The following is a 56,875-nucleotide window of genomic DNA, read 5'->3' as shown; positions in this document are numbered from 1 at the left end:
GCACATCGGTGGCGCGCACCAGATGCAGCGTCTGGGTCGGCGCGGCGTAGCGGTACAGGCCTTCGGGCAAGGCCACGTAGACATCCACTTCCTGGGCATTCATGGCGCTGGGCGCGGTGCGACCCGCCAACTCGGAACGGTTGATGCCGGCAGCCGCCCACAGCAGATCGGACAGCATTTGCAGCGGCAGCGGTGCGGGGTCGAACTCGCGTTGCGACTGCCGTTGCGCCAGCGCCTGCATCAGCGGCAATCCGCCCGTGGTGTTGGCCGCCGGCAGGTAGGTGGTGCTGGCCGCGTCGCCGTCGGCAGGCTGGGGTTTGAGTTGCCCGATCAGGCCGAGCGCCATCTTGGTCAATGTGTTCATTCTTTTCTCATCGCCTCATCATTGGCTTGCGCCCGTCGCGGGCGCGTCACCGCTATTTCCCCGGGAAAGTCGCCCGCACCAGCCGGCCATCAGAGAGCTGGCACTGTCCTTCGCCACCACCGGACATGCCGCGGACGGGCTCAACCAGGTGAAAGCGACAACGCATGCGCTGGTTGCCCGGCGACTCCAGGGTCGCCACCACCTTGCCGGAGTAAAAGGTGATGAACTGGGTGGCCGGGTACGGCTGAAATTCCGGACCGCTCCAGTACGGCCAGTCGTACCAGCCGCGGTTCCAGTGTGTCCACAAGGGTGTCAACACTTCACCCCGCGTCTGCTGGGTGATTTGAAAGAACCGGCCCTGGTAGCTCGCGTTGGGCAGCGCCGCGGTCATTGCGCCCGACATGCCGCCGTCCGTGCTGGTCCAACTGAACGCAACGGGTTCCTCCTGCGCGCCGGGGCCCGCCAACTGACCGCCGCCAGACCCGGTGGTGGTACAGGCGACCAAAGCCAGCAGGAGCACCGGCAGTGCCGCAAATATTCGCGTGATTTTCATGGGTCACTCCAAAAGCAAGTTTGGCCGATTTCCTGCCTGCCGACAGGGTCCGGACACGCAGGCGGCCCAGCCACCCCGCGTGACCCCAGTCTAGGCAAGATGCCTCCTGACGCCTTGTTTTTTCTCAAACCAAGCAACCATACCGCGCACCAGTGACTTGAAAAGAGGCCAGCCAGTGAAGGATGTTTGGCAAGCCTTATCATGACGCTCCGATAATCGACCCCCTCAGCAAAGCCCAGCCGTGATAACCAGCATGAACGCCAGACACTTTTTTTTGACCCTGACCGGTGGCCTGTTGGCACTCGGTTTGGGCGGCTGCACTGCCAAGACCGACGCGCCAGCGCCGGCGGCCTCCAGCAGTGCGCCAGCCAAGCCTTCGGCGGCCGCTTTGCCCGCGGTCACCATCACCACCGTGCGCGCCCAACAGCGGGATCTGCCAGTGCTGTACAGCGCCACCGGCACCGTCATGGCCTTGGCCAGCGTGGACATCAAATCCCAGGTCACCAGCGTTGTGAGCAAGATTCATATCCAGGACGGGCAATTTGTCAAAGCAGGAGAGCTGCTGTTCACACTGGATTCGCGCACCGATGAAGCAAACCTGGCCAAAGCCCGCGCTCAGCTGGCCAAAGACAGCGCGCTTCGCGCGGATGCCCAGCGCCAGCTGGCACGTGCCCAACAGCTGTATTCACAAAACTTTATTTCACAAGGCGCTGTCGATACCGCACAAGCGCAGCTGGACTCCATGGCGGCGTCAGTGGTGGCTGATCAGGCCGCCATCGAGGCGGCCCGAGTGGCGGTCTCCTACGCCCGCATCAGCGCGCCCAACGCGGGGCGGGCCGGCGCAGTCAATGTCTCCCAGGGCAGCGTGGTGCAAGCCAACCTGACCAGCCTGGTCACCATCACCCAGCTTGACCCGATTGCGGTGGGCTTCAATCTGCCCCAGCGCACGCTCGCAGATACCCTGTCGGCTCTGAAGAATGGGGGTGCGGCGGTGAAAGCGACGATTGCGGATGGGGGTGCCAGCTTCATAGGGCATCTGAATTTTGTGGATAACGCCATCGATTCCAGTTCCGGCTCGGTCAAAGTGAAGGCTGTTTTTGCCAACCCGCAGGGCAAGTTGTGGCCGGGCGCTTTTGTTGACATCTCACAGACCGTCAACACCCTCAAGGACGCAATCGTGATACCGCAAGCGACCATCATTCCGAACGCTCGTGGCACGATGGTTTATGTGGTGGAGGCTGGCAAGGCCGTCCTGCGCCCGGTACGGGTTGTCCTGGCCCAAGGCGATGACGCCGCCGTCACCGGGGTCAAGGCGGGCGAGTCGATTGTGCTCGATGGCAAACAGAATCTGCGCCCCAACTCACCGGTGCTTGAGCAGGCGCGCGCGCCCGCGGGAGGCGCATCGGGGCCGGCGGGCGGTGCGGCGGCGAGCCAACAGCGCCCGACTGCATCATGAATTTTTCCGAACTTTTTATCCGCCGCCCGGTGATGACGGTGCTGCTCAATCTGGCCATCGTGTTGGCCGGGGTGATCGGTTTCCGGAGCATCCCGGTGGCGGCATTGCCCAGCTACGACACGCCGGTGATCAATGTATTTGCGGCTTTGCCTGGGGCCAATCCCGAAACCATGGCCAGCTCGGTGGCGTTGCCGCTGGAAAAGCAGTTTCAGACCGTGCCGGGGCTCAAAACCATCAGTTCGACCAGCACGCTGGGGCGCACCTCGCTGACGCTGGAGTTTGACGAGGGCCGCAATGTGGATGCGGCAGCGGTTGATGTGCAGGCCGCGCTCTTACGTGCGCAGCGTTCGCTGCCGCAGGACATGACGGCAACGCCGTCCTACCGCAAGGTCAATCCGGCCGATGCGCCGGTGCTGTTGATTTCCATGACCTCGCCCTCGCTGGCCCCGTCCGACCTGCAGGATTTTGCCGAGCATTTGATCTCACCCACCTTGTCCACCATCGATGGTGTCGCGCAGGTCAACGTCTTTGGCTCCAAACGCTACGCCGTGCGCGTGAGCGTGCACCCCGAGGCGCTGGCAGTGCGCAACATCGGGCTCGATGAATTGAGTACCGCCTTGCGCGCCGCCAATGTGAATACCCCCGTTGGCACACTCGACGGCCCGCGCCAGACATTGATGCTGCAGGCCAATCGGCAACTCCAGAATGCGGCTGATTTTGCCGATCTGATTGTCAGTAACCGGGGCGGCAATCCGGTGCGACTCAAAGAGGTGGCGCAAGTGGAAGACTCTCTGGAAACGCTCAAGAGCTGGGCCACCTTCAACGGAGAAAACTCGATCACGCTGGCGGTACAGCGCCAACCCGGCGCCAACACGGTGCGCGTGGTGGACGCCATTCGGCAGGCCTTGCCAAATTTGCAGAGCCAGATGCCGCAATCGGTCAAATTGGTGCCCTTTTTGGATCGCTCGGTTTCTGTGCGCGAGGCCTTGCATGACGTGTCCCTCACGCTGCTGGGCACGATTGCGCTGGTGGTGCTGGTGATTTTTCTCTTTTTGCGCCGCTTTGTGGCGACCATGATCCCGATGCTGTCGCTGCCGGTGTCGTTGGTGGGCGCGGTGGCGCTGCTGTGGGGCTTTTCTTATAGCCTCGACAACATCTCGTTGCTGGGCCTGACGCTGGCGGTGGGTCTGGTGGTGGACGATGCGATTGTGGTGCTGGAAAACATCATGCGTCACGTCGAGAACGGCGAGGCGCCCTTTCCAGCCGCGCTGAAGGGCGCGCGTGAAGTCGGGTTCACGATTATTTCAATCTCCACCTCCCTGATCGCGGTGTTTATTCCTATCTTCTTCATGCCCGGCGTGATCGGCCTTTTGTTTCATGAATTTGCCGTGGTGGTCGGATTGGCGATCATCGTCTCGGCCTTTGTGTCGCTCACCCTGGTACCGATGCTGGCCAGCCGTTTTTTGACCGGCGAGGCGCACAAGAAGCCACCCGGTGCCGTGGTGCGCTCGTTTGCGCGTGGCTTTGATCGTCTGCTGGCCGGCTACACCCGCCTGCTTGACATCGCGCTGGGCCACCGAACCCTCGTGCTGCTGCTGGCACTGGCGACACTGGTGGGCACAGTGTGGCTCGCCAACATCATTCCCAAGGGCTTCTTTCCGGAAGAAGACATCGGGCAAATTCAGGTTTCCACCGAGGCGTCTGAAGACACCTCGTTCCCCGAGATGGTGCGTTTGCAGGAGCAAGCCGCAGCCATCATCCGCTTGGACCCCAACGTGGCCGCTGTGAGCTCCTTCAATGGCGGCTCTGGTGCGCAGAACACGGGGCGCATGTTTATCGCATTGAAACCAAGCAACCAACGCCAGACCATGAAAAAAGTGGTTGAAGGCTTGCGCCGCAAGCTGCGCGAGCTGGCCGGCATCAGCGTCTTCATGCGTCCGGTTCAGAACCTGCAACTCGGGGGGCGCCCCAGCAAGGCGCAGTACCAATACGTTTTGCAGAGCGTCCGGGCCGATGAACTCAATAGCTGGGCCAGCAAGCTGCAAGACAGTCTGAGCGCTGACCCCTTATTTCGCGATGTGACGAGCGACGCGCAGTTGCGTGGCTTGCAGGCGCAGCTCAAGATTGACCGCGACAGCGCCAACAAGCTCGGCGTTTCAATCGATGGCATCCGCACCGCGCTGTACAGCGCATTTGGGGAGCGCCAGGTCTCCACCATTTACCTGCCCACCGACAGCTACCAGGTGATCATGGAGGTGCAAGCCGACGCCAAGGAAGACGAGCGTGCGCTGGGCGGCATTTACGTGCGCTCGAACACCGGCGCCTTGGTGCCGATCTCCAACTTCACCACGGTCGAGCGCACCTTGGGGCCGACCGCCATCAACCATGTGGGTCAGTTGCAGGCCGTCACGGTGTCTTTCAATCTGGCGCCCGGTGCGGCGCTGGGGGCTGCCACGGCAAAAATTGATGCTGCCCGCGCGGCGATCCAGATGCCCTCGTCCATCATCACCAGCTACGGTGGCGACGCCGCGGTTTTCAAGAGCTCACAAGGCAGCCAGTTGGTGTTGATCATTGCCGCCTTGCTGGTCATCTACGTGTTGCTGGGGGTGCTCTATGAGAGTTATATCCATCCGATCACGATCATTGCCGGTTTGCCCTCGGCGGCCGTCGGGGCCTTGGTCACCTTGATGCTGTTTGGACAAGACCTGACCTTGATTGCCACCATAGGGATCGTGATGCTGGTGGGGATTGTGAAGAAAAACGCCATCATGATGATCGACTTTGCCCTTGACGCGCAGCGCCATCAGGGTATGGCGGCGGCGCAGGCGATTCGGGAGGCCTGCATCCTGCGTTTTCGCCCCATCATGATGACCACCATGGCGGCCCTGATGGGCGCGCTGCCGATTGCCCTGGGCCTTGGCGCCGGGGCCGAGTTGCGTCAGCCGCTGGGCCTGGCGGTCGTGGGCGGGCTGGTGTTCTCACAAGCCATCACGCTCTTTATCACGCCGGTGATCTACCTCGCGCTGGATCGTTTTAGCGGCACGGGACCCGTGCTCACAGCAGAATCCTGAGGCCAGAGGGCGCGCCGGCAAAGGCAAGCAGGCGTTGCCGCCTCTCAATGGAACTTCAACCAGGAAATGCATTCCAATCGTTTGTGATTTACCTTGATCAGACAACGACAAAACGAACATCATGAAGAAACTACTTTTATTGTCTGCAGCCATGGTCAGCAGTGGGCTGAGTCTGGCGCAGGAGGTGGGCCATGTCATTTCCGCCACACCCGTCATGCAACAGGTCGGCATCCCGCGTCAGGTGTGCAGCACCGAGCAGGTGGCGGTCCAGCCCGCCAAATCAGGCGCCGGCGCCGTCATGGGCGCCATTGCCGGGGGCGCTATGGGGAACGCCGTGGGTGGGGGCGGCGGCAAGGCAGCTGCCACCATGCTCGGCATTGTCGGTGGCGCCGTCCTGGGCGACCGGATTGAAGGGGCGCCGGCAGCAGAAATTCAGAACGTGCAGCGTTGTGCAATGCAGACCTTTTTTGAGAACCGGCCAGTGGCCTACAACGTGGTGTATGAATTTGGCGGTAAACAGTATTCTGTCCAAATGCCGAACGACCCGGGGCCGACCATTGAACTGCAAATTACACCCGTCGGCGCAGGCACCCCATGGCAGGAACCTGCCAATGCGACCAGCTATGTCCAGCCATCCTATGGTCCGCCTGCCAATGTGGTGCTCATGCCACCCGCCTATCCCGGGTATTACGCCCGGCCCTATTACCCACCGGTGGGGATCGAGTTTGATTTTGGCTACCGCGGCGGTTATGGCGGTCGGCGGCACTGGCGCTGAGGTCAGCAGGAAATTTATGCCAAATTGGTCTGTAGCCACCGTCAAATAAGCGTTATTAGCTATAATAAATATAGCATCCAAGTTGCCATGCGCGAAGGCGCGCTGGACTGCTTGAAAAACCTATCCGACGGTCAACATTCCCGACAGCCAGAGCCAGACAATCGCCAGCGTCATCAGCGTCACCGGAATGCCAACCCGGGCATGAGCCCTCCAGTCGATGATGACGCCACTGCGTTGCGCCAGGTCGACCACGATCAGGTTGGCAATCGAGCCGACCAGCAGCAGATTGCCCGCCAGGGTGCTCACCAGCGCCAGGGTGACGCCAGCCTCCACGCCCTTGAGGTGGGGCAGCAACAGCATGACGGCCGGCACATTCGACAGCAGATTCGACAAACCCACCCCGGCCACGACCAGGGGGCCGGGGTCAGCCAGGTGCACGCCTTGCGCACCCAGCCAGGTGACCGCTTGCGCCGCCAGACCGGTGGATTCGAACGCATGGTTGACCACGAACAGGCCCATGAACAGCACCAGCACATCCCAGTCAACCAGCCCCATGACGCGTGAGGAATGAAAGCGCCGACTCAGCAGCAGCACACCGGCGCCGACCAGAGCCGCGACCTCACGCGGCCAGTCGGTGAACAGAAAAACCAGCAGCAGCGCCGCGGCAACAACCAGGCCCTTGATGGATTGCCACGCATCAAACGGTTCCCCTGCGCGCAGTTCTGCGGCCAAGTCCGGGGGCAGCTTCAGCCGGGGCAAACTTGCCACCCGCGCCTGCGGCCCCCACACCAACCAGACCCACAGCACCGCCAGGCTCATGAGGACCGGCGGCAAGGCCTGGCGCACGTAGGCGCCGAACGGCAGCTGCAGCACCGAGCCGATCAACATGTTTTGGGGGTTGCCGATCAGCGTCGCGGCGGAGCCGATATTGGCGGCGCAGGCCAGGCCCAGCAAAAACGGCACCGGGTCCAGACGCCGCTGCAGGCACAGGCGCGCCACCACCGGGGTCATGGCCAAACACACGATGTCATTGGAAAACACGGCCGACAGCGCCGCCGCCACGGCAATCAGCGCGGCCAGCAGGCCACCGCGTCCGAGCGGCAGGGCGGCCACCCGGTGCGTCACCGTCGTGTAAAAGCCGCCCAAGCGCATCTGCGCCGACAGCACCATAAAAGAAAACAGCAGCACAATGGTCGGCCAGTCCACCGCTTGCGCGGCCTGCCCGGTAGTCATCACCTCCAGGCCGATGACGCCAATCGCCCCCAGCAAGGCCACACCCGAGCGGTCGAGCTTCAGGCGCGGCAGGCCACCCAGAATCATGCCGAGGTAGACCGTGACAAAGATCGCGACCACACCCCAATCAGGCGCGCCGTGGCCGAGCATCATGATCCAGCCCAGTCAGGCGAATGAAGCGGGTTGAGAGTCAACGTCATAGTGAGCAGCACGATACGCAGTACATTCATTAGGTTAAACCCGGATTGTCCATGAGGCCAAGCTGCGTTGATGTTCCAATGCTTGGACCATGAACGAAAAAATCCGCCAGTTACTCGACCAGATGAGCACGCTTGAAGACGATTTGCGGCGTGAGGTGCAGGCGCAGGAGGCCAGCGCCCTGTACCAGATCAAGGGCAAGCGGGTCGAGTTCGAGGCCGCCATCCGCCAGGCCCATCGCCAGCTCAAAACCAGCTTTTTCCGTTGGCTGGTGACAAACCGGCCGCAAAACCTGATCACCGGGCCCATCATCTACAGCATGATCGTGCCGATAGTCATGCTGGACCTGTGTGTGAGCTTTTACCAAGCCACCTGTTTTCCGATCTACGGCATCACCAAGGTCCGCCGTAGCGACTACATCGTGTTCGACCGCCAGCAGCTGGGCTACCTCAACTTCATTGAGAAGTTTCATTGCACCTACTGCGCCTATGGCAACGGCCTGATCGCCTATGTCAGCGAGATCATCGGGCGCACGGAAGAGTATTTCTGTCCGATCAAACACGCGCGCAAGATGCTGGGCGCCCATTCACGCTATGCCCGCTTTCTGGCCTACGGCGAGGCGCAAGACTACGAGGCCAAGCTGGAACAATTCCGCGTCAGACTGGGCGACAAACAGCCGCCCGAGCGCACATGACGGGCTGCTGCCGTCAAACAAGCCTGCTTTAGGGCCCTTTTTCCGCGATGGCTGACCCGCTGGCAGGCCCATAATCGCCAAAAACCACCAGATTCCAGGAGATCCGATGACATTGCAGTACCAACTCAAAGGGGGCAACTACCACTTGTACGACCTCAGCAGCCCGGCAAGCAAGGTCACCGGCGAGCACCGGCTGCGACTCAGTACAGACACCGTGGCCATCGCATTTGACGCCAGCACTGGCGCGCTGCACGAGCATGGCAACCCGGCGCGAATTCATTCCTGGGCAACCACGGCGCGGCGGCGGCTGCGCGCCGCCGGCTCACTTGACAGCGCCAACGACATCGTGGTGGTCTCCGGCCCGCTGCCGGTCGATGAGATCAACAAATGCCTGCGTGTCGAAGGCTACTGTCGGCGCATGTTCACGCGGTTGGCGACGCTGCCGCACGGCAAGCTGCTTGGACGTCAGGCGGCATACTAGATTTTGCTTTCCATCTGGCCTGGTCAGCCCGCGCCAGCGCTGACGCCCCGGTGCGCCGCCAGCAAGCAGTCCCGAAACGCGCGACTCACGCGCGACGGCTGCGGTGAGGCGCGCACGATGCTGAAAAAGCTGCAGCTGTAGCGAAACAAGGCGGGCTTGACCGCGCGCATCTGCCCGTTGCGCACAAAGCCGTCAGCGTAATGATCCGGCAGAAACCCCAGGTAATTGCCGGACAGAATGAGCGTGGCGATGGACTCCTGGTCGTAGCCGGTGGCCTTGCGCACCAGGTGCACCCGCTGGCTGATTTCCATGTTGGGCGAGTGGTAGCCCAGACCGGCAAAGGCATGCTTGCGCAGCGCGTCCCAGTCAGCGGGCTCCTGCACGGCTTGACCGTCCGGGAACAGGGCATGTTGCGCGCCGCAGTACAAAAACATGGTCTCGGTAAACAGCTCGTCATACGTCAGCGTATCTGAGCTGCGGTGCCCCGGAATAACACCGACCTGGAACTGTCCATCGAGCACGCCACGCTCAATTGTGTTGAGCGGCGCCACATGCAGGTGCAGACTTACATCGGGCGCCTGCTCGGCAAAGCGCGCGATGGCTGAACTGATATGCGCTGCGGGGTTGCTGGCCGTCTTGTCAAATACCGCAATATGCAGCTCGCCGCCCATGCGCTGGTGGATTTCGTCCACGCGGCTGCGAAAAGCGTCCACCCCGGCCAGCAGACGCAGCGTCTCGGCATAGATTTGTTCGCCCTCCGCAGTCAGCGCAAAGCCGGCCCGGCCGCGCCGACACAGGGTGAGCCCGAGGCGGGTTTCCAGGTCCTTGATATGGCGGCTCACCGTCGAGACGCCGATGTTGAGATCCAGCTCGGCCGCAGCCATGCCGCCGCACTCGGCCACACTTTTGAACACGCGCAACAGGCGAATGTCCATATCACTCAACTGGCCCAGCGCGGCCCGGCTCTTTACTTGCATAGATTACCCACTTGGTAGTGATACTTAGACAATTACAAGAGTAACAGAGCGGTTCAGAATCGCCAACTACCGCTTCTTCCAAAACTTGGCGGGACAGATTCTGGCGCCCCTGCCGCAAGCACTGTCCCGCTCACCAGGAAACACCATGAAGATGAACGACGTTCAAACCCTGGCCACCCCCCGCCTTGATGCGGCCTGGCTCGATGCCCACTGGATGCCTTTTAGCGGCAACCGTGAATTCAAGGCCAACCCGCGCATGATGGCCAGCGCCAAAGGCTGCTATTACACCGACAGCCATGGCAAGCAGATTTTTGACGGACTCTCGGGTCTGTGGTGCTGCGGCCTGGGACACGGGCGCAACGAGATCACCGAAGCGGTGACCCAACAGATGGCGACGATGGACTACTCACCCGCCTTCCAGTTTGGTCATCCGCTGTCGTTTGCACTCGCCAACAAGCTCAAGGAGTTGACCCCGGCCGGGCTGGACTATGTGTTTTTTACCGGATCGGGCTCCGAGTCGGCCGACACCTCGCTCAAAATGGCGCGTGCCTACTGGCGTGCCAAAGGTCAGGCCACCAAGACGCGCCTGATCGGGCGCGAAAAAGGCTACCACGGTGTCAACTTCGGCGGCGTTTCGGTCGGTGGCATCGGTGGCGTGCGCAAGATGTTTGGTCAGGGCATCGAAGCCGATCATCTGCCCCACACCCAGTTGGCCGGCAATGCGTTCTCACGCGGCATGCCGGACAAGGGCGCCGAATTGGCCGATGACCTGCTGAACCTGATCGCGCTGCACGACGCCAGCAACATTGCCGCCGTGATCGTCGAACCGTTCTCGGGCTCGGCTGGCGTCATCATTCCGCCCAAAGGTTATTTGCAGCGCCTGCGCGAGATCTGCACCGCCAACAACATTCTGCTGATTTTTGATGAAGTGATCACCGGCTTTGGCCGCGCTGGCGCTTACACCGGCGCCGAAGCCTTTGGTGTGACGCCTGACATCATGAATCTGGCCAAGCAGATCAGCAACGGCGCGCAACCGATCGGCGCGGTGCTGGCCAAAAAGGAAATCTACGACACCTTCATGGCGGCGGGCGGGCCCGACTACATGCTGGAGTTTGCCCACGGCTACACCTACTCGGCGCACCCGGTGACGTGCGCAGCCGCGCTGGCAACACTGGATATTCTGGTGAAAGAAAACATGATCGACCGGGTCAAGGCATTGGCGCCCCATTTCGAGAACGCGGTGCACAGCCTCAAAGGTGTCAGGCACATCACCGACATCCGCAACTACGGGCTGGCCGCAGGCTTCACCATCGATGCTTTGCCGGGCGAGCCCGCCAAGCGACCGTTCGAGATTGCCATGGCGATGCTGAAGAAGGGATTTTATGTGCGCTACGGCGGCGACACCATTCAACTGGCCCCGCCTTTCATCTCGACCCCAGCCCAGATTGACAGCCTGGTCAATGCGCTGGGCGAAACCATCAACCAAACTGCTTGAAACCGCCTCTTATGAATGAACTTCCTCTAATCCAACACCTGATCGACGGCCAGCTGGTCGCGGGTGGCACTCGCTCGGTTGACGTTTTCAACCCCGCCACCGGTCAGGCTGAAAAACGCGTGCTGCTGGCCGACAAACACACGGTCGAGCAAGCCATTGCCAGTGCCCACGCCGCTTACCCGGCCTGGCGCGCGACGCCGCCGCTCAAGCGTGCCCGCGTCATGAGCAAGCTCAAAACACTGCTGGAAGACAACGCCGAGCGACTCTGCGCCCTGCTCACCGCCGAGCACGGCAAGGTGCTGAGCGACTCCATGGGCGAGTTGCAACGCGGCATTGAAAACGTCGAATACGCCTCTTATGCGCCGGAGCTGCTCAAAGGCGAACACAGCAAGAATGTGGGTCCGTCGATGGACTCGTGGAGCGAATTCCAGCCGCTGGGCGTCACCGCCGGCATCACCCCGTTCAACTTTCCCGTCATGGTGCCGCTGTGGATGTGGCCGATGGCGATTGCCTGCGGCAACACCTTTGTGCTCAAACCGTCCGAGCGCGACCCCTCAAGTGCCTTGTTGGTGGCCGAACTGGCGCTGCAGGCCGGCCTGCCACCGGGCGTGCTCAATGTGGTCAACGGCGACAAGGAAGCTGTGGATGCGCTCTTGACCGACAAGCGCGTGCAGGCCATCAGCTTTGTCGGCTCGACCCCGATTGCCGAGTACATCTATGCCACCGGTTGTGCCCACGGCAAACGCGTGCAAGCCCTGGGCGGCGCCAAGAACCACGCGGTGGTGATGCCCGACGCTGACATCGCCAATGCCGTGAACGCCTTGATGGGCGCGGCTTACGGCTCGTGCGGCGAGCGCTGCATGGCGATTCCGCTGGTCGTCGCCGTGGGCGATGCCACCGCCGACGCGGTGCTGGCGGGCCTGAAAGCCGAGATCGCCAAAATGAAAGTGGGTCCCGGCACCGATAGCGCCAATGACATGGGCCCGCTGGTCACCAAAGCGCACCTTGACAAGGTCAAGGGTTTTGTGGACCAGGGTGTCCAGGAGGGCGCCACGCTGGTGGTGGATGGCCGCAATGTCCAGGTAGCAGGCCATGAGAGCGGCTACTTCATGGGCGCTTGCCTGTTTGACCACGTCAAGCCTGGCATGAAGATTTACCAAGAGGAGATCTTTGGCCCGGTACTGGGTGTCGTGCGCGTCAAGACCTTGCAGGAAGGCATGGACCTGATCAACGCCCACGAATACGGCAACGGCACCTGCATCTTTACCCGCGACGGCGAAGCGGCCCGCTACTTCAGTGACCACATTCTGGTCGGCATGGTCGGCGTCAACGTGCCGCTGCCGGTGCCGGTGGCGTATCACTCGTTTGGCGGCTGGAAGCGCTCCTTGTTTGGTGACCTGTCAGCTTACGGGCCGGATGCCGTGCGCTTCTACACCAAGCGCAAGACCATCACCCAGCGTTGGCCCTCAGCGGGGGTGCGTGAGGGGGCGGTCTTCAGTTTTCCGACCAATCGCTAGTGCGGCGGCGCTCAGACGCGCGCCGTCAAAAATAGGTTAAGCTGTGCGCCTGAAACGATTTATCGTGGGGCCGGTAGCTCAGATGGGAGAGCGCTGCGTTCGCAATGCAGAGGTCAGGAGTTCGATCCTCCTTCGGTCCACCATCCCTTAAATTTCAATCAAGGACTCGGCAGAAATGCCAAGTCCTTTTTTATTGCCTGCAGGGTCGCAGACGGTCAGTTCAGCGCGGCGCGCACGTCGTCCTTGTAGGTGTAGAGCGTGACGCTCGGCTGCGTCAGCTCGCCTTTGGACGTGAACGCGATGTTGGCTGTCACGCCCTTGTAGTGGGTCTTGCCAATAAAAGGCACATAGACCTTGGGGTCCACCGAGTTGGCACGCTTCATGGCGTCCGCCAGGACGAAGGTGGCATCGTAGGCGTAAGGGCTGTAGATCTGGAACTGGCCGGGGAAGCGGGCGTCGTACTTCTTCTTCCAGGCAGCGCCGCCCTGCATCTTTTGCACCGATGCTCCGCCGGTGGCGCAGGTCACGTTCTTCAATGTGCCCGCCTTGCTTGACAGCTCCGGCAGTTTTTCGGTGCACAGGGCGTCACCGCCGAAATATCTGACATTACTCATGCCAAGCTGTTCCATCTGGCGCAGCATCGGGCCGGCCTGGGCGTCGAGGCCGCCGTAGAAGATAGCGTCGGGTTTTTTGCTTTTGATGGCCGTCAGGATGGCCATGAAGTCGGTCGCCTTGTCGTTGGTGAACTCCTCGGCCACGATCCGCATGCCCTTTTGCTGGGCCGTGGCCTTGAACACATCGGCCAGACCTTGGCCATAAGCCGTGCGGTCGTCGATGACGGCGACCGTCTTGAGCTTGAGCGCGTCATGGGCAAAATACGCCAGCGCCGCGCCCAGCGCGTTGTCGTTCGCGATCAGACGAAACGTCGTCGGGTAGCCGTGCTTGGTCACGTCCGGGTTGGTGGCGGCTGCGGTGATGTGCGGCAGGCCGCACTTGTTGTAGACCATGGAAGCCGGGATGGTGGTGCCCGACTGCAGGTGGCCCACCACGCCCGCCACATGGGAGTCGCACAGCTTCTGCGCCACCGTGGTGGCCTGGCGCGGGTCACCCGCGTCGTCCTCGGCGGCCAGTTCGAACTTGATCTTCTTGCCGCCAATCACAAGCGCCTGCGCATTCAGCTCGTCGATGGCGAGGCGTACGCCGTTTTCGGTGTCCTTGCCAATATGGGCAATGCCGCCAGACGTTGGGCCGGCGTGGGCGATGCGGACGATCTGGACATCCTGGGCAAAGGCCACGGCAGTCGTCAGGCCCAACGCGGCAGCGGCGGTCAGGCGAAGTGACATGGGATAAGAGATGGCAAGTTTCATGGTTATTGATCCGGCTTTCAAATAAGGACAAAAGTGATCAGGGTTTACCCTGATTGCCTAATGTTACTACTTGATGCCGTCAGACTTGGCGCAAGGTAAAGCTGTCAAACAGGGCCGCCACCTGGGCCAGCAGCTCAGCGCCGGGGTAACCCAGGGTGGACCCGGCATTGAGTCGGGCATCGCCACAGCCGGTCGCGCGAAATACCTGCAGCACATAGTGGCGCACGCCCATGGCCTGCAAGGTTTTCGCCAGCGCCAGGATGTCGGCTTCGGTGTGCAGCGCGGGATGCACCGTGGTGCGAAATTCGTGCGCGATGCCGCTGGCCAGCACGAGCTGTGCGCTAGCGCGGGCCTGGCGAGCGCTGTCAGCGATGCCGGTGATGGCGTCGTAGCCCGGCCATGATGACTTGACATCCAGGCCGACCCAATCCACCAACTCCAGCACCTCGGCCAAACGCCGCGGGTACATGCCGGCGCTATGCAGGCCAACGCCAAAACCGAGTGAGCGCACCGCACGCATGGCATCAAGCAGACCGGGGTCCATGGTCGGCTCGCCACCGCTGAAGACGACGGCATCAATCAGCCCGACACGCCGCTTCAATAAGGCAAGCACGGCGCTCCATGACACCAGGCTGCTGCCGGTGCGTGGCTGCAGATGCGGGTTGTGGCAGTAGCCGCAGCGCCACGGGCAACCTTGGACAAATACCACGGCGGCGAGTTTGCCGGGATAGTCGGTAGCGCTGAACGGTGTGATGCCGCCTACTTTGAGGGTGAGCGCTGGCGCGCCGGCCGCCAACGCATCGACCCGATCAGGCGTCGGGCTGACTCGGGCTGCAGCAGCGCTCGTCAAAGTAAGTGCGCTCATGGAACTCGCCTTTTTTGCCGGTGTTGAAGGACGACATGGGGCGGTGGTAGCCCATCACGCGGGTCCACACCTCGCAGCGCTGGCGTTCGTCGTCGCGCAGTACGACAGCTTGGGGGGTCAGCAATTGTTGTTCGCTTAGATCGGTCATGTCAGTCTCCTTGGGTATTGGTTTCGAGTTGTTTGCGCGAAATGAGGTCGGCGTCGCATTTGGGGCAAAAGTCATGCCGTCCGCCCAGGTAGCCATGTTTCGGGCAGATCGAAAAGGTGGGCGTCACGGTGATGTAGGGCAGGTGAAAACGCGACAGCGAACGCTTGACCAGTTGGCGGCAGGCCTCGGCGCTGCTCAGGGGCTCGGTCATGTACAGGTGCAAGACGGTGCCGCCGGTGTACTTGCGCTGCAGATCGTCCTGCAGTTCCAGCGCCTCAAACGGATCGTCGGTAAAGCCCACCGGCAGTTGGCTGGAGTTGGTGTAGTAGGGCATGTCCTTGGTGCCCGCCTGCAGGATGTCCGGGAACTGTTTGGCGTCTTCCTTGGCAAAGCGGTAGGTCGTGCCTTCGGCCGGTGTCGCCTCCAGGTTGTACATGTGGCCGGTCTGGTCCTGGAATTCGAGCATGCGGGCGCGCACATGGTCGAGCAGGCGCACCGCAAAAGCGTGACCCCACTCGCCGCTGATGTCGTACTTGTCCTGCGTGAAGTTGCGGATCATCTCGTTGATACCGTTCACCCCCAGCGTGGAGAAGTGGTTGCGCAGCGTGCCCAGGTAGCGCTTGGTGTAGGGGAACAGGCCGTTGTCCATGTGGCGCTGGATCACCTTGCGCTTGATCTCCAGGCTGTCGCGGCCGAGTTCCAGCAGGGCGTCAAGCGCCGCCAGCATGGCCGCTTCGTCGCCGCGGTGCAGATACCCCAAGCGCGCGCAGTTGATCGTGACCACGCCGAGCGAGCCGGTCTGCTCGGCCGAGCCGAACAGGCCGTTGCCGCGCTTGAGCAGCTCGCGCAGGTCCAGCTGCAGGCGACAGCACATGGAGCGGATCATGTTGGGCTTGAGTTCCGAATTGATGAAATTCTGGAAGTAGGGCAAACCGTATTTGGCGGTCATTTCGAACAGCAGCTCCGCATTGGTGCTGTACCAGTCAAAGTCTTCGGTGATGTTGTAGGTCGGAATCGGGAAGGTAAACACCCTCCCCTTGGCATCCCCGGCCATCATGATTTCAATGTAGGCACGGTTGATCATGTCCATCTCAGGCTGCAGTTCACCGTAGCTGAACGCCATCTCCTTTCCCGCAATCACGGGAATTTGCTCGCGCAAGTCTTGCGGACAGACCCAGTCAAAGGTCAGGTTGGTAAAAGGCGTTTGCGTGCCCCAGCGCGAGGGCACATTGAGGTTGTAGATCAGCTCTTGCAGGCTCTGGCGGACCTCGTCGTAGCTCAGTTTGTCCTGCCGGACGTAAGGTGCCATGTAGGTGTCGAAGGAACTGAAGGCTTGCGCCCCGGCCCACTCATTTTGCAGCGTGCCCAGGAAGTTGACGATCTGTCCGACCGCGCTCGACAGGTGCTTCGGGGGCCCCGATTCGACCTTGCCCGGCACGCCATTCAGGCCTTCATGCAGCAGCGTGCGCAGCGACCAGCCCGCACAATAACCGGCGAGCATGTCCAGGTCGTGAATGTGGATCGCCGCACTGCGGTGCGCGGCGCCGACTTCGGGCGGGTAGACGTGATTGAGCCAGTAATTGGCAATGACCTTGCCCGAGACGTTGAGGATCAGTCCACCGAGCGAGTAGCCCTGGTTGGCATTGGCGTTGACGCGCCAGTCCAACTGCTGCAGGTACTCGTTCATGCTCGACTCGACATCAACCAGGGTTTTGCGATCGCTGCGCAATTTGTGGTGCTGCTCGCGATAAACGATGTAGGCGCGCAGCGTCTTGGGGTAACCGGCGTCAAACAGGGCAGATTCGACCGCGTCCTGAATCTGCTCAATGTGCGGGGTGACTTGACCGTGTACCTTGATTTTTGGAAGCACCAGGTAGTGGGTCAGTCGCTGCGCCTCGGTATCGTCAAACTCACCGCTGACCTGGGCGGCGCGTGCCAGGGCGTGGGCTATTTTGGCGCCGTCAAACGGCTTGATGCCACCGTCGCGTTTGATGATGTGGCTGAAAACGGGTGGCTTTGTTGCGCTCATCTTGTTCCCTTTGAACACTATAGGTAGTGTGGAACAGGATATTAACCACTAAATGTAGCGTTTGGATAGATTTGACCCTGTCAAGAGAATCTTTCTGTCTGCGGTTGATCCAAATCAGCAAATGGGCAAACCCGGACCCAGCCAGGCCGGGACTCAAGGGAGCGCGGCGCCGAACACCGCGTGCCACAGCGCCAGCACCGCATCGCGCTCGGCCTGCAGTTGCGGCAGACGAACCTGGTAGGGCTCATCATTCAAGCGTGCGCGGTGCTGCACCTGGCGCAGGGTACGGTAGGCGCTGGCCGCCGCATGGCCGACACCGACGGGCAACAGGCCCATCACTTCCGCGCGCTCAAGCAGGGCAATGTTGCCCAAGTTGTCAAGCAACTCGGGTAGCTGCGCCGACTGCGACAACACCAGATACTGCATGACGAATTCCGCATCGATCATGCCGCCGGGGCTGTACTTGACGTCAAAATACCCCTCTTTGCCAGCATGGGCGTCGCGCAGCCGCTCCCGCATCGCCTTGATTTCTGTTTTCAGGCCCTCTGCCTGGCGCGGCGCGGAGATGACCGATTTGCGAATGACATCAAAACGCTGGCGCAGCGTGTCGTCGCCCAGCACAAACCGGGCCCGCGTCATGGCCTGGTGCTCCCAGGTCCAGGCAGTGTTAGAGCCACGCTGCTGCTGGTAGTTGGCGTAGGCGTCAAAGCTGGTGATCAAGAGCCCGGCGTTGCCGTTGGGGCGCAACGCGGTGTCTATCTCGTACAGGTCGCCCTCGCCGGTTTTAACCGTCAGCCAGTTGATCAATTTGCGCACCAGGCTGGCATAGACTTCCGGAGCGCGCTCATCATCGTCGTCAAAGACGAACACAAGGTCCAGATCGCTGCCATAGCCAAGTTCCTTGCCGCCGAGCTTGCCGTAGGCGATGATGGCAAATTGTGGTGTTTCCCGGTGCCTGTTTTTCAGGCGACTCCAGCACCAGCGGGTGGTCACGCGCAGGACCGCCTCAGCGAGTGAACTCAAGTCATCAGCGACCGCCTCGACCGTCAACTTGCCTTCCACATCACGCGCCAGGGTACGAAACACCTCGGCGTGATGCGCGCGGCGCAGCAAATTGAGCAGGGTTTCGTCATCGTCTTCGCCGGTGCCCGCCAGCGCGGCACGTCGGTGATCGAGTTCATGCTCGAAATCGCTGGCAGAGAAGCGCTCATCCAGGAAGTCGGCGCTGGCCAACTCATCGATCACACCCGGGTGCAGCAGCAAATAGCGCGCCGGCCAGCGCGCCGCATCGAGCAGGCGCAGCAAGCGCTCGTGCACGTTGGGTCGCTCCAGCAACAGGGCCAGGTAGCTTTCACGCCGTAACAGCGGCTCCATCCAGTCCACCAGGCGTACGGCAGCGGCTTCGGTTGCTCGGCCTTCGCGCACCCACTGGGCGGTGCGCGCAATGAGACGCAGCAGCCGGGTGCGCGATTCTTCTTTCAAAGCCAGCACCCGCGGGTGCTCGCGCCAGTTGGCCACCCGCTGGCGGAACTGATCAGCCAGTTGTTCAAGCACTTCGTCAAAGCCGGGTGCGGCGGCCGACTTGGCGCCATTGCCCCCGTTGCAGCCCTTGCAGCTCTGATCCGCCCCGCCGCCGAGCAGTTTGTCAAATTCTTCGGCCACCACTTCGCGGTGCGCGTCGAGCTGGTGCAAGAGCTGGCACGCGGTGGCAAAACCCAGGGTGCTGGCGATCCAGGTCAGATCCTGGTCCTGCGTGGGCAACACATGGGTTTGCTGGTCGTCCAGGTACTGAATCCGGTGCTCGACCTGGCGCAAAAAGACATAGGCATCGGCCAGTGCCTGCGCCGTGTTTTTCGGCATCAGTCCCGCTTTGACCAGCCGCGGCAGCGCTCTCAGCGTGGCACGCGTTCTGAGCTCGGGAAATTGCCCACCGCGCACCACCTGCAGTAATTGAACAATGAACTCGATTTCACGAATGCCGCCACGCGACAGCTTGACGTCGTTGGCCCGCTCCGGGTGCCCGGCGCTGCGTTTGCTGGCATGTTCGCGAATCTGCCGGTGCAGCACGCGCAACGCATCAAACACGCTGTAGTCAAGATAGCGCCGGAACACAAACGGCATCACCACGTTACGCAACGCCAGGGTCGAGCCGTCCGCCACACAGCCCAGCGGGGCCACGACCCGGCTCTTGAGCCAGGCAAATCGTTCCCACTCCCGGCCCTGCACATGCAGGTATTGTTCCAGCGCGTCCAACGACACGGCAGGTGGCCCTGAATTGCCGTTGGGTCGCAGCGCCAGATCAACCCGAAACACAAAGCCGTGCTCCGTGGTGTCGCCCACCAGCGCGTAAATAGCCCGCACCGCCTTGGCAAAATATTCCTGATTTGAAATGCGGCCACGCCCCTGGCTATCGCCGGCGGTGTCGCCGTCTTCGTCGTAAACGTAGATCAGGTCGATGTCGCTCGACACGTTGAGCTCACGCGCACCGAGCTTGCCCATGCCGACGATCCAGAGTTGCGCGCGCGCACCCGCTGCGGTCGTGGGCGCGCCGTGGGTCTGGTCCAGTGTCAGCTCCACCTCGGCGCAGGCAGTGTTCAGCGCGAACTCGGCCAGGTCGGTCATGGCCTGCGTCACCTGCTGCAACGGCGCTTGCTGGTCGCAGTCCAGGCACAGCAAGCGCTCCAGCACCAGCTGGCGGGTGGTGCGCAAAGCGCTGGCGCTGTCCAGGCCCAGCGCGCGCAAGGCGTCACAGGCCTGCGCCATCGACGCCGGGCTTGGCAGACCTGGGGGTAACAAATGCAGCTGGCTCTCAAATCGGCGACGAATACGCTGGCCAAAACGCGAGTGCGCTGACAAAGCGGGGCCGGTCATAATTCCTGTCATATTTACAAGCTCACAATGATTGACTTGACACCCGTCCCATCCTCACTGCTGAAAACCTGGACCATCGTGGCCCGCTGGTCGCTGGGACTGGTGTTGGCTGCGTGGTTTGTTTTCGGGCTGACCTGGGGGGCATTGCACTGGCTGATTGTGCCGCGAATCGGCGAATTTCGCCCGCAGCTGGAAGCCTACGCCGCGCGGGCACTGGGGGTGCCGGTGCGCATTGGCGCCATTACGGCCCAATCGAGCGGCATGATTCCGTCGTTCGAACTGACCGATGTCGAGTTGTTTGACGAGCAGGGCCGGGAAGCCTTGCGCTTGCCGCGGGTTCTGGCCGCGCTGTCGCCCCGCTCGGTCTGGCGCCTGGGCTTTGAGCAACTGTATGTGGAACGGCCACAGCTCAGTATCCGGCGAGCCTTGGACGGAAAAATTCGCGTGGCAGGGCTCGATTTCTCCCAAACCAGTGACACCGGGAGTAGTGCAGTCGACTGGTTCTTTTCGCAACTCGAATTTGTCATTCGCGACGGCAGCATTTTGTGGACCGATGAATTGCGGGCCGCGCCGACGCTGGCGCTGCAACAGGTAGACCTGGTGGTGCGCAATGCGGGCCGCCGCCACAACCTTCGGTTCGATGCCACGCCGCCGCCGCTGTGGGGCGAGCGCTTCAGCGTGCGGGGACTGATGACGCAGCCCTTGTTGTCACGCCATAGAGGCCATTGGCGAGACTGGCAAGGCCAGCTCTACGCCGCCTTTGCGCGGGTGGACCTGTCCGAGCTGCAGCGCTACGCCGATGTCGGCGTCGATCTGCGCCAGGGCAAGGGCGCGCTGCGCGCCTGGGTCGATGTCAGCCGGGGCCAGGTGACAGGCGGCACAGCCGACGTGGCCTTGTCGGAGGTCAATGTCACCCTGGGCGCGCAATTGCAGGCGCTGGAACTGCTGTCAGTCAGCGGGCGTCTGAGTGGGCGCCTGCCAGCGAACGGTTTTCAGCTTTCAACCCAAGCGCTGGCATTTGACACCCGTGACGGCTTGCGCTGGCCAGGTGGTAATGTCTCGGTTGATTACACCGCTGCCGAGGGCCGGGTTGCCGCACGCGGCGAACTCAAGGCCGACAAGCTGGACCTGCAAGCCCTGTCGCAGATTGCCGACCGCTTGCCGATTGACCCGGTGACCCGCGCGGCGCTGCTGACCTACGCCCCCAAGGGTCTGGTGGAACGGATCCAGGCCAGTTGGCAGGGCCCGATGGGCGCCTTCAGCCAGTATGCAGCCAAGGGCCTGGTCAATCAGCTGGAGCTGGCCGCGAACACGCTCAACATGGCGCCTGGCCAAGGACTGCCGCCGCAGGACTCACCGGGCGTTCGCGGTGCCAGCATTGATTTTGACTTCAACCAATCCTCTGGCAAAGCCAGCATCAGCCTGAGCAACGGCGCCGTGGTGGTACCCGGGATCTTTGATGAGCCGGTGATTCCCGTCACACAGTTGTCCACCGAGGCCAAGTGGCAGGTCAAGGGCGACCATATTGCCGTGCAACTGCCCAACCTCAAGTTCAGCAATGCCGACGCCCAGGGCGAGGCGCAAATTAAGTGGGAGACCAGTGACCCAGCCAAGTCCAGTGGCCACTCCCGGTTTCCGGGCGTACTCGATCTGCAGGCTACCCTGAGTCGTGCCGATGGAACGCGCGTGCACCGCTATTTGCCCAGCCTGATCGGACGGCCGGTACGTGACTATGTGCGTGATGCGGTGACGGCCGGGACGGCCAGCGGCGTCAAGGCCCGGGTCAAGGGTGATTTGAATAACATGCCCTTTCGAGACCCCAAACAAGGGGAATTCCGGGTTTCAGCCGACGTGAAGAACGCCACCCTGGTCTACGTGCCGCGCAGTATCCAGGCTGCGCAGGCCCTGCCTTGGCCGGCTTTGACACAGCTCAGTGGCGAACTGGTGTTTGACCGGGCGCAGTTGCAGGTCAGAGGCGCGCACGCCAGGATGGGGGCGGCGTCCAACTTGCAGGTCAGCAAGGTCGACGCTTTGATCGCCGAGTTGAGCAACGCCACGGTGACAGTGACGGCCGAAGTTCAAGGCGCATTGGCCGAGGCGCTGGGTATCGTCAAGGGCTCCCCGTTAGGGTCCATGATCGGCAACGCATTGGACCGGGCCGTGGCGAGTGGCAGCGCTGATTACAAGTTGAAACTGAGCCTGCCCATCGCAGCCCTGGAAAAATCAACAGTGCTGGGCAGCGTCACGCTGCGTAATAACGACTTTCAGATCACCCCCGAGACGCCTAAGTTGACCGGGGCCCGGGGTGTCGTGAATTTCTCTGACAGCGGGTTTTCGATTGTTGGAGGCCAGGCACGTCTCCTGGGCGGTGAGGCGCGTCTGGAGGGGGGCTCGGTGGCACCGGCAGGCGCCACGGCCAGTCGCGCCGCGACCTCCGTGCTGATACGCGCCAGCGGCACGGTCTCGGCCGAAGGTTTGCGCCAGGCCCAAGAGCTCGGCTTTGCAGCGCGCATGGCCCAGCATGCCAGTGGCAGTACGGCTTACACCGCCGTGCTGGGTTTTCGCGGCGGCGCGCCTGAGCTCACGGTCAGCAGCAATTTGCAGGGGCTGAGCCTGAGCCTGCCGGCACCCTTGAACAAGAGTGCACAGGCACTGCTGCCGTTTCGGCTGGAAACCGCGCTGCTGGCGCAGGCTTTGCCGCCCGGGCGGGGCGCGGCACCACCCATGCGCGACCAGCTGACGCTGAATCTGGGGCCGCTCGCTTCCATCAGCTATATCCGCGATCTCTCGGGGCCGGAGCCACGCGTGACGCGCGGCAGCATCGGTGTTGGCTTGTCGCCGCAAGAGTCAGCGACCTTGCCCGACGAGGGGGTGGTGGCCAACATCAACCTGAGCACCGTTGATCTGGACGCTTGGGGCGCACTGCTGGAACGTGCAGCGGGCAGCTCGCTGACCGACGCGGCACTGGCCACGGCAACGCCGCAAGCAACGCCGGGTGCCGCCGGGGCAGCGAGCGCAGCCCTGAGCTATCTGCCCACCAGCATGGCCGTGCGGGCACAGACCTTGACGTTTGGCGGGCGCACGCTGCACAACGTCGTGGTCGGCGGTTCGCGCGAGGGGATGCTTTGGCGGGCCAATCTGGCCGCGACCGAACTCAACGGCTACCTGGAATATCGCCAACCCTCGGACCTCGGGGAAGGTCGCTTGTATGCCCGACTCGCCCGGCTGACCATTGCCCCCAGTACCGCCCGCGACATGGAGGCGCTGCTCGAAGAGCAACCAGCAGGCATTCCGGCGCTTGATATTGTGGTGGAAGACTTTGAGTTGCGCGGCAAACGCCTCGGACGCGTCGAGGTGGAGGCAATCAACCGGGGCAGCAGCGCGGTGGCGCCAGGGAATCTGGCACGCGAATGGCGGCTGAACAAATTCAACATCATTGCACCGGAAGCGGTGCTCACAGCCACCGGCAACTGGGCGGCACTGGGCGCGCTGACCCCGCCGAAAGCGAACGCGCGTCGGCGCACGGTCATGAATTTCAAGCTGGCCGTTGCTGACGGTGGTGAATTGTTGACGCGATTCGGCATGCCGGGCGTGGTCCGAAAAGGCCGCGGCCAGATGGAAGGGCAAGTGGCCTGGATGGGCTCGCCGATCAGTCTTGACTACCCGTCCATGACGGGTGCGTTCACCGTCAACATGGAGTCGGGTCAGTTCTTGAAAGCCGACCCGGGCATGGCCAAGTTGCTGGGCGTCTTGAGCCTGCAGGCTTTGCCGCGCCGCCTGACGCTTGATTTCAGGGACGTCTTCAGCGAAGGTTTTTCTTTTGACTTTGTGCGGGGTGATGTCACCATCGAACAGGGGATTGCCAAAACCAACAATTTGCAGATGAAGGGTGTCAATGCGGCGGTCCTGATGGAGGGGCGCGCCGACATTGAAAAGGAAACCCAGGATCTCAAAGTGATCGTGGTGCCGGAGATCAATGCCGGCACGGCATCGCTGATTGCCACGGTCATCAACCCGGCGATCGGAATTGGCACTTTTTTGGCCCAAATGTTCTTGCGCAAGCCGCTGACTGAGGCCGCCACCCAGGAGTTTCACATTGACGGCAGTTGGGCCGACCCCCAAATCAACCGAGTGCAGCGCAAGACCGGGGGCGCAAATGTCGCGCCGCGCTGACGATCATGGGCTTATGGTGTCCTTTGTGTCCAGGCGGCGTCAGGTCTTTTCAACCGACGATGTTGACTTTGGCGCGGCGGCGTCATCGGGGGTGGTCGGCGCCGCTGGCAATTCACCCCGGCGGCGCCCGGAAAACATGGTCCACCAGACAATCAGCAGCAGCAGCAGCAAGGCTCCCAGCGCCTCCAGTAAGAGCAAACTCATGAATCGACTCCGAAGTACGGTCTTAAATACCTGGATTGTAGGGATGCTCGTCGCATGCAGCAGCGTGCCGATACCGCCTCAGCAACCCGCTGCGCCCACGGAAATGGCCGCGCCGCCCGTCGGCGCCCGGCCTGACGATGCCGGGCCCCTGCCCGAGCCCATCGTGCGCGCCAAAAGCCGCTGGACAGCGGTGCGTTGGGCAGAATTGCCTGGGTTCGAGGACGACACCTTGTTTGAAGCCTGGAACGCCTGGATCAAAAGCTGCGAGCGACCGGGCCCGGTGTTTGCGCCCTTGTGCAGCGAGGTGCGGCGCTTGAGCATCGGCGACGAGCCACAGCGCCGGGCCTGGCTGCAGGCCCGGCTGCAGCCGTACCGAATCGACACTTTGGCGGGTGACGCAGAGGGCCTGCTGACCGCTTATTTCGAACCGGTGCTGGACGCCACACGCAGCGCCAGCGCTGACTTCAGCGTGCCTTTGTACCAGCCGCCGCCGGGTCTGGCGCAAAACCTGCCTTGGTACACACGCGAGCAGATTGACACCTCGGCGCGGGCGCAGGCGGCGCTCAAGGGGCGTGAAATTGTGTTTCTAAGCGACCCGATCGATGCCCTGGTGTTGCAGATACAAGGCTCCGGGCGGGTGCGCATCCGCCAACCCGACGGCAGTCAAACCCTGGCGCGTCTGGCGTACGCGGGCTCCAACGGGCAACCGTATAAAAGCGTGGGCCGCTGGTTGCTCGATCAAGGGGCGGTGCGTGACGCCTCGTGGCCCGCCATCAAGGCCTGGCTGGCACAAAACCCGGGTCGCGTGAATGAATTGTTGTGGAGCAATCCACGCACCGTGTTTTTCCGCGAAGAGGCCATGTCGGAACTCGATGCGGCCTGGGGGCCCAAAGGGGCTCAGGGCGTGCCGCTGACACCCGGTCGCTCGATTGCGGTGGACCCGGGCAGCATTCCCTATGGCACGCCCGTGTGGCTGGCCTCCCATGGCCCTGGCCTCAACCTGCAAAAGCTGGTGCTGGCGCAAGACACTGGCAGCGCCATCGTGGGCGGCGTGCGCGCTGACTACTTTGCCGGCTGGGGCCCTGTTGCCGCCGAACTGGCCGGTCGTCTCAAGCAGCCCTTGCGCCTGTGGGTGCTGTGGCCCAAGTAGGTCCCCCGCAAGTTACCATCGACGTCAGCGGATTTTTTCGCCCCATTGCCCAAAACGAATGAATTTATGAACCAAGCCATGCGCGATATTGACGAGCGAACCAATCTGACCGGCAACAGCATGTTTGAGTTGCTTTTGTTTCGTTTGGGTCAGGCCCCGGGCTCGCAGCGGCGCGAGTTGTTTGGCATCAATGTGTTCAAGGTGCGCGAGATCATGGTGATGCCCGAGATCACTGTCATGGTCAATGCGCCGCCTGCGGTCATGGGGGTGGCCAATATTCGGGGTCAGATGATTCCGGTCATCAACCTGCCAGCCGTGACCGGCTGCAATCCGACCCAGGGCCTGGGCATTTTGCTGGTCACCGAATTTGCCCGCACCACCCAGGCGTTTGCGGTGGAGGAAGTCAATGAGATTGTCCGGCTGGAGTGGAAGCACGTGCTGTCGGCCGAAGGCAACGGGGGTGGCCTGGTGACCAGCATCGCCCGGCTCGACGGCAACGCCGAGAACACCCGGCTGGCGCAGGTGCTCGATGTGGAGCAGATCCTGCGCGACGTGTTTCCGCCACCGCCTCAGGCACTGAACGACGACGCCATGCTGCCAAAATTGCAGTTGCCGCCCGGCACGGTGATTTTGGCCGCCGATGATTCGGCGGTCGCCCGCATGATGATCGAGCAGGGCCTCACAGCCATGGAGGTCCCTTACATCATGGCCAAAACGGGCCAGGAAGCGTGGGACCGATTGCAGGCCCTGTCGGTGCAAGCCGCGACCGAAGGCAAGACCGCACAGGACAAAGTGGCCCTGGTCCTGACCGACCTGGAGATGCCCGAGATGGACGGCTTTACGCTCACGCGCAACATCAAGCAGGATGTGCGCTTCAGGTCAATCCCGGTCGTGATTCACTCGTCTCTGACCGGCAGCGCCAACGAAGGCCATGTCAAGAGCGTGGGCGCCGACGCTTACGTGGCCAAGTTTGTCGCCGAAGAGCTGGCCGCTACCATTCGCCAAGTGTTGACGCGTTGACGGCCAACACCGCCGGTCATCAAGGTGCTCGCTTGGATCGGCTGGCCATGGCCTGTGCCAGGCGTGCCTTGGCTTCGGGGTAGACCAGGGCTTCTTCCAGTGCGATATGTTCCTGGCACAGCGCCACGAACACCTCGGCACCGTGCTTGAACTCGTCGGCGTCAAACCAGTTGTTGCCCAGGGCAATGGCGCGCAGCTGCGGCCCCAGCTCGATCCAGTTTTCTTCGATCCAGCCATGGTCCTGGTGCAGGGCATGCACGGCCGCCACCAGGTCGGCATTACCGCTGAGCAACAGTGGCGGAAACACGTTCTTCTCCTCCTCGGCATGGTGCTGGCGCGCGGTGCTGGAGAAGAAGGCTTCGATGGCCCCGGCCTGGTGCTGGGCTTTGGCATCCACGCCTGAGGTTTCCATCTGCCGCACCAGTGCTGCCAACTCAGCCAGATGCATCTGCATTTGCTGGTGACAGGCATCCAGCGTTACAAAGCTGAAGGGTTCGGGAAAGGCGCTCATGGTTGACATCCTATTTAATCAATTGGGGGCAGAGCTTGTGGATGCACAACTGCGGGCTGGCGCGCAAGATTTCTGCCTGACCCCCATTATCAACAAGGGCCTGTGGCCACGCTTGAGCCAAGTCAAGCGCTTGCAGGATTGACGCAGCGCCATCAGCACGCCACCGACCGGCTGCCGTTTCAAGGGCACAATCACCCAATAGAAACCAAGCATTCATCCAACTCTCGAGGACACCCCATGGCATCCGGAAAAATACTCGTCGCCCAAGGTGGCGGCCCCACGGCAGTGATCAATCAGTCGCTGGTCGGCGTGGCGCTGGAGGCGCGCCGCTTTAGCCAGGTGGCGCACATCTATGGCGCGCGCCATGGCGTGCGCGGCATCGTTGATGAAGAGTTTGTGGATCTCACCCAGGAGACCAGCCACAACCTGGAACTGGTAGCCAACACGCCCTCAAGCGCCCTGGGTTCGACCCGCGACAAGCCTGATATCGCCTATTGCCAGGAGATTTTCAGGGTGTTGCAGGCGCATCAGATCGAACACTTCTTCTACATCGGCGGCAACGACTCCAGCGACACGGTGCGTATCGTCAGCCAGGAAGCACAAAAAGCCGGCTACCCCTTGCGCAGCATTCACATCCCCAAGACCATCGACAACGACCTGGTGGGCAACGACCACACACCGGGCTTCCCCTCGGCGGCGCGCTTTGTGGCGCAAGCCTTTGCCGGGGCCAACCTGGACAATGCGGCACTGCCCGGCGTCTACGTAGGGGTGGTGATGGGGCGCCATGCCGGTTTTTTGACCGCGGCGTCCGCCTTGGGCAAGAAGTTCCCGGATGACGGGCCGCACTTGATCTACCTGCCCGAGCGCACCTTTGTGCTGGAACAATTTCTGCTCGATGTCAAGACCACCTACGAGCGCTATGGTCGCTGCGTCATCGCCGTGTCCGAAGGCATTCATGACGCCCAAGGCACGCCGATTGCCGCGCTGTTGGCCAAGGAAATGGAGCACGACGCGCACGGCAATGTGCAGCTCTCGGGCAACGGCGCGCTGGCCGACTTGCTGTGTGACGAGATCAAGGCCAGACTCAAGATCAAACGCGTGCGTGGCGACACCTTTGGCTACCTGCAGCGATCGTTCATCGGCTGCGTGTCCGATGTCGATCAACGCGAAGCCCGTGAGGTCGGCGAGAAAGCCGTGCAGTTTGCGATGTGGGGCGGGCACGACGGCTCGGTGGCGATCAAGCGCACCGGTTTTTACTCGGTCGACTATGAGCTGCTGCCCCTTGACGCGGTGGCTGGCAAGACACGGGTGATGGAAGACGAATTTATCGCCGCCAGCGGCACCGATGTGACCGATGCGTTTCGCATGTACCTGCGCCCGTTGCTGGGGTCCGGCATGCCCGACGCCTTCCGGCTGCGCCACAATCCCGTGGCCAAGGTACTTCATAGATAAAATTGACCTCTAGCCCCCGTACAATATACATACTTAGCTATATATTTGGTAGCAAAATGACATCAGATCGAACCTTGAGACAGTCGGGCAAGCCCTGGCGAACCTTGCCAGCTGCGTGGCTGGGACTGATGTTGCTGCTCGGTGGTTGCGGCAGTGCGCCACCACTTGCGGCGCCGACGCCGATGCCGGTTGCAACACCGGCGGCCAAAGCAAAACCGGTCATCGGCCTGGTGCTCGGCGGCGGCGCTGCCAAGGGTTTTGCCCACATCGGGGTCATCAAGGCACTCGAAGCGCAGGGCATCAAGCCCGATCTGGTGATTGGCACCAGTGCCGGTTCATTGATCGGCGCACTTTATGCCGCCGGCAAAAGCGGCTTCGAGTTGCAGGCGCTGGCCATCCCACTCAACGAGTTTCAGGTCAGCGACTGGGTGCTGCCTGACCGCGGCATGATCAAGGGCGAGGCGCTGGCCCGATTCGTCAACACAGCGGTGGGCAACCGCCCGCTGGAAAAGCTGCCCAGGAAATTCGGCGTGGTCGCCACCGATCTGGCCAGCGGCGAGCCGGTCGTGTTTCGCGTCGGCGACACCGGCACGGCGGTGCGGGCGTCAAGCAGCGTGCCGGGTGTCTTTCAGCCGGTCAGCATCCGCGGCCACGAGTATGTAGATGGCGGCCTGTCCAGCCCGGTGCCGGTGCGCTTTGCGCGCGAGATGGGCGCCACCTTCGTGATCGCGGTTGACATCTCCGACAAGCCGCTCAATAGCAAACTCAACAGCACCTTTGACATCCTGATGCAATCGGTCACCATCATGGGCCAGACCATCGCACGCTACGAGTTGCCATTGGCCGACGTGGTGATCCGCCCCAACATCGCGCAGCTGGAAGTGCTTGATTTCACGACCCGCCACATCGCAGTGCTGGAGGGAGAAAAGGCGGCGGCCCGGGTCATGCCCGCGCTTAAGGAGAAGCTGGCGCGCTTTGGCGAACCGCAGGTCACACAGACATCGGGGACCGCCGTGGCCCGGCCTTAGACCGCCCGGTTGCCGGATCGGTTCAGCGCGTCCAGCGCTCTGCCCCACGCTCAGCTTCCAAAACCGGTGGATTCAGGTCAGCCGCTTATTGACAGCACAAACGCCCAAGCGTAGATTGTGTTTTGCCGTTGCCATTGCGGTTTTGCGGACGTCCCTGGAGCGGCAAGCCGATCAACTTCATAGGAGAGTCGCATGAAAAACGAATCTCTGTGGACTGTCGTTCTGGCCACCGTCCTGGCCCCCGCCGTGATGGCGGCGGGTTCACCCAGTACGTCTTCGCGGCCAGCGCCGACCCGGCAAGCAGCCCAGCCGAGCGATTTCGAATTGGGTGTGAAGGCCGTGCAGGCGCGCGATTTCGAGCGCGCCCTGCCCCTGTTCGAGAAAGTGACACGGGCTGAACCGCGCAACGCCGACGCCTGGAACTACCTCGGCTTCAGCCAGCGTCAGTTGCGCCATTTCGACCAGTCCCTGGCCGCTTACCAGAAGGCGCTGGCGCTCAACCCAAACCATCGCGGCGCGATCGAATATCTGGGTGAGCTGTATCTCGACCTTGGCGAACCGGACAAGGCGCGTGAGCAACTTGCCAAGCTTCAGAGCCTATGCCCAAAAGGATGCTCCGAATTCGATGATCTGAGCAAGGCGGTCGGGGCCTTTCAGGCCAAGCCCAAGAGCTGAGCAACGCCCCATCAGCAGGCCCTTGACTTTGCTGTTTGAAAATTACGGGGCCGCGCTGGTCGCCTTCGTCCTGTTCGCGGTTTTCCACTCGGTCGGTGCGCACGAGCCCTTGAAGCACGCGCTGGCCCGCTGGACCAGCCCATTTTGGGTGGACCATTTCTGGCGCGTGGCCTATTGCAGCCTCAGCTTTGGCGCGCTCTACGGCGGTGTGTCAGCGCTGCTGTGGGGTCGCAATGGCGGCAACAATGTTTGGCTTGTTGACTATCCGGACTGGCTCTGGCAGGCCCTCACAATCCTGCATCTCGGATCCATCGGTCTGCTGTATGCAGCCTTCCTTCAGAGCGATTACCTTGAATTCCTCGGCCTCAAGCAGGCCTGGCGCGGACTGCGCGTGCTCGCCGGCAGGGCCGTTGAGCCGACGCCCGTTGCGCTCTTTGGCTCGCAACGATTGGTGACGACGGGCGTCTATGCCTGGGTACGCCACCCGATGCTGGCCGGTGGACTGCTCTTTCTGCTGACCAGTGGGCCCTCGGCGAACAACCTCGTCTACACCCTCATGTATACCGGCTATATGCTGCTCGGCGGCTACTATGAGGAACGGCGGATGGTCAAGATTTTTGGCGACGACTACCTGAGCTACCGGATCCGGGTGGGTGCCTTTTGCCCGCGCTTCTGGCGCCGCCAGGTCACTTGATTGCAGGCGATGCTCGACCAGATGGCCCTGTATTTCTATGACCCCCTGATCTTCTGGGGCGTACCGCTGGTGATCGCCGTGGCAGGGGTGGGCCTGCGCCGGGCGCTGAACTGGCTTAGGCGCCGTCGCGGCCGGTGAGTCTCTGGCGATGTCTCAACGTGTTCACGACGGATTCGGCCCGTGCACCACGGACAGTCAAGGAAACTTGGCCCCGCTTTGGGACAGAGTTTCTTCCGGCGGTTTGACCGCCTTAAAACTTCGATAAAGCGCCAGGTCATACACGAGCTTGAGGCCGCCGCAGAGAAAGAAGGGCAGGCTGAACAGGGCGGGATTGGTCAGGAAGATGCCTGTCAACACGGGCGCAAGCGATGCGCCGACCGAGCGCGCGATGCCCGTCACACCCGCGGCCGCCGAGCGCTCATCGGCCGAAACAACGGCCATGGTGTACGACTGCCGGGTCGGCACATCCATCTGCGAAATGCTGAAACGCGCCAGCAGCAGGCCGATGGCCAAGGGCAGGTTCGGCATCAAGGGAACCAGGATCAGCAACAGGTTGGAGGGAACATGGGTGAAAACCATGGTGTTGATCAATCCAAAGCGCTTTGCCAGGGGCACCGCCAGCAAAGCCGAGATTCCGGCCAGAACATTGGCACCAAAAAAGAGGCTTCCCAACAGGCCGGTGTCCACACCAAACTTGATGTGGAACCAATAGGCGATCATGCTTTGCAGGATCAGGCCGCCCGCGAAGGCATCAAGCGCGAACAAGGCCGACAAGCGCAGCACCACGGCGCGCGAGCGGTGTAACCCCAAGACAAGCCGGGTCCCGACCGGGGCTCTCTCCTGCACTTCAACGGCTGGCGACAGGGTCAGAAAAAGCAGCGTCAAAACCAGGCCACCGGCGGCGTAAGCGCCCAGCACCACTCTGTACGCGTCCAGCGCGAGCCAGCCCCGGCCCTGCAAAATCTGCACCACCCAGCCCCCGCAGAGCGCACCCATCGCGGTCGCAAAGGAGCCCGCCAGGTTGTACCAGGCGAAGACCTGCGTGCGCTTCTGGCTCGGGACGATCTGGCTCAGCCCGGCCTGTTCGACCGGCAGAAAAGGCCCGATCTCGTTCCCGCTCGGGCTGATGACACCGACGATGGCCGCAGCCATCAGCAAGACAATGTTATCCGTCAGAATGAACACAAGTCCCGCGCCCAGCATCAGCAGCGCGCCTATCTGCAACGTGCGCCGCCTGCCGAACCGGTCCGCGGACGTGGTCAGCCAAAGTGAAACGGCGGCGTCGCCCGCCAGCGTGAGCGAGAACAGCAAACCGATTTGCGGGTCCGTCAGCCCGACTTGCGCAAGATAAAGCGCCAAGAGGAGAGACAGGAAGCCGTAGCAAAAAAGGCGGACGACTCGCGTCGTGAAGAGAATTTTCAAATCCATCTGGCGTTATGCCCCGGCCACATCCAGCCTGCACCACGCATACAGCGCGTCGTAAACCTCAAATTGGTGCCGCAGGTTTTCCAGATCATCCGGAAAGCGCAGGCTGTAGCCGCTTGCAATTGCTTCCAGTCCGCGCGCGAGCGGATCCTGGTCGATGTCCGCGCCGACGTCCGCCGCATGGACGATTTTTGCCAGCCGCAACAAACCCGGCTCCTTCAAGTCATACTTCAAAATGATGGATTCAAAGGAACATCGGCCCTCGTGGTGCCCGAGTTCCACGCCGGGCGCGTCAAACGGGATGGCGCCGGTCTCTTGGGCAACTTTGTCAATCTGGTTCTTGGGCACAAACAGAAACTCCGCTGTGCTGTCAATAAAGCGGCTGATGAGCCACGGACAGGCCACGCGGTCAACGTGTACATGCGAACGGGTAATCCATTTCATGGCAATCTCCTGCTGTGAACCGGGATGGTAAACACAAGCTCACACTTCAGACAAGCCCGGTCTCGCCGAAGTGACAACCAAAATGACTGGGTCAGGCTTGCAGATCATGTCGGGGATCACACATGCCAGCGCATGAATGTGGTGCTGCGCGATGCATTGGGCGATCGGTTCGGTCAAGGGCGGGACTTTCGGGTGGGTGCTCATCATTCAAAAGGCGCTGGCGTCACCATCACACAGCCCGTGGACAAGTCCAGCGTTTTACAATAGCTACAGTTTTAATAGCAATTTACGCATATTCAACGGGGGCTACAGCCTGTTTTTATACAAATTTTTTCAGGCCCATCAAACCGGGCTGTCAATACGGATCCAGGTGGTCTTGGTCTCTGTGTATTTGTCAAAGGCATGCAGTGACTTGTCACGCCCGACGCCACTTTGCTTGAAACCACCAAAGGGGACGGTGATGTCGTCTTCGTCGTACTGGTTCACATGCACCGTGCCGGCGCGCAAAGCACGCGCCACGCCGTGTGCCTTGTTGATATCACGCGTCCAGACGGCGGCTTGCAGGCCATAGACGCTTTGATTGGCCTGGCGTACCACGTCGGCGGCATCGGTGAATGAAAGTACCGACAACACCGGGCCAAAGATTTCTTCCCGCGCAATCGTCATGTCATTCTTGACACCATCAAAAATGGTCGGTTGCACATAGCAGCCGCCGGTCTCCTGGAGTGCCTGCGCGCCACCGGCCAGCAATTTCGCGCCCTCGCGCTGGCCAACTTCGATGTAGCGCAAGACCGAGTCCATTTGCGTTTTGTCCACGATCGCACCCATGACAGTCGCCGGGTCCAAGGGATTGCCAGGTGCAAAGCCTGGCACCAGTGCCAGCGCCTTTTCCAAAAACTGCTCTTTGATGCCGGCCTCGACAAACAAGCGCGAGGGCGCGTTGCAGCTCTCCCCCTGGTTGAAGAAAATACTGCCGACCGCCGCCTCCACCGCCTTGTCCAGATTCGGGCAGTCGGCAAACACGATGTTGGGCGACTTGCCTCCGAGCTCGGTCCAGGCGCGTTTGAGGTTGCTCTGCGCGGCCATGATGTGAATCTGTTTGCCCACCCGGGTCGAGCCGGTGAACGCGATGCAATCGACATCCGTGTGCAAGGCCAGGGGCGAGCCGGCCTGCGCCCCGTAGCCGGTCACCACATTGAAGACGCCGGGCGGAATACCGGCTTGCAGCGCCAGATCGCCCAAACGCAAGGCCGTCAACGGGGACTTTTCACTGGGCTTGAGGACCACCGAATTGCCCGCCGCCAGCGCCGGGGCGATCTTCCAGGCGGCCATGATCATCGGGTAATTCCACGGCACGATCACACCGACCACCCCGACCGGCTCGCGCTGAATCAAGGCCAGCCCCGTGCTGGCCGTCGGTGCGATTTCGTCATAGATTTTGTCCACGGCTTCGCCATACCAGCGAATGCAATTGGCGGCGCTGTTGACATCCACCGCACGCGCGTATTGGATGGGCTTGCCCATGTCGAGCGTTTCCATCAGCGCCAGTTCATCGGCGTGCGCCAACAGCTGGTCAGCAAATTTGATCATCACCCGTTTGCGCGCCGCCGGGGCCATGCCACGCCAGCGCCGGTCTTCGAACGCAGCGCGAGCGGCTGCAACTGCCGCGTCCACATCGGCCTGCCCACAGCACGCAACCACCGTCAACAAGCGCCCATCCACCGGTGAAATACAGTCAAACGTCGCGCCGTCGCGGGCATCGACACGCTGGCCATTGATCAAAGCGCGACCATCGAATTGGTGATTTGCCATCATGACCTCCTACGAAAAAATGGAAGATGCAGGGCGTGCGTGCGTAAAAAAAATGGGCTTGCTACTGCGCCTGCAAAGCAAGCAGTTCAGCGCGTGTAGCGGCCGCAATTTCACGCTCACGTTTGCGTGTCTGGCGCGCCACCCACACACTGTAGGTGATGACCACCAGCGTCACCGACGCAATCAGCAGCGTGGCAGCCGCGTAAATGGTCGGATTGATACCGCGCCTGGCATAGCCAAAAATCACCTGCGGCAAGGTGTTGACCCCCGGGCCGGACAAGAACTCGGCGATCACCACATCGTCAAACGACAAGGTAAACGCCAGCAAATACGCAGCCAAGACAGCCTGCAAAATATTTGGCAGGGTGACCAAAAAGAACACCTGAAACGGTTTCGCACCCAAGTCCATGGCGGCTTCTTCAATGGCGCGATCCATCTCCAGCAAGCGCGACTGCACCACCACCGTGCCATACGCCATGCCCAGCAACATATGCCCCAGCACAATGGTCAGCATGCCGCGTTGCGGCCAGCCCAGGGCGTTTTGCACGCCCACCATCAACAGCAGCAGCGACAAGCCAATGACCACCTCGGGCATGACCAGCGGCGCATTCACCATGCCAGAAAAAAGTGTGCGCCCGGCAAAGCGGCGGTAACGCACCAATACAAAAGCCGCAAAAGTGGCGAGCACCGCCGAGGCCACACCAGCCGCCGTGGCAACCTGCACGGACAACCAAAAGCCATCGACAATCTTGGTGTCACGCGTCAAAGCCTCGTACCAGCGCAGTGAGAAGCCGGTGAACACCGCGTCCTGGCGGGTATTGTTGAACGAGAACACCAGCATGAAAAACAGCGGCAAATACAAAAACAAGAAGGTGACCGCCAGCCAGGCTTTGCCAAAGTAACGATTCAACAGTTTTTTCATGAACGCTCCTCAACGACGCACTTCGGCCGCATCGCCGGTGAAGTGGTAGTAAACAGCCAGTGGCACCACAATCAAGCCAATCATCACCACCGCCAGTGCAGAGGCGCGCGGCCAGTTGTTGCTGGTGAACATTTCGTCCCACACCACGCGGCCAATCATGATGTTTTCCGGCCCGCCCAGCAGCGACGGAATCACGAACTCGCCGACACAGGGAATAAACACCAGCATGAAGCCAGCAATGATGCCGGCCTTGGACAGCGGCACGGTGACAAGCCAAAACGCCTTGAAGGGCGAGGCCCCCAGATCGTAAGCGGCCTCCAACAAGCGAATATCCATCTTGACCAGATTGGCGTACAGCGGCAGCACCATAAACGGCAGATAGACATAGGTCATGCCCACCAGCATCGACACATCGGTGTAGAGCATTTGCATCGGTTCGGTGATGAGCCCCAGAGCCAGGAGCATCTGATTCAACACGCCCTGATCCGCCAATATGCCCTTCCAAGCATAGACCCGTAGCAAAAACGAGGTCCAAAATGGCAGCATCACCATCATCAGCAAGGCCGGCCGCAAATTGGGGGCCGAGCGAGCGATGAAGTATGAAAAAGGGTAGCCTATCACCAGGCACAGCACCGCAGTGCAGAGCGCGTACCAGATCGAGCGCACGTAGGCCTCGATGTAAATGGTCTGAAACAGCCCGCTACCGTCACTCGACTGAAAAATGGAATAGTAGTTTTCGTACTTGAGCTTGAGCAGGCCGGTTTCAGAGTCCCAGATCGGCTTGAAGGGCGAGATGTCGTTGCCCATGTCGACAAAGCTGATGTAGAGCAGAATCAAAAACGGCAGCATGAAAAACAGAACGAGCCAGACGGCGGGCACACCAATCACAAAGCGCCTGCCGGGTAGGGTGAGGTTCAACTTGGCCATAGCGCACCCCGCTTAGTCGCGCAACACGACGCCCGCGCCGTCGCTCCACCAAAAGAACACATCGTCTTCCCAGGTGATGTGGCTCAGCTCGTGGCGCGAGGTATTGGCCTCGGTTATCTTGACCCGCTTGCCGTCTTCCGTCTGAACGATAAAGGTGTTGTACGAGCCGAAGTAAGCGATTTCTTTGACTTTGCCGGCAAATACGTTGTGATCTGCGGCCGGACGTTCTCTGTTGATTTCAATTTTTTCTGGCCGCACCGCAATCGCAGACGGCATGTTCAGCGCCCCACTCACACCGTGACTGACATGGATTTCACCCATGCTGGTGGCCACCGCACAATGGTCTGGCTGATCAATGCTCAACCTGCCGTCAAACAAATTCACGTTGCCAATGAAATCCGCCACGAAACGACTGGAGGGATGTTCATAAACCTCTTCAGGTGAACCCACCTGCAGCACCCGTCCCTTGCTCATGACGGCAATACGCCCGGCCATGGTCATGGCTTCTTCCTGATCATGCGTCACCATGACGCAAGTCACGCCGACTTTTTCGATGATATTGACCAGCTCAAACTGGGTCTGCTCGCGCAACTTCTTGTCCAGCGCCCCAAGCGGCTCGTCCAGCAGCAGCACCTTGGGCTTTTTCGCCAGACTGCGCGCCAGCGCCACGCGTTGCTGCTGGCCACCCGACAGCTGGTGCGGCTTGCGTTTGGCATACGGGGTGAGCTGCACCAGGTCGAGCATTTCGCCGACACGCTGCTGAATGTCGCTTTTGGGTAGCCCCTCGCGCTTGAGGCCAAAGGCGATGTTTTCCCAAATATCAAGATGCGGAAACAAGGCATACGACTGAAACATCATGTTGAAGGGCCGCTCATAGGGCGCCAGCCTGGCCACATCCTGCCCGCTGAGCAAAATCCGCCCGGAGGTGGGTGTCTCAAACCCGGCCAGCATCCGCAGCAGGGTGGACTTGCCACAGCCTGAGCTGCCCAACAGAGCAAAAATCTCGCCCTGTTTGATCGACAAATCCACCTCATCAACCGCCACCGCCTCGTCAAAGCGTTTGACCAGTTTTTCGGTCACCAGGTAATTGTCTCTGGAGCCAGCGTCAGCCATGCGTAGACCTCAGGTTTGAACATTCAACCGAACACGTAAAAAGGGCTGCTTATACCCAGCGTACAAACAGCCCTTGACCAAGCAAGCCAAAAAAGGCTTACTTGCCCTTTTTGAAGCTGTTGTAGACCGTGGCCATGGCCTCGCGTGCTTCATTGGTGAAGCTGCTCGGGGCAATCATCTTGGCAAAGTAGTCTGACTCAACAAAAATGGTCTTGTTGCCAGCAATTTCAGGCTTGATTTTGTCCATCGCTGCCTTGTTCGCCGTCGGGTAGTTCATTTCGTTGGCCATGCGAGCGGCGTTTTCAGGACGCAGATAGAAGTCGATGAAGGCCAGCGCGTTGTTGGGGTGCTTGGCATCTTTGGTGATGGCCATGGTGTCAAAGAAAATCAGTGCACCGGTGCTGGGCAACAGCGACTCGATGACGTCTTTGGACTTGTTTTCTTTGGCGCGATTTGCCGCGATGTTGATGTCGCCCGACCACCCAATGGCCACGCAGGCTTTGCCGCCAGCAATGTCGTCGATCATGGTCGAGCTGAAAATGCGCACATCTTTGCGCACCTTGGCCAACATCTCATTCGCGAGCTTGTAATCGGCCGGATCGTTCGAATACGCATCCTTGCCGATGTAGTGCAACGCCGCCGGGATGATTTCGGTAGGCGAATCCAGGTAGGCAATACCGCAGGATTTCAACTTGCTGGTGTATTCGGGCTTGAACACCAGGTCCCAGGCGTTTTCAGGCATGGGTGTTTTGCCCAGCGCCTTGGCGACCTTGGTCTTGTTGATGCCCACGGTGGTAAAGCCCCAGGCCCAGGGGACCAGGTACTTGTTGCCGGGGTCGGTGTTTTTAGCCAGCGTGGCCATGATGTTTGAGTCCAGGTTGCCCAGGTTCTTGATCTTGGCCTTGTCCAGGGGCTGGAACATGCCGCCTTCGATCTGTGGTTTGGCAAACACCGAGCCGGGCACCACGATGTCATAACCGGTGTTGCCCGCCACCAGCTTGGCATGCAGCGCTTCGTTGGTCTCGAAGGTGTCGTAATTGACCTTGATTCCGCTCTCTTTCTCGAAAGCAGCCATCATGCCCTCAGGGATGTAGTCAGGCCAGTTGTAGATGTTGAGGACTTTTTCTTCGCTGTTCTGCGCCACCGGTGCGGGCGCGCTCACCACCGTAGCGGGTACCGCCACGGGCGCAGGTGGCTCCTCTTTCTTTCCGCAAGCAGCCAACACCAGCGCAGACAGCGCAAATGACCATAGATACTTTTTCATCATGAAGAACACTCCGTTTGTGAGAAAGAAAATAAAGGTAATACGAGTGTGAGGCTAGCAAAAAACACGCCACAGAACTACTGGGATAAACGCTCAGATCAGCCCTTTTTGGTGCAATTCCTGTTGCGTTAAATCGAGCGCCTGTCGAATCAGGCGCAGCATCTCGTCAATATCGTCGTGCGTCATGGTCAATGGCGGCGCGATGATCATGCGGTCACCCACGGCGCGCATGATCAGCCCGTTTTGAAAGCAGTGTCCGCGGCACATCATGCCGACCCCCAGCGCCTCGGCAAAACGCTCGCGCCGTTTTTTGTTCTTGACCAGAACCAGACCTGCCGTAAAACCGCAGGTTTCAGCCACGCCGACCAGCGCGTGTTCAGCGATTTTCTCAAAGCCACGCGCCAGATAAGGACCAATGTCGTCGCGCACACGTTGCGGCAGTTGCTCGCGCTCCATGATGGCCAGATTGGCCAAGCCTACCGCGCATGCAACTGGGTGCCCACTGTACGTATAACCGTGGTTGAACTCGCCACCTTTTTCAATCAGCACCTTGGCAACGCGGTCTCCCACCATGACCCCGCCCAGCGGGATGTAGCCACTGGTGACGGCCTTGGCGAAGGTCACCAGATCGGGTTTGTAGCCAAATTTTTCATAGGCGAACCAATGTCCGAGACGTCCAAACGCACAGATCACTTCATCACTGACGAGCAGGATGTTGTACTTGTCGACGATGCGCTGGATCTCGGGCCAGTAGGTCGCAGGCGGAATGATGACGCCACCGGCGCCCTGAATGGGCTCGGCAATGAACGCGGCCACCTTATCGGCACCGACTTCGACAATTTTCGCCTCCAGCCAGCCAGCCGCACGCAGTCCAAACTCAGCCTCACTTTCACCGGGCAGGCCGTTTTCAAAAAAATAAGGCTGGCCAATGTGGGTGATCTTGGGAATGGGCAAATCCCCTTGTGCGTGCATGCCACTCATGCCGCCCAGCGAGGCGCCCGCCATGGTGCTGCCATGGTAGGCGTTAAGCCGACTGATGATGACCTTGCGCTGCGGCTGGCCCAGCAGGTCCCAATAACGACGCACCATGCGCACGTTGGAGTCATTGCTTTCACTGCCACTGGATGAATAAAAGACATGTTGAAAGCTGCGGCCGTCCACTTCGGGTGCCAGGGAGGCCAGACGCGCCGCCAGTTTGACGGCAGGCACATTGGTGGTCTGGAAAAAACTGTTGTAGAACGGCAGCGTCATCATTTGCTGGTAGGCGGCATCGGCCAACTCCTTGCGTCCATATCCGACGTTGACACACCACAAACCACTCATGGCGTCGAGCAGTTTCTCGCCTTCCGAGTCCCAGATGTAAACACCCTCGGCCCGGGTGATCACGCGCGCACCGCGTGTCGCCAGGTCGCCGTGATCGGTGAAGGGATGAATGAAGTGCGCACTGTCGAGCGCCTGCAACGCCTGGGTGTCGTATTGCTCGGTGCGGCGTACCCATGCGGGCGGTGGAATCAGGGTCGACGGGTTCATGGGAGGCTCCTCAAACGGGTTCGGACGTGACAGCGCTGGCGGGCAGACTCAAACACAGGGGTTAAACATGCAACAGCAGATGCTCGCGCTCCCAGGGCGAAATCACCTTCATGAATTCATCAAACTCAAGCTCCTTGATTTCGGAGTACACCGTGATGAATTCCTTGCCAAGCACCTCATGCAGGTCCGATTCGCGGCGCAACCAGTCCAGCGCCTCGCCCAGACTGCGGGGCAGGGAATAGGGCGCCAGGTAGGCGTCGCCCTTCATCTCCGGCTTGGGCTTGATCTTGTTTTTTATTCCCAGGTAGCCACAGGCCAGGGTCATGGCCATGGCCACATAGGGATTGGCATCGGCACCGATCACACGGTTTTCAACCCGACGCGCTTGCGGCGACGATATCGGCGAGCGGATGCCCACGGTCCGGTTGTCATAGCCCCATTCAATGTTGATCGGTGCCGCCGAATTGCGCGACAGCCGGCGGTAGCTGTTGACGTAAGGCGCCACCAGCACCATGGCCGCCGGAATGTAGCGCTGCAAGCCGCCGATGTAGTGCATAAAAGTCTCGGATGGCGTGCCGTCCTCGTTGCTGAATACATTTTTGCCGGTCGCCACATCCAGCAGACTTTGGTGCACATGCATGGCACTGCCCGGCTCGCCGGCAATCGGTTTGGCCATGAAAGTGGCATACATGTCATGGCGCAGCGCCGACTCACGAACCGTGCGCTTGAAAAAGAACACTTCGTCCGCCAGCCCCAGAGGCTCGGCATGGAAAAAATTGATTTCCATCTGGCCGGCACCGACTTCATGGATCAAGGTGTCGACATTGAGTTCCATCTTGTCGCAGAAATCGTAAATTTCTTCAAACAAGGGGTCAAACTCGTTGACCGCATCAATACTGTAGGCTTGGCGCGAGGTTTCGGAGCGTCCGCTTCGACCAACCGGTGCCCGCAGCAAGGTGTTGGGGTCGGTGTTGCGAGCCGTGAGATAGAACTCAAGTTCGGGTGCCACAATGGGTTGCAGGCCTTGCGCGGCGAACAAATCGCAGACCCGACGCAAGACAGTGCGCGGCGCATAAGGCACCAAGTTGCCCTGGTGGTCGAAGCAGTCGTGAATCACCTGGGCCGTGGGGTCGGTGGCCCACGGGACGATGCGCACCGTCGTGGGGTCTGGGCGCAACTGCATATCCTTGTCGGTGGGGTCAATCACGTCGTAGTACGGCCCACTTTCAGGAAACTCTCCCGTCACACCCATCGCCACGATCGCCTGCGGCAAGCGCATACCCCGGTCTTCAGTGAACTTGGCGCGTGGAAGAATTTTTCCGCGCGCGACACCGGTCAAGTCGGGCACCAGACACTCCACCTCGGTCACGCGGCGCTCATTGAGCCATTGCTCCAAATCATTGAAGTTCATGGTTTTCTTGTCGTTCATCAGTTACTCCTCTTGGTGTTTTCTACAGCACATGCTCGGAACCAGACCATCGTGCACATTGTCGTGCGCGACAGGCTGCACCGAAGGCTTCGAACAAGCGGATCGAGTGCGGGTTCTGCGCCGCCATCCACTCCGGGTGCCATTGCACACCCAGGGTAAATTGCGCGAACTCCGGAAGGTGGATGGCTTCTATGACGCCATCCTCCGCATGCGCCAGGGCTTGCAGGCCATGACCCAGCGTCTTGATGCACTGACCATGCAAGGAGTTGACCGCAATTTCATCCTGCTGCATCAAACCGGCGAACCAGGTGCCAGGAACCAGGCGCACCTTGTGGCTCGCAGCGTACTGTTCAGAAACCGGCGCGGCGGGGTCCTCGCGGTGATCCTTCAGCTTGGGAATCGTGTAAAGCTGCTGATGGATGTCGCCACCAAACGCGACGTTCATTTCCTGCATCCCGCGGCAAACACCAAGTAGCGGCAGGCCCATCGCCAGCGCCATGCGAATGGTCGGCAAATCAAACAGGTCGCGATCTTTGTCCTGCGCTTTTTCGGGCGTCAGATTGGGCTGGCCGTACAGTGCCGGATCAATATTTGTACCGGCGCCGGTCAGGTAAACCCCATCGACCATGGACAGGTATTGTTCGATGTCTTGGGTGCCAAAACAGGTCGGCGCCAGCACCGGCACACAGCCTGCGTGCTCAATCAGTGGCCGAATGTACTTGACGGTCATCACTTGATACGGATGGCCGTGGCGTTCCTGTGCGCCCATGGACATCAGCACCACGGGTTTGCGTTTGGCGCTCTGGGTTGTCGGTCGCCGGACCCCGGAAGGCGGTTTTGTCATAACTGACTCGGTATTCTTTTCACCATTGTGCCCGCGCAATTGGTTCACAATAGGGGCCGGTTTAACCCAGTTGATGGTGCCACTTTATGCTCTCCGAATATTTATTGACAGAAATTGCACGCCTGGGCTTGCAGACCAAGCTGCCGCTGCACCGACAGTTATATGAAGCGCTGCGCCGCGCCATGCTGGATGGCAAATTGTGCGCAGGTCAGCGCCTGCCGTCCAGTCGCGAATTGACGCAGGATTTGGGCCTGTCGCGCAATACCGTGGTGGCGGCACTCAACCAGTTGGCCGTCGAGGGCTATCTGGTCAGCCATATCGGCAGCGGCACTTTTGTCAATGACAGCGTCCCCAAGGTTGCGCCCCGCCACCGGACAGCCCACGAGAAGCAGGGTGCAACATTGTCCCGACGTGGACGGGCGCTGGCGACGACGTTTTGTGCCACGCAACTTGAGATTCAGCCGTTTACCCCCGGTATCGCCGACTTCAGCGCTTTTCCCGTGGCTTTATGGCAGCGCCTGCAAAACAAGCACTGGCGCATGACCTATCCCGACATGCTGGACTACAACTTTTCCGGCGGCTACTGGCCGCTGCGCCGGGCCGTTGCCGACTATCTGCGCGTCTTTCGCAGCGTGCCGCTTGATGTCGATCAAGTCATCATTACCAGCGGCACCCAACAGTCGATGGAACTGTGCGCACAGCTACTCGCCGACCACTCTGATACCGTCTGGCTGGAGGACCCGGCCTATTGGGGTGCCATCAAAGCCTTTATGGCGACCGGTTTGAACCTGCATTCAGTGCCGGTCGATCAGGAAGGTATTGCACCCCAAGCCGAGGACGAAGCCGTGCCGCCACGCCTGATCTATGTGACGCCATCCCACCAGTACCCGACCGGTGCCGTGATGTCGCTGGCGCGGCGGCACCAGATTTTGTCGATTGCCCGCCGCCACAAAGCCTGGGTTCTGGAAGACGACTATGACAGTGAATTCCGTTTTAGCGGACCACCGATTTCGTCACTGGCCGGCCTCGACACTGACCAGCGCGTGCTTTACCTGGGTTCATTCTCGAAAGTGCTTTATCCTGGCCTCAAACTGGGCTACCTGGTCGTACCCAAGACGCTCGTGCCGCCTTTCAAGCAGGCGCACTACGACCTGAACCGGCCGGGCCAGATGCCGCTGCAAGCGGCACTGGCCGAATTCATTGAAATGGGGTACTTCGCCAGCGCGCTGCGCCGTGCCCGCCAGGGCTACGCCGAACGCAGGCAGTGCCTGCTCGCCGCGCTGCAGCCCTGCCTTGGGCCATACGCTCACATCTCCGGCGCTGAGCAGGGCCTGCACCTGTGTGTGCGGCTGCCCCCTACACTCGACGACAAGGCCCTGGCGCAGCGCCTTGGGGAACTTGGTTTGACCGTGCGCGCCTTGTCTGCGTATTGTCTGCGACGTACCGACGCCAAAGGTCTGGTCATTGGTTACGGCTATGCGACCTTGACTGACATTGCGCATTACGGCCCCCTGGTCGCCAAGGCGATTGCTGGCGCACTGGCATGTTTGACACCCAAGCTTGAGTCTCTATAGGGCGTCGCGCAGCCGGTGATACAGCATGCCAAGTACCAGACTGGGCCTGCGCAACAGTGGCCCACCGGGAAACTTGCGGTGCTGCAGCTTCGCAAACACGTCAAAGCGCTCGGCTTGCCCGGCCACCGCTTGCGCCACCACGCGCCCGGCCAGTCCGGTCAACGCCACGCCGTGGCCGCTAAAACCCTGCAGGTAATACAGGTTGTCGCCCAAACGGCCAAAGTCGGGTGCGCGGTTCATGCTGATATCGACAAAACCGCCCCAGACGAAGTCAATCGGCACCTGCCGCAGCGCCGGGAACACCTCGCCCATGCGCCGCGCCAAGGTGTCTTGCAGGTGGGCCGGTGTTCGGGTGGTATAGCTGACCCGGCCACCAAACAGCATGCGGTGGTCGGCGCTGAAGCGAAAGTAATCGAGGATGAAATTGTTGTCGCAGGCGCTGGCGTTGCTCGGGATCAGGCGCCGGCACAAACCGGGAGCCAGCGGCGCGGTGCCGATGATGTAGGTGCCCACCGGCATGATGCGCGGGGTGATATCGGGCGCCACCGCTGGACCGTATTCAGCCAGCGTGCAGTTGCCGGCCAGCACGCCGAACTTGGCAGTCACGACCCCCGCGCCCGTGCGTGCCATCAAACGGCTGCCGCGCTTGATGGCCAGCACCGCCGAGTGTTCAAAGATCTGCACCCCCAGCGCCTTGGCGGCACGCGCCAGCCCGAGCCCGTACTTCAGCGGATGCAGGTGGCCGGACTGCCGCTCAAACGCCGCCGCACAGTAGCGTGGGCTCTGAATGTGGCGCTGCACATCGGCACCTTTCACCAACTCCGTCACAAAACCATAGTCACGCTCCAGGGTCGTCAATTCGGCTTCCAGCGCGCGCGCTTTGCGCCGGGAGTCGGCCAGGTACAGATAACCCTTGACGTGATCGCAATCAATCTGGAACGCTTTGACGCGCTCATCAATCATGGCCAGGCCTTCCACCGTCATATCCCACGCCAGTCGCGCATGGGCTTGGCCGAGTTGTTGGTCAAATGGCGCTTGTCCACCGGAAAACCCCACAATCGCCTGGCCGCCGTTGCGCCCGGATGCACCGCTGCAAACCCGGTCGGCCTCCAGCACCACCACCTGGTAGCCGCGTTGCGCCAGTTCAATGGCCGCCGACAGTCCGGCAAACCCGGCACCTACCACCAACACGTCGGCGTTCAGCTCCCCACGCAAAGGCGGGCCGACCGGCGCGCGCTGTACGCTGGCTTCGTAATAACTTTTCTGGTTCAGTTGGGTATCTGACGCAAGCAACATGAATGGCACTTTTCAAAGCAGGACTTTGGCCACCTGGCCGCACAGATAAGTCCAAACCAGCGTGGCGGCCGCACTGCTGGTGAGTTCAGCATGGTCATAAGCCGGCGCCACCTCCACGCAATCCATGCCAATCATGTTGAGCGGCGCCAACTCTTCCAGCAAGGTCAGCACTTGCGAGCTGCTCAGGCCGCCCGGCTCCGGCGTGCCGGTGCCGGGTGCAAACGCCGGATCGAGACAGTCGATATCCAGTGTCAAATAACAAGGGCGCTGGCCCAGTCGGGTCCGAATTTGCGCGATCACCGGTTGCAACCCGGCCCCATCGAGTCCGCGCAATTGCCGGGCGGTGAAAATCAAACCACCTTGATCCTGCACATACTCGCGGGCTGCCCGTTCGCCACTGGAACGCAGCCCGATTTGCACCGTATGCCGCGGGCTCACCAGCCCCTCAGCCATCGCCTCGTAGGCCCAGGTGCCGTGGCCCGAAGGCTCGCCGAAATGATCGGTCCATGTATCGCAGTGCGCATCAAAGTGCACCAGGGCGAGTTCACCATGCTGCGCCCGGGCCGCGCGCAACAGGGGCAAGGTGACCGAATGATCTCCGCCCAGGAAAACGCAGTGGTGCCCGGCCATCAGCGCCGCTGCCTGCGCCTGGATCTGCTGGCGCACGTCGGCCAGTGGTGATGCATTGGGCAGGCGCATGTCAAGGGCATCGCCAAGGTGGCCGATCGGTGAGACGCCAAAAAACGGATGTGAACCGTCGCACAGCATCAAGCTGGCGCGCCGGATCTCCTGCGGCCCAAAGCGGGCGCCGGGTCGATGGGTCACAGCCCCATCAAAAGGAACGCCGACCACCGCGAATGGCTGAGCAGCCAGCTCGGGCACCGCGAGGAAACGATTGCTGTTGTTGGCGTACGAAAATTGACCCAGGCCCATCAGAACCCCTCCTTATAGTGGAGCCTGAAGGTACCTCAATTTGCGAAGACTGACAGGTGCCAATTTGCGCTGCTCGCGACAAGCCACTGAAACGCGGTCAGATGATGGATCGAATCAAAGTCGCCCCTCTGGCCGCAACGGTTGGACAGGGCCCGCGCACGCCCGCTGCTCAAGCCATGGAGACGGCAATAAAGGCCAGTAAAAATATCAATACGGCGCCCGCCAGAGGCAACACAATGGGCATGTAGGGCAAAACCCCTTCCACAGCGTCAGTTTCGGGAGCTTGCTCGTGGGATGCAGGGCTGGACATGGTGATTCCTCGGGTGTTTGGTTGGGCTATTCGTTGAATTTTACCCACGCCGACCAAGTCGCGCCGGTTGTCCACCCGCGGACCCTGCAGCTAAATCAGCTGCGCCTCCAGCCCGGCTTGGTGCAGCTGGGCCAGCACCTCCGCAATGTGTTGCGGCCCGCGCGTCTGGATCACCAGCTCGACTTCAACATTTTGAGCCGCCAGCGTGGTAAAGGCGCGCTGGTGGTGCACCTCATTGATGTTGGCCCCGGCCTCGGCCACCGTGGTGGTGATTTTGGCCAGCGTGCCGGGAATATCCCGGGCGCTGACGCGAATACGCGCCAGCCGCCCGGCGCGCACCATGCCGCGCTCGATGATGGCGGCCAGCAACAAGGGGTCAATATTGCCGCCGGACAGCACCAGGCCGACTTTTTTGCCCTTGAAGCGCTCCGGATATTTGAGCAAGGCCGCCAGGCCCGCTGCACCGGCGCCTTCGACCAGTGTTTTCTCCACTTCCAGCAGCATGACGATGGCCTGCTCGATGTCGCCTTCGTCCACCAGCACCAGGTCATTGACCAGCCGCGCGATGATGGCCAGTGGAATTTGACCGGGCGTCCCGACGGCAATGCCTTCGGCGATGCTGCTGCTGCCCTGCGGGTGGTGTGTGCCCTTGATGGCGTTGAACATGGCCGGGAAACGCACGGTTTGCACGCCGATGATCTCGATATCGGGCTTGATGGCCTTGGCCGCCGTGGCCATGCCCGCGATCAGACCACCGCCGCCGACTGACACCACCAGCGCGTCCAGGTCCGGCACATCCTGCAACATTTCCAGAGCGACCGTGCCTTGGCCGGCCACGATATCCGCATCGTCATAGGGATGGACAAAAATGAGCTGTTGCTGCTCAGCCAGCGCCAGCGCGTGGGCACGAGCCTCGTCCAGCGTGTCGCCATGCAGAACGATCTCGGCGCCAAAACCACGCGTGCGCTCCACTTTGACGCCCGGCGTGAAGCGCGGCATCACAATCACGGCGCGCAGGCCCAGGCGTTGCGCGTGGTAAGCCACCCCTTGCGCGTGGTTGCCGGCGCTCATGGCAATGACGCCGCGCTGGCGTTCTTCAGCGCTGAGTTGCGCCAGTTTGTTGCAGGCGCCGCGCTCCTTGAAGGAGGCGGTGAACTGCAGGTTCTCGAATTTGAGGAATACCTGGGCCCCGGTGATGTCAGACAGGGTGCGCGAGGCCACGCAGGGCGTGCGCAGCAACTGGCCTTGCAGGCGGGTGGCAGCGGTTTGGATGTCGTTGAGCTGGATCATGCGTGCATTGTCTGTTAGAAGCCAAACTCAGTTCTTCCGGGTCCCCAGCAAGGCCGCGCCGATGATCAAGGCGGCTGCCAGCGCCACGCTCCAACTCAGGGCGCGCCCGGTCACCTGCATCAAGAGCACGGTGGACGCCAGCGGCGTCAGGTAGCTCAGAATGCCAACGTGCCGTACGTCGCCGAGTTTCAAGGCCTTGTCCCACAGAAAAAAAGCAGCGCCCAGCGGCCCCAGTCCCATGGCCAACAACAGCAGCCAATCATGCCCCGTCAGTTGCACCGGTGGCTCAAGCACCCAATGGCAGGCCAGGGAAAGCAGACCGGCCAACAAGCCAAACAAACCAATCGCGGTGGTGGAAAAGCCCTTGCCGCTCAACGCAACGCGCTTGGTTTGCAGCGAATAATTGGCCCAGACAATCGCTGCGGCCAGCGCCAGCAAATAACCCCATCCCGTGGCGGATGAAGTCAGGTTGGCACTGGCATCGGTTGAGACACGTCCGCCCCAAATGGCCAGCGCAGCGCCGGCAAAACCCAGCGCCGCCGCCATGAAATGGACGGCGCGCAGCCGGATGCCCGGCACATACAGCGGCGCCAGCACCACAATCAACAAGGGCCACAGGTAGTTGATCAGGTTCACCTCCACCGCCGGCGCCATGCGCAAAGCAATGAACAAAAAAAAGTGATAACCAAACAGAGACGAAACACCCAGAAACAGGGTACTGGGTGCGACCCGCCATTGCCGTGGGTTTTTGAACACAAACGGCCACGCCAGGATGCTGCCGAGCCCCAAGGCAATACCGGTCAACAAAAACGGTGGCACGTGTTTGAGCAAGACGCCCAGAGCGGCAAGAGACGCCCACAGGCAGATCGCGGCGAGCGCGTAAAAATTGGCTTTCATGGGCTTGAGCTTAGCCGCATCGCCAGCGCGCAGCGCAAATCCCCGAACTATCGGCGCGGCGGTCTTTCAGGTCGGCCGCTGGTCGGTGGCGGGACGTTGCCACAGGTTGATGCCACCTTCCACCGCGTGCTGGTCAATGGCGGCCAACTCTGCAGCAGAAAACTGCATGTTTTGCAGCGCCTCCACCAGCTCAATGATTTGCGCCGGGCGGCTGGCACCGATCAGCGCGGACGTCACCCGCTTGTCGCGCAGTACCCAGGCGGTTGCCATTTGCGCCAGGCTTTGCCCGCGTTCGAGCGCAATCTGGTTCAAGGCGCGCACGTGTGTGAGGTTTTGTTCGCTCAGGTGCTCCGCCTTGAGCGAGCCGCCGCCCGGGCGGTTGATACGCGAATCAGCCGGGACGCCGTTCAGGTACTTGTCGGTCAGCAGGCCCTGTGCCAGTGCGCTGAAGGCGATGCAGCCCATGCCGGTGTCATCCAGCGCGTCGAGCAGGTCTTCTTCCACCCAGCGGTTCAACAGGCTGTAAGACGGCTGGTGGATCAGCGGCGCCACGCCCATGTTTTTCAAAATGGCCGCAGCTTCGCGTGTTTTGGCCGCCGAGTAGCTGCTGATGCCGACGTACAGGGCCTTGCCCTGCTGCACGGCGCTGGCCAGGGCGCCACAGGTTTCCTCCAGCGGGGTGTCGGGGTCGAAGCGGTGCGAGTAAAAAATGTCCACATAGTCCAGGCCCATGCGTTTCAAGCTCTGGTCCAGACTGGCCAGCAGGTATTTGCGTGAACCTCCGCCCTGACCATAAGGGCCGGGCCACATGTCCCAGCCGGCCTTGCTGGAGATGATGAGTTCATCACGGTAGGGCTTGAAGTCGCGCCGCAGGTGCTCGCCAAAGTTGGTTTCGGCGCTGCCATAGGGCGGGCCGTAGTTGTTGGCCAGGTCGAAGTGGGTGATGCCCAGATCAAAGGCGGTGCGCAGCATGGCGCGCTGCGTGGCCATCGGCGTGGCGTCGCCAAAGTTGTGCCACAGGCCCAGGGAAACAGCAGGTAGTTTCAGGCCGCTGCGACCGCAGCTGCGGTAGGGCATGGCGTCGTAACGGGTGGGGTTGGCGTGGTAGGTCATGGTTGTTGTTTCATTCAATTAGTTTGGTTAAAGATAGCCTCAAGCCCTTAGGCAGCTTGCCTGAGCAGCTATCAACGCGAGTCCCCCGCAAAGAACAAAAAGGCAGGCTAAGCCTATCTGTGTGCTGTTGCGAAGCCATCAATAGCAGCGACTCAAATAGGGCCCACAATTTTGCAAATAGTTTTATGCAGTAGTTTCAGGGTGGTTTGCTGGGTCAGTGTTGTCGGGCGTAATGAACTGGTGGCCATGCTGACTTTGGTGCGTAGTACCGGGGCGGTGATGGTGCGCACTGAAAATGCCGAAGGACGGATGGAGCTGGACACCGCGTTGCGTGACAACACGGCGTAACCGGCCCCGTCCGCCACCAGATCCAGGATGGCCGACACGCCGTCAATTTCCAGCGCGATGTTCAGCCGACAGCCGATATTGGCCAACTCAGACTCCACGTGCATGCGGATCGCATTGGGTCGGGTGGGAATGACCAGGGGCAGCTGCCCCAGTTCCCGCAGCGTGATGGGGCCGGGCGGCGGGTCTTCCGGCAAGCCGGGTGGGCGGCGTTGCACCAGCAGCAGGTCTTCTTCCAGCAGCGGGGTGATTTCTATTTCCGCGGTCGGTTGGGCGTTGTAAAGCACCGCAATGTCAAGCCGCCCGGCGATCAGCGACTCTTGCATCGGCACGGACAAGCCTTCGCTGATGGCAAGTGTGGCATCCGGCAATTCGATGCGGAAGGCCCGAATCAAAGGCACTGTCAACACCCGGGCCAAGCTGGTGGGCAAGCCCACGGCCACACGCCCCGCCAACGAGCCACGCACCCGGCCGAGTTCTTCGCGGGCACGTTCCACCTGGTGCAGGATGCCGCGGCCATGCGCCAGCAGCAGCTTGCCCGCCTCGGTGGGCAGCGCACCGCGGCCATTGCGGGTCAACAGGTTTTGCCGCAGCTCGACCTCCAGCAGGCGCACCTGGCGGCTCAAGGCAGGTTGGGCCACATCCAGCGCAATGGCGGCACGGGTGAAACTGCCCAGTTCGGCCACGCGCACAAAATATTCCAGTTGCTTCAGATCCATGGCGATGATTGGGAATAACGAAGCATCCATTATGCCAATTTGAAATAACTGCTAGTGCTGGCTTGCGCTTACCAAAGTCATGCCCAGACCACAGAATTGCACCCATGCAAGTCACTGCCACTCCCTCTGTTGCGCCGCTCACCGGCATCTCGTCCATGGCCACGCGCCAGTTGCTGGCCGAATTGACGACTGCCTATGCCGAGCGCAGTGGCCAGACGGTGCTCGTCGAGTCGGTCGGTGGTGTGGATGCGGCCAAGCGCGTGCAGGCTGGCGAAGTCTTTGACCTGGTGGTTCTGGCGTCCGATGCCATGGCCAAGCTGATGGCCGCAGGCCATCTGCGCGCTGACAGTCTGACCCCGCTGGTGCATTCCGGTGTGGCGGTGGCCGTGCGCGCCGGCACCCCGGCCCCCGACATCAGCAGTGAAGACGCGCTGCGCCAGGCGGTGCTGGCCGCGCCCACGCTGAGTTACTCCACCGGCCCCAGCGGCGTGGCGCTGGCCAGACTGTTTGAGCGCTGGGGCATTGCCGAGAGAATCAAAGATCGCATCGTCACCGCCCCGCCCGGCGTGCCGGTGGGCAGCCTGGTGGCCAAGGGTGAGGTGGCGCTGGGTTTTCAGCAGCTCAGCGAACTCATCCATGTGCAGGGCATCAGCATCGTCGGCCCGCTGCCCAGCACCATCCAGATCACCACCACGTTTTCTGCCGCCATGACCAGCGGTTGCACGCGGCCGGCCGAGGTGCAAGCGCTGCTGGACTTCATGGCCTCACCCGAGGCGGCAGAGGCCAAGCAGCGCCAGGGCATGGAGCCTGCTTGATATGAATTTAATAGCTGCTTTCCCTTGTTTTACCTTGGCTAGAGGCCTAAAACACTGATAAATGGAGTCAACCATGAGCCTTTCCATCCGCACCCAAGTCGCCATCATTGGTGCCGGGCCTTCGGGCCTGCTGCTGGGCCAGTTGTTACACAAGGCGGGTATTGACGCGGTGATCGTCGAGCGTGTCTCGGGCGACTACGTGTTGGGCCGCATCCGCGCCGGTGTGCTGGAGCAGGTGACGATTGACCTGCTCGATGAAGCCGGTGTCGGCACGCGTATGCACCGCGAAGGCCTGGTGCATGGCGGCTTTGACATGCTCTACGGTGGCAAGCGCCACCGCATCGACATGAACGGACTCACCGGAGGCAAAAACGTCATGGTCTACGGCCAGACCGAAGTCACCCATGATTTGATGGATGCCCGCGCCTTTGCTGGCCTGCCCACCTACTACGAAGCGTCTGACGTGCAGGTGGCTGACTTTGACACCACCCACCCGCGCGTCACCTTCACCCACCAGGGCCAGGCGGTGACTTTGAGCTGCGACTTCATCGCGGGCTGCGACGGCTTTCACGGCGTGTGCCGCGCCAGCGTGCCGCGCAAGTCGATTCAGGAATTCGAGAAGGTCTACCCCTTTGGCTGGCTGGGCCTGCTCTCGGACACGCCGCCGGTGCATGACGAGTTGATCTACGTGAACAGCCCGCGCGGCTTTGCCCTGTGCTCGCAGCGCAGCAAAACCCGCAGCCGCTACTACCTGCAAGTGCCGCTGACCGACCGCCTGCAGGACTGGACCGACGATGCCTTCTGGCAAGAGCTGCGCCTGCGGCTGGATGACGATGCCCGCGCCCAGCTGGTCACCGGCCCGTCGCTGGAAAAAAGTATTGCCCCGCTGCGCAGCTTTGTCACCGAGCCGATGCGCTTTGGCCGCCTGTTTTTGGCCGGGGATGCGGCCCACATCGTGCCGCCCACCGGGGCCAAGGGCTTGAACCTGGCCGCCACCGACGTGAAATACTTGTGCAACGCGCTGGTGGACTTCTACCAAAACCGCAGCGAGGAGGGCATCGACAGCTACTCCGCCCGCTGCCTGCGCCGCATCTGGAAGGCCGAGCGCTTCTCGTGGTGGTTCACCTCGCTGATGCACCGCTTCCCGGACGACGGCCCCATCACCGCCCGTTTCCAGGAAGCCGAGCTGGACTACCTGATCCACTCCCACGCCGGTTCCTTGTCAATTGCCGAGAACTACGTCGGCCTGCCGCTGGACTTTGCCGAGCCGACCCGCTGAATACTATCTATTTAATAGCTAATCGCCAAGGTTTTACCTTGGCTAGAGGCCAAAAACACTTGTAAAAGGAGTAAACATGATCATCGACTGCCACGGCCACTACACCACGGCCCCCAAGGCGCTGGAAACCTGGCGCAACCAGCAGATTGCCGGCATCAAAGACCCCTCAAGCATGCCCAAAATAGCTGACCTCAAAATCAGCGACGACGAGCTGATTGAAACCATCGAGACCAACCAGCTGCGCCTGATGAAAGAGCGCGGCTCGGACCTGACCCTGTTCAGCCCACGCGCCAGCTTTATGGCGCACCACATTGGCGACTTCAACGTGTCCAGCACCTGGGCGGCGATTTGCAACGAGCTGTGTTACCGCGTAAGCACACTCTTTCCCGACCACTTTGTGCCCGTGGCCATGCTGCCACAAAGCCCCGGTGTCGACCCGGCCACCTGCATCCCCGAGCTGGAAAAATGCGTCAAGGAATATGGAGCGGTTGGCATCAACCTGAACCCCGACCCCAGCGGCGGCCACTGGACATCGCCCCCCCTGAGCGACAAGCACTGGTACCCGATCTACGAGAAGATGGTGGAATACGACCTGCCCGCCATGATTCACGTCAGCACTAGTTGCAACGCCTGTTTTCACACCACTGGCGCGCATTACCTGAACGCCGACACCACCGCCTTCATGCAGTGCCTGACCAGCGACCTGTTCAAGGAATTCCCCACGCTCAAGTTCCTGATTCCGCACGGCGGCGGCGCGGTGCCCTACCACTGGGGCCGCTTCCGTGGCCTGGCGCAAGAGCTGAAAAAGCCGCTGCTGCAAGACCATTTGCTCAACAACATCTTCTTCGACACCTGCGTCTACCACCAGCCCGGCATTGACCTGCTCAACACCGTGATCCCGGTGAAAAACGTGCTGTTTGCCAGCGAGATGATCGGCGCGGTGCGCGGCATCGACCCCGAAACCGGCAATTACTACGACGACACCAAGCGCTACATCGAGGCTTCCAAGATTTTGAGCGATGCGGACCGTCAGCAAATTTTTGAGGCCAACGCCCGCCGCGTGTTCCCACGGCTGGATGCACTGCTAACCGCCAAGAGCCAATAAGAAATATTTGGGGTCGGGTTCGTGAGCGCAGCGAATCAGACCTGACCCCAATTATTTCGTGCCACCCCATTCAGGAGACTCCCATGAACCAACTAGGCATCGTCAAACGCAACATCACCCGCGCTGAACCAGCAGCCGTCGAGAAACTCTCACGCTTTGGCGTGGCCACCATCCACGAGGCCATGGGCCGCGTCGGCTTGATGAAGCCCTACATGCGCCCGATCTACAACGAGGCCCGCATCTGCGGCACGGCAGTCACCGTGCTGCTGCAACCCGGCGACAACTGGATGATGCACGTGGCCGCCGAGCAATTGCAACCCGGCGACGTGGCCGTGGCCGCCTGCACCACCGACAACGCCGACGGCTTTTTTGGCGACCTGCTGGCCACCTCCTTCCAGGCCCGTGGCGCCGTCGGCCTGATCATTGACGGCGGTGTGCGCGACGTGAAAGACCTGACCGAGATGAAGTTCCCGGTGTTTTCCAAAGCCATCCACGCCAAGGGCACCATCAAGGCCACGCTGGGCTCGGTCAACGTGCCCGTGGTCTGCGCAGGGGCCCAGGTCAACCCCGGTGATGTGGTGATTGCCGACATCGACGGCGTGGTCGTCGTGCCCGCCGCCATCGCCCAAAAGGTGGCCGATGCCGCAGAAGCCCGCGAAGCCAACGAAGGCGACAAACGCGCCATCTTCGCCTCCGGCGTGCTCGGGCTGGACTACTACAAGATGCGTGAAGGCCTGGCCAAAGCAGGGCTGCGCTATATAGATTGAAGCACTCAGCCCAGGTTCCACCTGGGCTACAGCACCAAAACACCATGAACAATCCAATAGACTGGAAAGTGGGCCTGGTCGGCTACGGCGAAGTCGGCCGCATCCTGGCCGAAGACCTGCGCGCCCAAGGTGTCGCCGTCAGCGCCTACGACATCAAGCTCGACCAACCCGCCACCGCCGCCCCCTTGCAAGCCCACGCGGCACAGCACGGTGTGCAACTGGCAACGAACAGCGCCGCGCTGGCCGCCCAAGCAGACTTCATCGTCAGCGCGGTCACGGCCAGCCAGACCGTGGGGGTGGCGCAGGCCTGTGCGCCAGCGGTGCAGCCGGGCACGTTTTTTCTGGACTTCAACTCCGCCTCCCCCGGTGCCAAGCAACGCGCAGCCAGCCTGATAGACGCTGCCGGTGGCCGTTATGTGGAAGGCGCGGTCATGACCAGCGTGCCGCCCTACCGCATCAAGGTGCCGCTGCTGCTGGGCGGTGTCTTTGCGACCGAGCTGGCCCCACTGATCAACAGCCTGGGTTTTGCGGCCAAGGTGGCCAGCGACAAATTGGGTGTGGCCAGCGCCACCAAAATGTGCCGCAGCGTGATGATCAAGGGCCTGGAGGCGATGGTGATCGAGAGCTTCACCACTGCCCGCCATTACGGCGTGGAAGACGCGGTGGTGGCCTCACTCTATGAAACCTTTCCCGGCATCGACTGGGAAAAGCAGGCCGCTTATTTCTTCCAGCGCGTCATCGAACATGGCCGCCGCCGCAGCGAAGAGGTGCGCGAAGTGGCCGAGACCGTGGTTGATGCAGGCCTCACCCCCTGGTCCGCCACCGGCACCGCCGAGCGCCAAACCTGGGTGGCCGACGGGGCCGACCAGGGCTGGTTTGGAGAAAAAGGCACGCCCGAATTTGCCCGCAGCGCGGACTGGCGGGTGGAGGCGGATCGGATGCTGGCGCATAGCCGCTTGAAGTCGGACTAAAGGCCTGTGGCATTTGCCGTGCTGCCAGGTTGCACGTCTCTCGTCCTGACCTCCGAATACCTCTGTGCTCCGGCCACTGTTCGGATTCAAACCCTACCGGTTGGGTGTTCCAGCGATGGATGAAAATCAATTTATTCTGCGGCATGAACAGTCAAACTGACGAACTGGACCACGCCCTTTACTGTCGCTGAAAGACCCATAAGAGCCGCTCATGACAGGCAGCTTACCTGCTTCCCAGTTTGACTCCAGTCAGAAGTCGATCATGGCGTTCTGCATCGTGCCTAAAGTGGTCATGGCACGCTCACTGAACGCGGCAGTTCACCTCGCGGCGCGAGGGCGTAAGGGGCCGACGCTTTACAAGGCTCGCATTGCATTGGCTGACCAACCGTCAGCGAGGCTTAGCTAGCCCGTAAAGCACACCAATGTCTTCATTTCGGCCAAAGCAACATTTCTTGAACTTCAATCCAGAGTTGCATGGGCACGGGTCATTCCTGCCAGGCGTGAACATCTTGTTCCTGTAAGTCGTGTTTTTTTTCGGCGCTTTAAAGGCGCTGATGACAGCATTGCCAGCTGGCTTCTCATGCCAAACGTGGCTAAGAATCTTGCCGTCCTTCATGAGTGTTTGGGCTTGCGCAACCTCTTCAGGACCAAGCTTCTCAATTTTCAACGCGAGCACATCTTCCGACCGAAGTTCACTGCCACCTGGCTCCGTGCCAATCATTGTGAATATCGTTAGATCTGGCATTTTTA

General features: G+C 61.2%; 50 protein-coding genes and 1 tRNA gene (2 of these 51 running past the window's edge). 22 read left to right on the top strand and 29 right to left on the bottom strand.

Going from position 1 to position 56,875, the window contains the following annotated elements; all coding sequences use genetic code 11:
- Both RFER_RS01905 and RFER_RS01900 read right to left on the bottom strand, forming a co-directional pair.
- On the bottom strand, positions 1-364 hold the 5' portion of the coding sequence (locus RFER_RS01905) for a nitroreductase family protein (protein WP_011462709.1). Its footprint begins 296 nt before the window's first position; only the first 364 of its 660 coding nucleotides appear in the window; its start codon is at positions 362-364; the stop codon falls past the left edge of the window.
- A 52-nt stretch (positions 365-416) separates the two neighbouring features.
- Complete coding sequence (locus tag RFER_RS01900; RefSeq protein ID WP_011462708.1) at positions 417-917, bottom strand: hypothetical protein; 501 nt, start codon at positions 915-917, stop codon at positions 417-419.
- Positions 918-1,170: 253 nt separating this feature from the next.
- Between RFER_RS01900 and RFER_RS01895 the strand changes: the two genes are divergently transcribed.
- The 3 genes from RFER_RS01895 (at position 1,171) to RFER_RS01885 (ending at position 6,219) form a co-directional block, all read left to right on the top strand.
- The gene (locus RFER_RS01895; protein ID WP_011462707.1) at positions 1,171-2,373 is read left to right on the top strand and encodes an efflux RND transporter periplasmic adaptor subunit; all 1,203 of its coding nucleotides are present in this window, start codon (positions 1,171-1,173) and stop codon (positions 2,371-2,373) included.
- Positions 2,370-5,444, top strand: coding sequence for an efflux RND transporter permease subunit (locus tag RFER_RS01890; protein WP_011462706.1), 3,075 nt, complete (start codon positions 2,370-2,372; stop codon positions 5,442-5,444). The genes RFER_RS01895 and RFER_RS01890 overlap by 4 nt, the downstream gene beginning before the upstream one ends.
- Positions 5,445-5,565: 121 nt before the next feature.
- Entirely contained in the window at positions 5,566-6,219 is a 654-nt protein-coding gene (locus RFER_RS01885; protein ID WP_011462705.1) for a glycine zipper 2TM domain-containing protein, read from the top strand.
- Between the two features lie 120 nt (positions 6,220-6,339).
- On the opposite strand, the gene RFER_RS01880 is transcribed toward RFER_RS01885, so the two are convergent.
- Positions 6,340-7,605: an anion transporter gene (locus RFER_RS01880; RefSeq protein WP_011462704.1), complete on the bottom strand. Its 1,266-nt coding sequence runs from the start codon at positions 7,603-7,605 to the stop codon at positions 6,340-6,342.
- A gap of 136 nt (positions 7,606-7,741) precedes the next feature.
- On the opposite strand from RFER_RS01880, the gene RFER_RS01875 reads away from it, so the two are divergent.
- Together RFER_RS01875 and RFER_RS01870 are read left to right on the top strand one after the other, a co-directional pair.
- A complete protein-coding gene (locus RFER_RS01875) occupies positions 7,742-8,344 on the top strand; it encodes a hypothetical protein (RefSeq protein ID WP_011462703.1) in 603 nt (200 codons plus the stop codon).
- A 106-nt stretch (positions 8,345-8,450) separates the two neighbouring features.
- Positions 8,451-8,825: a hypothetical protein gene (locus tag RFER_RS01870; protein ID WP_011462702.1), complete on the top strand. Its 375-nt coding sequence runs from the start codon at positions 8,451-8,453 to the stop codon at positions 8,823-8,825.
- Positions 8,826-8,848: 23 nt separating this feature from the next.
- Here RFER_RS01870 and RFER_RS01865 read toward each other — a convergent pair whose 3' ends face one another.
- The gene (locus tag RFER_RS01865; protein WP_011462701.1) at positions 8,849-9,802 is read right to left on the bottom strand and encodes a LysR family transcriptional regulator; all 954 of its coding nucleotides are present in this window, start codon (positions 9,800-9,802) and stop codon (positions 8,849-8,851) included.
- A gap of 145 nt (positions 9,803-9,947) precedes the next feature.
- Between RFER_RS01865 and RFER_RS01860 the strand changes: the two genes are divergently transcribed.
- The 3 genes from RFER_RS01860 (at position 9,948) to RFER_RS01850 (ending at position 12,957) form a co-directional block, all read left to right on the top strand.
- Positions 9,948-11,297, top strand: coding sequence for an aspartate aminotransferase family protein (locus RFER_RS01860; protein WP_011462700.1), 1,350 nt, complete (start codon positions 9,948-9,950; stop codon positions 11,295-11,297).
- An 11-nt stretch (positions 11,298-11,308) separates the two neighbouring features.
- Entirely contained in the window at positions 11,309-12,814 is a 1,506-nt protein-coding gene (locus RFER_RS01855; RefSeq protein ID WP_011462699.1) for a CoA-acylating methylmalonate-semialdehyde dehydrogenase, read from the top strand.
- Between the two features lie 67 nt (positions 12,815-12,881).
- Positions 12,882-12,957 (top strand) — tRNA-Ala (locus RFER_RS01850).
- 72 nt (positions 12,958-13,029) lie between these two features.
- Here RFER_RS01850 and RFER_RS01845 read toward each other — a convergent pair.
- From RFER_RS01845 to glnE, 5 genes are all read right to left on the bottom strand, one after another.
- Complete coding sequence (locus RFER_RS01845; protein ID WP_011462698.1) at positions 13,030-14,181, bottom strand: branched-chain amino acid ABC transporter substrate-binding protein; 1,152 nt, start codon at positions 14,179-14,181, stop codon at positions 13,030-13,032.
- Between the two features lie 79 nt (positions 14,182-14,260).
- Positions 14,261-15,046, bottom strand: a complete 786-nt coding sequence (locus tag RFER_RS01840; protein WP_084795417.1) for an anaerobic ribonucleoside-triphosphate reductase activating protein — start codon at positions 15,044-15,046, stop codon at positions 14,261-14,263.
- The gene (nrdD, locus tag RFER_RS24805; RefSeq protein ID WP_011462696.1) at positions 14,991-15,194 is read right to left on the bottom strand and encodes an anaerobic ribonucleoside-triphosphate reductase; all 204 of its coding nucleotides are present in this window, start codon (positions 15,192-15,194) and stop codon (positions 14,991-14,993) included. Before nrdD ends, RFER_RS01840 begins: the two co-directional genes overlap by 56 nt.
- Position 15,195: 1 nt before the next feature.
- Positions 15,196-17,223, bottom strand: coding sequence for a ribonucleoside triphosphate reductase (locus RFER_RS01830; protein WP_011462695.1), 2,028 nt, complete (start codon positions 17,221-17,223; stop codon positions 15,196-15,198).
- Between the two features lie 153 nt (positions 17,224-17,376).
- A complete protein-coding gene (gene glnE, locus RFER_RS01825) occupies positions 17,377-20,094 on the bottom strand; it encodes a bifunctional [glutamate--ammonia ligase]-adenylyl-L-tyrosine phosphorylase/[glutamate--ammonia-ligase] adenylyltransferase (RefSeq protein ID WP_244095782.1) in 2,718 nt (905 codons plus the stop codon).
- A gap of 27 nt (positions 20,095-20,121) precedes the next feature.
- On the opposite strand from glnE, the gene RFER_RS01820 reads away from it, so the two are divergent.
- Positions 20,122-24,267, top strand: a complete 4,146-nt coding sequence (locus RFER_RS01820) for a YhdP family protein (RefSeq protein ID WP_011462693.1) — start codon at positions 20,122-20,124, stop codon at positions 24,265-24,267.
- Between the two features lie 39 nt (positions 24,268-24,306).
- Here RFER_RS01820 and RFER_RS23865 read toward each other — a convergent pair whose 3' ends face one another.
- On the bottom strand, positions 24,307-24,471 hold the full coding sequence (locus RFER_RS23865; protein ID WP_166485611.1) for a hypothetical protein: 165 nt from the start codon (positions 24,469-24,471) through the stop codon (positions 24,307-24,309).
- Between RFER_RS23865 and RFER_RS01815 the strand changes: the two genes are divergently transcribed.
- Together RFER_RS01815 and RFER_RS01810 are read left to right on the top strand one after the other, a co-directional pair.
- Entirely contained in the window at positions 24,404-25,621 is a 1,218-nt protein-coding gene (locus RFER_RS01815; protein WP_041790022.1) for a murein transglycosylase A, read from the top strand. The genes RFER_RS23865 and RFER_RS01815 overlap by 68 nt on opposite strands.
- A 66-nt stretch (positions 25,622-25,687) precedes the next feature.
- On the top strand, positions 25,688-26,641 hold the full coding sequence (locus RFER_RS01810; RefSeq protein ID WP_011462691.1) for a chemotaxis protein: 954 nt from the start codon (positions 25,688-25,690) through the stop codon (positions 26,639-26,641).
- Positions 26,642-26,660: 19 nt separating this feature from the next.
- Here the strand turns inward: RFER_RS01810 and RFER_RS01805 are convergent, their stop codons facing one another.
- The gene (locus tag RFER_RS01805) at positions 26,661-27,152 is read right to left on the bottom strand and encodes a hemerythrin domain-containing protein (RefSeq protein ID WP_011462690.1); all 492 of its coding nucleotides are present in this window, start codon (positions 27,150-27,152) and stop codon (positions 26,661-26,663) included.
- A 237-nt stretch (positions 27,153-27,389) separates the two neighbouring features.
- On the opposite strand from RFER_RS01805, the gene RFER_RS01800 reads away from it, so the two are divergent.
- The 5 genes from RFER_RS01800 to RFER_RS24800 all read left to right on the top strand — a co-directional run bounded on the left by RFER_RS01800 (position 27,390) and on the right by RFER_RS24800 (position 31,139).
- Positions 27,390-28,604, top strand: a complete 1,215-nt coding sequence (locus RFER_RS01800) for a 6-phosphofructokinase (RefSeq protein ID WP_011462689.1) — start codon at positions 27,390-27,392, stop codon at positions 28,602-28,604.
- A gap of 56 nt (positions 28,605-28,660) precedes the next feature.
- A complete protein-coding gene (locus RFER_RS01795; RefSeq protein WP_011462688.1) occupies positions 28,661-29,632 on the top strand; it encodes a patatin-like phospholipase family protein in 972 nt (323 codons plus the stop codon).
- 192 nt (positions 29,633-29,824) lie between these two features.
- Entirely contained in the window at positions 29,825-30,307 is a 483-nt protein-coding gene (locus RFER_RS01790) for a tetratricopeptide repeat protein (protein WP_011462687.1), read from the top strand.
- A gap of 22 nt (positions 30,308-30,329) precedes the next feature.
- Positions 30,330-31,001 (top strand): methyltransferase family protein, encoded by a 672-nt coding sequence (locus tag RFER_RS01785; RefSeq protein ID WP_011462686.1) that lies wholly within the window; start codon positions 30,330-30,332, stop codon positions 30,999-31,001.
- Between the two features lie 9 nt (positions 31,002-31,010).
- Entirely contained in the window at positions 31,011-31,139 is a 129-nt protein-coding gene (locus RFER_RS24800; RefSeq protein WP_279587691.1) for a hypothetical protein, read from the top strand.
- 57 nt (positions 31,140-31,196) lie between these two features.
- On the opposite strand, the gene RFER_RS01780 is transcribed toward RFER_RS24800, so the two are convergent.
- The 10 genes from RFER_RS01780 to RFER_RS01735 all read right to left on the bottom strand — a co-directional run bounded on the left by RFER_RS01780 (position 31,197) and on the right by RFER_RS01735 (position 42,711).
- Positions 31,197-32,429, bottom strand: a complete 1,233-nt coding sequence (locus tag RFER_RS01780) for an MFS transporter (protein WP_011462685.1) — start codon at positions 32,427-32,429, stop codon at positions 31,197-31,199.
- 6 nt (positions 32,430-32,435) lie between these two features.
- Positions 32,436-32,870: a chromate resistance protein ChrB domain-containing protein gene (locus RFER_RS01775; RefSeq protein WP_011462684.1), complete on the bottom strand. Its 435-nt coding sequence runs from the start codon at positions 32,868-32,870 to the stop codon at positions 32,436-32,438.
- A gap of 342 nt (positions 32,871-33,212) precedes the next feature.
- Positions 33,213-34,682, bottom strand: a complete 1,470-nt coding sequence (locus RFER_RS01770; protein WP_011462683.1) for an aldehyde dehydrogenase — start codon at positions 34,680-34,682, stop codon at positions 33,213-33,215.
- A 61-nt stretch (positions 34,683-34,743) separates the two neighbouring features.
- Complete coding sequence (locus RFER_RS01765; protein WP_011462682.1) at positions 34,744-35,604, bottom strand: ABC transporter permease; 861 nt, start codon at positions 35,602-35,604, stop codon at positions 34,744-34,746.
- Between the two features lie 9 nt (positions 35,605-35,613).
- Positions 35,614-36,531 (bottom strand): ABC transporter permease, encoded by a 918-nt coding sequence (locus RFER_RS01760; protein WP_011462681.1) that lies wholly within the window; start codon positions 36,529-36,531, stop codon positions 35,614-35,616.
- A 12-nt stretch (positions 36,532-36,543) separates the two neighbouring features.
- On the bottom strand, positions 36,544-37,644 hold the full coding sequence (locus RFER_RS01755) for an ABC transporter ATP-binding protein (RefSeq protein WP_011462680.1): 1,101 nt from the start codon (positions 37,642-37,644) through the stop codon (positions 36,544-36,546).
- 97 nt (positions 37,645-37,741) lie between these two features.
- Positions 37,742-38,911 (bottom strand): extracellular solute-binding protein, encoded by a 1,170-nt coding sequence (locus tag RFER_RS01750; protein WP_011462679.1) that lies wholly within the window; start codon positions 38,909-38,911, stop codon positions 37,742-37,744.
- 90 nt (positions 38,912-39,001) lie between these two features.
- On the bottom strand, positions 39,002-40,438 hold the full coding sequence (locus RFER_RS01745) for an aspartate aminotransferase family protein (RefSeq protein WP_011462678.1): 1,437 nt from the start codon (positions 40,436-40,438) through the stop codon (positions 39,002-39,004).
- Positions 40,439-40,499: 61 nt separating this feature from the next.
- On the bottom strand, positions 40,500-41,867 hold the full coding sequence (locus RFER_RS01740) for a glutamine synthetase family protein (RefSeq protein ID WP_011462677.1): 1,368 nt from the start codon (positions 41,865-41,867) through the stop codon (positions 40,500-40,502).
- A 22-nt stretch (positions 41,868-41,889) separates the two neighbouring features.
- Positions 41,890-42,711, bottom strand: coding sequence for a gamma-glutamyl-gamma-aminobutyrate hydrolase family protein (locus RFER_RS01735; RefSeq protein WP_011462676.1), 822 nt, complete (start codon positions 42,709-42,711; stop codon positions 41,890-41,892).
- 86 nt (positions 42,712-42,797) lie between these two features.
- Here RFER_RS01735 and RFER_RS01730 point away from each other — a divergent pair, with 86 nt between their 5' ends.
- Positions 42,798-44,285: a PLP-dependent aminotransferase family protein gene (locus RFER_RS01730; protein WP_011462675.1), complete on the top strand. Its 1,488-nt coding sequence runs from the start codon at positions 42,798-42,800 to the stop codon at positions 44,283-44,285.
- Here the strand turns inward: RFER_RS01730 and RFER_RS01725 are convergent.
- The 7 genes from RFER_RS01725 to RFER_RS01700 form a co-directional block, all read right to left on the bottom strand.
- Positions 44,280-45,581, bottom strand: a complete 1,302-nt coding sequence (locus RFER_RS01725) for an NAD(P)/FAD-dependent oxidoreductase (protein ID WP_011462674.1) — start codon at positions 45,579-45,581, stop codon at positions 44,280-44,282. The genes RFER_RS01730 and RFER_RS01725 overlap by 6 nt on opposite strands.
- A gap of 12 nt (positions 45,582-45,593) precedes the next feature.
- On the bottom strand, positions 45,594-46,514 hold the full coding sequence (gene speB / locus RFER_RS01720; RefSeq protein ID WP_011462673.1) for an agmatinase: 921 nt from the start codon (positions 46,512-46,514) through the stop codon (positions 45,594-45,596).
- A gap of 169 nt (positions 46,515-46,683) precedes the next feature.
- Positions 46,684-46,824 (bottom strand): hypothetical protein, encoded by a 141-nt coding sequence (locus RFER_RS23860; protein ID WP_166485630.1) that lies wholly within the window; start codon positions 46,822-46,824, stop codon positions 46,684-46,686.
- A gap of 90 nt (positions 46,825-46,914) precedes the next feature.
- Positions 46,915-48,114, bottom strand: a complete 1,200-nt coding sequence (locus tag RFER_RS01715; RefSeq protein ID WP_011462671.1) for a threonine ammonia-lyase — start codon at positions 48,112-48,114, stop codon at positions 46,915-46,917.
- A 27-nt stretch (positions 48,115-48,141) separates the two neighbouring features.
- Complete coding sequence (locus tag RFER_RS01710) at positions 48,142-49,011, bottom strand: DMT family transporter (protein ID WP_011462670.1); 870 nt, start codon at positions 49,009-49,011, stop codon at positions 48,142-48,144.
- A 66-nt stretch (positions 49,012-49,077) separates the two neighbouring features.
- Positions 49,078-50,124: an L-glyceraldehyde 3-phosphate reductase gene (gene mgrA / locus RFER_RS01705; RefSeq protein WP_011462669.1), complete on the bottom strand. Its 1,047-nt coding sequence runs from the start codon at positions 50,122-50,124 to the stop codon at positions 49,078-49,080.
- 152 nt (positions 50,125-50,276) lie between these two features.
- Positions 50,277-51,188, bottom strand: a complete 912-nt coding sequence (locus RFER_RS01700; protein WP_041791243.1) for a LysR substrate-binding domain-containing protein — start codon at positions 51,186-51,188, stop codon at positions 50,277-50,279.
- A 104-nt stretch (positions 51,189-51,292) separates the two neighbouring features.
- On the opposite strand from RFER_RS01700, the gene RFER_RS01695 reads away from it, so the two are divergent.
- The 5 genes from RFER_RS01695 (at position 51,293) to RFER_RS01675 (ending at position 56,125) form a co-directional block, all read left to right on the top strand.
- On the top strand, positions 51,293-52,003 hold the full coding sequence (locus RFER_RS01695; RefSeq protein WP_011462667.1) for a substrate-binding domain-containing protein: 711 nt from the start codon (positions 51,293-51,295) through the stop codon (positions 52,001-52,003).
- Positions 52,004-52,088: 85 nt separating this feature from the next.
- Complete coding sequence (gene pobA / locus RFER_RS01690) at positions 52,089-53,282, top strand: 4-hydroxybenzoate 3-monooxygenase (RefSeq protein ID WP_041791238.1); 1,194 nt, start codon at positions 52,089-52,091, stop codon at positions 53,280-53,282.
- Positions 53,283-53,358: 76 nt separating this feature from the next.
- Positions 53,359-54,387, top strand: a complete 1,029-nt coding sequence (locus tag RFER_RS01685) for an amidohydrolase family protein (RefSeq protein WP_011462665.1) — start codon at positions 53,359-53,361, stop codon at positions 54,385-54,387.
- A gap of 83 nt (positions 54,388-54,470) precedes the next feature.
- On the top strand, positions 54,471-55,154 hold the full coding sequence (gene ligK / locus RFER_RS01680) for a 4-carboxy-4-hydroxy-2-oxoadipate aldolase/oxaloacetate decarboxylase (protein ID WP_011462664.1): 684 nt from the start codon (positions 54,471-54,473) through the stop codon (positions 55,152-55,154).
- 44 nt (positions 55,155-55,198) lie between these two features.
- Positions 55,199-56,125 carry an NAD(P)-dependent oxidoreductase gene (locus RFER_RS01675; protein ID WP_011462663.1) on the top strand — a complete coding sequence of 309 codons (927 nt, stop codon included), beginning with the start codon at positions 55,199-55,201 and terminating at the stop codon, positions 56,123-56,125.
- Between the two features lie 388 nt (positions 56,126-56,513).
- On the opposite strand, the gene RFER_RS01670 is transcribed toward RFER_RS01675, so the two are convergent.
- Positions 56,514-56,875, bottom strand: partial view of a YecA family protein gene (locus RFER_RS01670; RefSeq protein WP_049765598.1) — the end only. It continues 1,186 nt past the right edge of the window; only the last 362 of its 1,548 coding nucleotides appear in the window; the start codon falls outside the window, past its right edge — the gene reads right to left on this strand; it ends in the stop codon at positions 56,514-56,516.

Source organism: Rhodoferax ferrireducens T118 (genome assembly GCF_000013605.1).
Taxonomy (GTDB): domain Bacteria; phylum Pseudomonadota; class Gammaproteobacteria; order Burkholderiales; family Burkholderiaceae_C; genus Rhodoferax; species Rhodoferax ferrireducens.
Note: the sequence above shows the minus strand (reverse complement) of the source record. Positions and strands in the feature narration are given on the sequence as shown.

What these genes read in the sequence shown, in the direction of transcription:
- RFER_RS01900 (WP_011462708.1), bottom strand. Translation starts at nt 917, where the DNA reads ATGAAAATCACGCGAATATTTGCGGCACTGCCGGTGCTCCTGCTGGCT.
- RFER_RS01895 (WP_011462707.1), top strand. Translation starts at nt 1,171, where the DNA reads ATGAACGCCAGACACTTTTTTTTGACCCTGACCGGTGGCCTGTTGGCA.
- RFER_RS01890 (WP_011462706.1), top strand. Translation starts at nt 2,370, where the DNA reads ATGAATTTTTCCGAACTTTTTATCCGCCGCCCGGTGATGACGGTGCTG.
- RFER_RS01885 (WP_011462705.1), top strand. Translation starts at nt 5,566, where the DNA reads ATGAAGAAACTACTTTTATTGTCTGCAGCCATGGTCAGCAGTGGGCTG.
- RFER_RS01880 (WP_011462704.1), bottom strand. Translation starts at nt 7,605, where the DNA reads ATGATGCTCGGCCACGGCGCGCCTGATTGGGGTGTGGTCGCGATCTTT.
- RFER_RS01875 (WP_011462703.1), top strand. Translation starts at nt 7,742, where the DNA reads ATGAACGAAAAAATCCGCCAGTTACTCGACCAGATGAGCACGCTTGAA.
- RFER_RS01870 (WP_011462702.1), top strand. Translation starts at nt 8,451, where the DNA reads ATGACATTGCAGTACCAACTCAAAGGGGGCAACTACCACTTGTACGAC.
- RFER_RS01865 (WP_011462701.1), bottom strand. Translation starts at nt 9,802, where the DNA reads ATGCAAGTAAAGAGCCGGGCCGCGCTGGGCCAGTTGAGTGATATGGAC.
- RFER_RS01860 (WP_011462700.1), top strand. Translation starts at nt 9,948, where the DNA reads ATGAAGATGAACGACGTTCAAACCCTGGCCACCCCCCGCCTTGATGCG.
- RFER_RS01855 (WP_011462699.1), top strand. Translation starts at nt 11,309, where the DNA reads ATGAATGAACTTCCTCTAATCCAACACCTGATCGACGGCCAGCTGGTC.
- RFER_RS01845 (WP_011462698.1), bottom strand. Translation starts at nt 14,181, where the DNA reads ATGAAACTTGCCATCTCTTATCCCATGTCACTTCGCCTGACCGCCGCT.
- RFER_RS01840 (WP_084795417.1), bottom strand. Translation starts at nt 15,046, where the DNA reads ATGAGCGCACTTACTTTGACGAGCGCTGCTGCAGCCCGAGTCAGCCCG.
- nrdD (WP_011462696.1), bottom strand. Translation starts at nt 15,194, where the DNA reads ATGACCGATCTAAGCGAACAACAATTGCTGACCCCCCAAGCTGTCGTA.
- RFER_RS01830 (WP_011462695.1), bottom strand. Translation starts at nt 17,223, where the DNA reads ATGAGCGCAACAAAGCCACCCGTTTTCAGCCACATCATCAAACGCGAC.
- glnE (WP_244095782.1), bottom strand. Translation starts at nt 20,094, where the DNA reads ATGACCGGCCCCGCTTTGTCAGCGCACTCGCGTTTTGGCCAGCGTATT.
- RFER_RS01820 (WP_011462693.1), top strand. Translation starts at nt 20,122, where the DNA reads ATGATTGACTTGACACCCGTCCCATCCTCACTGCTGAAAACCTGGACC.
- RFER_RS01815 (WP_041790022.1), top strand. Translation starts at nt 24,404, where the DNA reads ATGGTCCACCAGACAATCAGCAGCAGCAGCAGCAAGGCTCCCAGCGCC.
- RFER_RS23865 (WP_166485611.1), bottom strand. Translation starts at nt 24,471, where the DNA reads ATGAGTTTGCTCTTACTGGAGGCGCTGGGAGCCTTGCTGCTGCTGCTG.
- RFER_RS01810 (WP_011462691.1), top strand. Translation starts at nt 25,688, where the DNA reads ATGAACCAAGCCATGCGCGATATTGACGAGCGAACCAATCTGACCGGC.
- RFER_RS01805 (WP_011462690.1), bottom strand. Translation starts at nt 27,152, where the DNA reads ATGAGCGCCTTTCCCGAACCCTTCAGCTTTGTAACGCTGGATGCCTGT.
- RFER_RS01800 (WP_011462689.1), top strand. Translation starts at nt 27,390, where the DNA reads ATGGCATCCGGAAAAATACTCGTCGCCCAAGGTGGCGGCCCCACGGCA.
- RFER_RS01795 (WP_011462688.1), top strand. Translation starts at nt 28,661, where the DNA reads ATGACATCAGATCGAACCTTGAGACAGTCGGGCAAGCCCTGGCGAACC.
- RFER_RS01790 (WP_011462687.1), top strand. Translation starts at nt 29,825, where the DNA reads ATGAAAAACGAATCTCTGTGGACTGTCGTTCTGGCCACCGTCCTGGCC.
- RFER_RS24800 (WP_279587691.1), top strand. Translation starts at nt 31,011, where the DNA reads ATGCTCGACCAGATGGCCCTGTATTTCTATGACCCCCTGATCTTCTGG.
- RFER_RS01780 (WP_011462685.1), bottom strand. Translation starts at nt 32,429, where the DNA reads ATGGATTTGAAAATTCTCTTCACGACGCGAGTCGTCCGCCTTTTTTGC.
- RFER_RS01775 (WP_011462684.1), bottom strand. Translation starts at nt 32,870, where the DNA reads ATGAAATGGATTACCCGTTCGCATGTACACGTTGACCGCGTGGCCTGT.
- RFER_RS01770 (WP_011462683.1), bottom strand. Translation starts at nt 34,682, where the DNA reads ATGGCAAATCACCAATTCGATGGTCGCGCTTTGATCAATGGCCAGCGT.
- RFER_RS01765 (WP_011462682.1), bottom strand. Translation starts at nt 35,604, where the DNA reads ATGAAAAAACTGTTGAATCGTTACTTTGGCAAAGCCTGGCTGGCGGTC.
- RFER_RS01760 (WP_011462681.1), bottom strand. Translation starts at nt 36,531, where the DNA reads ATGGCCAAGTTGAACCTCACCCTACCCGGCAGGCGCTTTGTGATTGGT.
- RFER_RS01755 (WP_011462680.1), bottom strand. Translation starts at nt 37,644, where the DNA reads ATGGCTGACGCTGGCTCCAGAGACAATTACCTGGTGACCGAAAAACTG.
- RFER_RS01750 (WP_011462679.1), bottom strand. Translation starts at nt 38,911, where the DNA reads ATGATGAAAAAGTATCTATGGTCATTTGCGCTGTCTGCGCTGGTGTTG.
- RFER_RS01745 (WP_011462678.1), bottom strand. Translation starts at nt 40,438, where the DNA reads ATGAACCCGTCGACCCTGATTCCACCGCCCGCATGGGTACGCCGCACC.
- RFER_RS01740 (WP_011462677.1), bottom strand. Translation starts at nt 41,867, where the DNA reads ATGAACGACAAGAAAACCATGAACTTCAATGATTTGGAGCAATGGCTC.
- RFER_RS01735 (WP_011462676.1), bottom strand. Translation starts at nt 42,711, where the DNA reads ATGACAAAACCGCCTTCCGGGGTCCGGCGACCGACAACCCAGAGCGCC.
- RFER_RS01730 (WP_011462675.1), top strand. Translation starts at nt 42,798, where the DNA reads ATGCTCTCCGAATATTTATTGACAGAAATTGCACGCCTGGGCTTGCAG.
- RFER_RS01725 (WP_011462674.1), bottom strand. Translation starts at nt 45,581, where the DNA reads ATGTTGCTTGCGTCAGATACCCAACTGAACCAGAAAAGTTATTACGAA.
- speB (WP_011462673.1), bottom strand. Translation starts at nt 46,514, where the DNA reads ATGGGCCTGGGTCAATTTTCGTACGCCAACAACAGCAATCGTTTCCTC.
- RFER_RS23860 (WP_166485630.1), bottom strand. Translation starts at nt 46,824, where the DNA reads ATGTCCAGCCCTGCATCCCACGAGCAAGCTCCCGAAACTGACGCTGTG.
- RFER_RS01715 (WP_011462671.1), bottom strand. Translation starts at nt 48,114, where the DNA reads ATGATCCAGCTCAACGACATCCAAACCGCTGCCACCCGCCTGCAAGGC.
- RFER_RS01710 (WP_011462670.1), bottom strand. Translation starts at nt 49,011, where the DNA reads ATGAAAGCCAATTTTTACGCGCTCGCCGCGATCTGCCTGTGGGCGTCT.
- mgrA (WP_011462669.1), bottom strand. Translation starts at nt 50,124, where the DNA reads ATGACCTACCACGCCAACCCCACCCGTTACGACGCCATGCCCTACCGC.
- RFER_RS01700 (WP_041791243.1), bottom strand. Translation starts at nt 51,188, where the DNA reads ATGGATCTGAAGCAACTGGAATATTTTGTGCGCGTGGCCGAACTGGGC.
- RFER_RS01695 (WP_011462667.1), top strand. Translation starts at nt 51,293, where the DNA reads ATGCAAGTCACTGCCACTCCCTCTGTTGCGCCGCTCACCGGCATCTCG.
- RFER_RS01685 (WP_011462665.1), top strand. Translation starts at nt 53,359, where the DNA reads ATGATCATCGACTGCCACGGCCACTACACCACGGCCCCCAAGGCGCTG.
- ligK (WP_011462664.1), top strand. Translation starts at nt 54,471, where the DNA reads ATGAACCAACTAGGCATCGTCAAACGCAACATCACCCGCGCTGAACCA.
- RFER_RS01675 (WP_011462663.1), top strand. Translation starts at nt 55,199, where the DNA reads ATGAACAATCCAATAGACTGGAAAGTGGGCCTGGTCGGCTACGGCGAA.